A 48,283-nucleotide genomic window follows, 5' to 3' on the forward strand; every position below is an offset into this window, starting at 1 on the left:
TCGAACTTGCCCGCGCGCACCCGGCCGGTAACCTTCTTGCCCTGGAACTGCGGATCGAACGGACCGAGGTCCAGCACCACCATGTCCTCGGGCTTGGCCCGCACCGCGGCGGTAAAGGCGCCGCCCCGCGCGCGGCGGGCCGGATATTCCGGCGCGAAATAACCGGTCATCAGCCCTTCGTCGGCGATGGGCAGCAGGCTGAAGTTGGTCTCCAGGAAGGCGCGCGAGATGATCTCGTCCTGCGGGCCGAGGTCGCGGGCGCGCAGGCACACCTCGCGCCAGGCCGGGTCCTTGGCGACCCCGCAGCCGTTGCGGAAGGCATCCAGCGCGGCGGCGTGGTCCTCCTGCGCCCATCCGGCCAGGTCGGCGAAACGCAGGGAGGGGGCCGGAGCCGAAGGGGGAGCGACGGCCGCGCGGGGCGCGAGGGGCGGAGCAACAGGGGCGAGCTTGGCCGTGGGCGCGCTGGCGCAGGCGTAGAGGCCAAGGGCCAGGACCGCGACAACAAGGCTACGCCCCGCCCTCCTGAACATATGTCAGGCCTCGGCGGCTTCCACCCGGACCAGGGTCCAGTTGGGGTCGCGGCTGGAGAGCGGGCGCTGGAAGGTCCAGTTCTCGGCCGTGCGGCGGTCGTCCACGCCCTCGCCCTCGGGGCCCTTGGTGCGGCTGCGGAACTCGGCCAGGAAACGCACAGTCACCCGCGCCAGGTCGGCGCCGACCACCTCGGCCTTTTCCAGGTCCGCGCGCGGCGTGTGCAGGAATTCGACGGTCTCGGTGCGGCTTTCCGCCTCGCGAGCGGCGATGGCGGTGTCGAAGCCGGCCATCACCGGCGCGGCCAGCAGGCTGCGCAGCTGGGCGCGGTCGCCGGCCGCGAAAGCCTTGACGATCATCTCGTAGGCGCTTTTCGCGCCGCCCAGGAAACGGCTGATGTCGAAGCTGGAATCGATGCCCTTCACGGCGGCGAGGCCGCTCAAGGCGATGCCTTCGGCGGCCTCGGCCTGTTGGCCGGTCTCGCTGGCGCGATCCAGCGGCGTGGCCGTCGCCGGCACGGACGGCGCGTCCTCCGGCTGACGTCCCACGCGCCGGCCCAGCACCGCATAGAGCTGGTAGAGCACGATGGCCGCGAGGCCTGCGAAGATGATGAGTTCCAGCACTTGCAACCGATGAGCCCTTCCGGGTCCTTTCGGCGCCACGCGGCGCCACGCCTTCATATAGACCGAACCAACGCCTGCGTCAGGGGCGGCGTTGCATCGCCCAGGGCGCCATGTTAGCCCGGCGCCCCGACAAGACGCGAACCCCTCGTAGTTTCCACACGGATTTAAGCCGAACTATGACCGACACCGACGCCGGCGCGCCCGACACCGCCGAGACCGCCGACCAGCCCGGCATCCGCATCCTGGCCCAGTTCATCCGCGACCTGTCGTTCGAGAACCCCCGCGCGCCGGAAGCGCTGCGCGGCGGCGCGGCCCAGCCGCAGATCGACCTGGGCGTCGAGATGAACGCCCGCGGCCGCGAAGACGGGTTCTTCGAAGTCGACCTGAAGCTTTCGGCGAAGGCCAACCGCGAGGACGGTCCGGTGTTTGTGGTCGAGCTGCTCTACGGCGGCGTCTTCCAGATCACCGGCGTCACGGCCGAGGACATGGAGCCGGTGCTGCTGATCGAGTGCCCGCGCTACCTGTTCCCGTTCGCGCGCAAGATCATCGCCGATGTGACCGCCGATGGCGGCTATCCGCCCTTCATGCTCGACCCGATCGACTTCGCCGGCGTCTATACCGCCCGCAAGGCTCAGTCCGACCAGCAGATCGGCCACGCCTAGCGCAGGCTAGAGCCCGAACCTCGCCCAGAGGTCTTCGTTCTTCACGACGCCGCGGATGAATTCGGCGTGCGTCGCCCGCTCTTCCTCAGTCGAGCGCGGGGCGAGCGGGTTCGGGCGCGCGCCATAGGCGCTGCGGGCCGCGGCCGTGACGGCCACCGCCATGGCCGCGGTGGTGAGCTCCAGCCGCCGCTCGCGGCCGCCTTTCAGTTCCAGATAGACTGCGGCCAGCAGCTTGGCGTCGATCAGGGCGCCGTGCTTCTCGCGCTCGCTGAGCGAGACCTTGAAGCGCTTGCAGAGCGCGTCGAGGGAATTGTGCATCCCCGGGAAGCGCACGCGGGCCAGGGCCAGGGTGTCGATCCAGCGCGGCTCGTGCAGCGGCTCGCGGTTCACCACGCCCAGCTCGTGATTGATGAAATTGCGGTCGAAGGTCGCGTTGTGGGCGATCAGCGGCGCGTCGCCGACGAACTCCAGGAAGGCGTCGACCACCTCCGGGTGCTCGAACTTCGGCTTGCCGCGAAGAAACGCGCCCGACAGGCCGTGCACCCGCTCGGCGTCCGGCGGCATGTCGCGGCAGGGGTCGATGTAGGTGTGGAAGCTGCGGCCCGTGGGGATGAAGTCGTCGATCTCCAGGCAGGCGATTTCCACCAGCCGGTGGCCCTGGGTCGGCTCAAAGCCGGTGGTCTCGGTGTCGAGGACGATCTCGCGCGCCATGACCTTTCATGGCCCCATTCGCCCGCAGGATTCAACAGCCTAACGGTCGCGGGTAGGCCGGGTCTGTGGATCACGCATGGCAGCGATGATCTCGGCGACCTGCTGGCGCGCCGGCTCCAGGCCGCGGGAGGTATCCACCACGAAGTGGGCGCGGGCGCGCTTCTCCGCGTCGGCCATTTGTTGGGCGAGGATGGCGTCCAGGCGCTCCGGCGTCATGCCGGGCCGGGCTAGCACGCGTTCGCGCTGCATGTCCGCCGGGGCGCTGGCCACCACGACGGCGTCGACGTTGGCGTGGCCGCCGGTCTCGAACAGCAGCGGGATGTCCAGCACCACCATGTCCGCGCCATCGGCCTCGGCCTTGGCGAAGAAGCCTACCCGGTCGCGACCGACCAGCGGATGGACGATGGCGTTGAGACGCTTGAGCTCCTCCGGCTTGCCGAGCACGGCCTGGCGCAGGGCCTCGCGGTCGACCTTGCCGTCCTTGACCACCCCGGGGAACGCCTCGCCCACCGGCACGACCGCCGCGCCGCCGGCGTCATAGAGGTCGTGGACCGCCGCGTCGGCGTCATAGACCGGCACGCCCGTCTCGCGGAACATGGCCGCCGTCGTCGACTTGCCCATGCCGATGGAGCCGGTCAGCCCGATCAGGATCATGGGTTGAGCGCCTTCAGCGCCAGGGCCCGGACATCGACGCCGGCCGGCGGCGGTTGGCCAAAGAGGGCCTCGAACGAGGGCCTGGCCTGGCCGATCAGCATGGCGAGACCGTCGACGATCGGGCGGCCCAGCGCCTGAGCCTGGGCGAGGAACGGCGTAATCAGGGGCTTATAGACCATGTCCATGACCACGCAGCTCGCCGGCGTCGCCGCCAGGGGTGCGTTGAGGGCGCCGCTGTTCGCCAGGCCCGCCGAGGTCGCGTTGATCACCGCGCCCGCCCCGACGAAAGCGGCCTCCGCTTCGGCCGCCGCGAAGGCGCGGCTGCCGAGGTCGGCGGCCAGCGCCTGGGCCCGGGCGAAGGTGCGGTTGACGATGCGTACGTCCGTGCAGCCGGCGTCAAGCAGCGCGCCGACTGCGCCCCGCGCCGCGCCGCCGGCGCCCAGCACCACCACCGGCCCGGCGGCCGCCTCGAACTGCGGGGCCTGTTCGGCGAGGGCCGCCAACAGGCCGAGGCCGTCGGTGTTGTCGGCGGTCACGGCGCCGTCCGGCCCGAAGATCAGCAGGTTCGCCGCCAGCGCCCGCCGGGCCCGCGGATGGACCTCGGTGGCCACCGCCAGGGCGTCTTCCTTGAAGGGTAGGGTGACGTTGACGCCGGCCAGCGACGTGGTGCGAAGGCCCTCAACAACGTGGCGGAAGCCGCCCTCCGCGATGTCCAGGGCGACGTAGACGCCGTCTATGTCGGCTGCCTCCAGCCAGGCGTTGTGCAGAATGGGGCTCAGGGAGTGGGCCACCGGATGGCCGACCACCGCGGCGACCCTGGTCGTCCCCCGGACAGTGCGGCTCATGGCGTCAGGATCCCCCGGCGGCGCAACAGGTCGAGCAACCCCATCAACGGCAGGCCAAGGATGGTGAAATAGTCGCCCTCGATCTTCGAAAAGAGCTGCACGCCCTGGCTTTCGAGGCGGTAGCAGCCGACTGAGCCCAGCGCCGCCTCACCCTCAGCGCTGAGATAGGCCTCCAGGAAGGTGTCGGAGAAGTCACGCATGCGTAGGGTCGCGCTTTGGGTCTCGCGCCAGACGACGGCGCCGCGTTCAGCGACCACCACGGCGGAGTGCAGCATGTGCGGTTTGCCGCGCAAGGTCTTGAGGCGCTCCCGGGCCGCGTCGATCGTCTCGGCCTTGTCGAAGAGTTGGCCCTGGAACTCCAGCGTCTGGTCGGCGCCCAGCACCAGGTCGGGCCGGCCGACGGAGACCGCCAGCGCCTTCTCCTCGGCCAGGGCTTCGGCGACCTGGCGCGGCGTGGCGCGCTTGGCCAGGAGTTCGGCCTTGGCGACATCTTCGTCCACGCCGGAGCCGACCGCCTCGAACGGCACGCCGGCGCCTTCGAGGACCGCCCGCCGCGCCACGCTTTTCGAAGCGAGGACCAAGCCTGGGCTCACCCGAGCACCTCGACCTGGCCGTGGCCGCCGTGCAGCAGGTTGAGCACCGCCGCGGCGGTTTCCTCGACGGAGCGGCGGGTCACGTCGATCACCGGCCAACCTTGGCGTTCATAGAGCCTGCGCGCCTGGACGATCTCCTCGCGCACCGCGTCGACGTCGATGTAGGTCGACTCGCGGTTCTCCTTGAGGCTGAGCAGGCGATTGCGGCGGATCTGGATCAGCCGGTCCGGCGAGATCGACAGGCCGACCACGAGGGTCGATTTCAGGTTGAACAGCTTCTCCGGCGGCGGGCGGCCCGGCACCAGCGGTACATTGCCGGCCCGCACGCCCCGGTGCGCGAGATAGATGCAGGTCGGCGTCTTCGAGGTCCGCGACACGCCGACCAGGATCACGTCGGCCTGTTCCAGGTCCTGGCCGCCCTGGCCGTCGTCGTGGCCGATGGCGTAGTTCAGCGCGTCCATGCGGTTGAAGTAGTCGTTGTCGAGCCGCAGGTGCGCGCCGACCCGGCTGGTCGTGGTGTAGCCGAGGTAGCGCGACATGGCCGAAACCAGCGGGTCCAGCGCCGGGATACAGGGCATGTCCAGTTTGCGGCAGCCCTCCTCCAGCGCCTCACGCAGGCCGTCGTCGACGATGGTATGGATGACGACGCCGGGCGCCTCCTCGATATCGCCGAGCGCCCGGTCGAGCTGGCGCTGCGAACGGACCAAGGCGTAGATGTGCTCGATCGGCAGGACGTTGTCGAAGCGGGCGCAGACCGCGCGGGCCATGGCGTTGAGCGTCTCGCCGGTGGAATCCGACACCAGGTGGACGTGGAAGTAGGTGGCGAGCTTCGGGGCGGTCGTGGTCACGGGCGGCCTGACGCGAAAATGCCTGGGGACGATTCCTGTGGAGCACTCTTAGCGAACGCTGGCCGGATTGGGGATAGACGGCGTGCGCGCCGGGCTCGTCGGTGTCCCGCGCAAATCCCCGGGACGGAATCGGCCGTTAACCGCGCGTTAACCCACATGGCCGGGCAGAGGTGGATGGCTCGAACTGCCGCAATCGACAGCTCAGGGACGTTTGCCGCCGCGCACTGCGCGCTCCCCCGAGAGGTTAACGATTCCTTAAGCGCCTGCGGGGCTTGGGCGGTCGCTCCCCGCAATTCACAGGTCCGTCCTCCCCGGATCGCAGCGATGGGAGAACCTGGGGAGAAGCCGCGTGCGGTCATGGAGCTGTCGTGATTGTCCACCTCCTCGACAGGCCCTATCGCCCCTACTCCAACCTTTTTCAAAACCCTTATTAGGAAGAAGAAGGGCAAGTCGGGATGATGGGTTCGGGTCGTGGGCTTGAGCCCGCGGCGTATAGGCGATTTAAGGCAGGGATGAGCGAGACCACTCCGCGGCTCCTGCGAGCGTTGGCCGGCGAAACCCTGGACCGGCCGCCGATCTGGCTGATGCGCCAGGCGGGTCGGTCACTGCCGGAATATCGCGAGCTACGCACCCGGGCTTCGGATTTCATCACCTTCTGCCACAACCCGGAGATGGCCGCTGAGGCGACGATGCAGCCGATGCGCCGCTTCCCATTGGATGCCGCCATTGTCTTCGCCGACATCCTGCTGATTCCCGGCGCACTGGGCCAGAAGGTCTGGTTCGAAGCCGGTGAAGGCCCGCGGCTCGGCGAGCTTCCGGCGATTGAAACCATGGCGGACGAGGTGGAGGCCTCCACCGGACGGCTGTCGGCCATCGGGGAGACCCTGGCCCGAGTCCGCGCCGAGCTGGAGCCGGAGCGGGCGCTGATTGGGTTCGCCGGCGGGCCCTGGACGGTGGCGACTTATATGATCGAGGGCCGCACCTCGAATCGTGAGACCGCGCGGGCCTTCGCCTATCAGCAGCCGGAGATCCTAGACGCCCTGCTGGACGTGCTGGTCGACGCCACCGCGCGCTATCTGGTGATGCAGGCCAACGCCGGCGCCCAGGCCTTGAAGATCTTCGAGAGCTGGGCGGAAGGCCTCGCCGAAGACGTGTTCGAACGCATCGTCATCCGGCCGCACCAGGCGATCGTCGAGAAGGTCCGCGCCGCCGGGGTCACGGCGCCCTTCATCGGCTTTCCACGCGGGGCCGGCGCCCTGGTCGAGAATTATGCCAAGGCTGTGCCGGTTCAGGGCGTGGCGCTGGACACCCAGGCAAGCGCCGATCTCGGCCGCCGGCTGCAGGCGCAGGGCAAGACCATCCAGGGCGCGCTCGACAACCTGTTGCTGCGCGCCGGGGGATCGGCGCTGGACGCTCGCGTCGAGACCCTGCTTGGCCAGTGGAGCAGCGGGCCCTACATCTTCAACCTCGGCCACGGTGTGATGCCGGACACACCCATCGCGCACATCGCACGTGTTGTGGAGCGGGTGACCGGAAAGCCGGTGAAAGCCATGGCCGCCGAGTGACAAAACTCGCCGTCGTCCTGTTCAACCTCGGCGGCCCGGACGATCTGAAGGCCGTAAAGCCGTTTCTTTTCAACCTCTTCTGTGACCCGGCGATCATCACCCTGCCGGCGGTGGTGCGTTATCCGCTGGCGGTGCTGATCGCAACGACGCGGGAAAAGACCGCCCAGGCGAACTACGCGATCATGGGCGGCGCCTCGCCCTTGCTGCCAGAGACCAGGGCGCAGGCTGTGGCGCTGGAGGCTGCGCTGACCACCCAGGGGCCTGGCGTGGAAGCGCGCTGCTTCATCGCCATGCGCTATTGGAAGCCGTTTGCGAAGGAGACGGCTCGCGCGGTGGCCGCCTTCGCCCCGGATGAGATCGTCCTGCTGCCGCTTTACCCACAGTATTCGACGACCACGACAGCCTCCTCGGAGGCGGACTGGCGGAAGGTCTATAGCGGGCAGGGGCGCACGCGGGCGGTCTGCTGCTATCCGACAGCCCTGGGTCTGATCGAGGCGCACGCCCAAGCCATCCGCAAGACCTGGGCCGAGGCCGGAAAGCCCGCGGACGTGCGGTTGTTGTTCTCGGCTCATGGCCTGCCGCAGCAGGTGGTCGACGGTGGTGATCCTTACCAGGCGCAGGTCGAGGCCACGGCCGCGGCGATCGCCGCTCAACTGCCGGAGCTAGCCGACTGGAAGGTCTGCTACCAGAGCCGCGTCGGGCGGCTGCAATGGCTGAAGCCCTCCACCGACGACGAGGTCCGTCGCGCGGGCGCCGAGGGCAAGGGCGTGCTGATCGCCCCGATCGCCTTCGTCTCCGAGCATGTGGAGACCCTGGTCGAGCTCGATCACGAATATGCCCGCCTGGCCAAGACGGTGGGATGCGTGCCTTACCTGCGCGCGCCGACGCCGGGCGTGCAGGATCGCTTCATCGCCGAGCTGGCCCGCGCTGTCCTGGAAGCCGCCGACCGGGCTTCGGGACCCGCGCCGCACGGGCCTTGGCGCTGCCCGGCCGGCCATGCGAAATGCGCGCTCCGGACGGGGAGTGCGGGATGACCGGCGCCTACAATCTGCTGATCGGCCTGCATATCATCGCGGTCATCGCCTGGATGGCGGGCCTGCTGATGCTGCCCAGGCTCTACGCCTATCACACCGAGACCGCGCCGCCGGGCAGCGAGTTCGACGCCCACTTCACCCGCTGGGAAGGCAAGGTGCTGAAAATCATCCTCGGCCCGGCCATGGGACTTGTGTGGCTGCTCGGTCTTTCGCTGATCTACGTGGATAGCCAGATAAGGGGCGTCAGCTTCCTCGCAGAGCCCTGGATGCTGACCAAGATCGCCGGGATCGTCTTCATGACCGGCTGGCACAGCTTCATCGCCAATGCCCACAAGGGCTTCCTGGCTGGCCGCCGGGACCGGACCGCGAAGTTCTGGCGCATGACCAATGAGCTGCCGTTCCTGGCCGCTATCGTCATGGTCCTGGCCGTCACCACCAAGTTCGGCAACCACTAGGTCGCACTCGGCCACCGGACCGGAATCCTTGACCCGGAGCGGTCTTCGTGGTTCGGATCAGGCCGCATGCCCTAACAAGGGCGTGTCCCGCCTTATCTCCGGCCCTCCGCGTGGATTGAACCCGCGGGCGCGGTCCGGCTCCCAAAGACGACGAAACGACATCCGGCGCACCCTCCCGCGCCCACATCATCTGAAAAGCCCGCGCCCGGAGTCCGTCCGGCTCCGCGGGCGAACACGAGTGAATTCCTATGCAAGACGAGAACGAAACCCCTCCCGCCGATGAGACCCCGGTGAACGAAGCCGAGGCTTCCGAGCAGACCGCCGCTGAAGCCGCGGCGGAAGAGGCTGAAGCCGCGGAGTCCGATGAGCCGTCCGAGGCCGCCCAGGCCATTGCCAAGCTGGGGCTCACGCGGATGAGCCTACAGGAGCTGAAGGACAAGGCGCCGGCCGACCTGCTGGCCTTCGCTGAGCTCTTTGAGATCGAGAACGTGAACTCCATGCGCAAGCAGGACATCATGTTCGCGATCCTCAAGGTCATGGCTGAGGAAGGCGTCGAGATCTCCGGCTCCGGCACCCTGGAAGTGGTGCAGGACGGTTTCGGCTTCCTGCGCAGCCCCGAGGCCAACTATCTGCCCGGCCCCGACGACATCTACGTCAGCCCCTCGCAGATCCGGAAGTTCGGCTTGCGCACCGGTGACTCGGTCGACGGCGCCATCCGCGCGCCGCGTGAGGGCGAGCGCTACTTCGCGCTCGTAAAGGTCGACCTGACCAACTTCGAGAACCCTGAGAATGTCCGCCACAAGGTGCTGTTCGACAACCTGACGCCGCTCTATCCCGACGAGCGGCTGAAGATGGAGATCGACGACCCGACGCTGAAGGACCGCTCCGGGCGGGTGATCGACATCGTGGCCCCGCTCGGCAAGGGCCAGCGCTGTTTGATCACCGCCCCTCCCCGCGTGGGCAAGACGGTGATGCTGCAGAACATCGCCAAGTCCATCGAGACCAACCACCCCGAGTGCTACCTGATCGTCCTGCTGATCGACGAGCGCCCGGAAGAAGTCACCGACATGCAGCGCACGGTGAAGGGCGAGGTCATCTCCTCGACCTTCGACGAGCCGGCCACGCGCCATGTGCAAGTCGCTGAAATGGTTATTGAAAAGGCCAAGCGCCTGGTCGAGCACAAGCGCGACGTGGTGATCCTTCTCGACAGCGTCACCCGGCTTGGCCGCGCGTACAACACCGTGGTGCCGTCCTCCGGCAAGGTGCTGACCGGCGGCGTCGACGCCAACGCCCTGCAGCGCCCCAAGCGCTTCTTCGGCGCGGCGCGGAACATCGAGGAAGGCGGCTCGCTGACCATCATCGCCACCGCCCTGATCGACACCGGCAGCCGGATGGACGAAGTGATCTTCGAAGAGTTCAAGGGCACCGGTAACTCGGAAATCGTCCTCGACCGCAAGGTCGCCGACAAGCGGGTCTATCCGGCCATCGACGTGATCAAGTCCGGCACCCGCAAGGAGGAGCTGATCACCCCGAAGGAGCACCTGACCAAGACCTACATCCTGCGTCGGATCCTGGGGCCCATGGGCGCCCAGGACGCCATCGAATTCCTGCTCGACAAGCTGCGATCCTCGAAGACCAACGAGGAGTTCTTCCAGTCGATGAACACGTAGGGCCTTGGCCCTACCGGGGCCGACGAGTTCTACTTGTGTTTCACGTGAAACATCGGGCTTAAAAACCTCCCCCGCGAAGCGGGCGGAGGGGGACCACGAAGTGGTGGAGGGGGCGCTGCCGACGCACGGCCCCAACGCCCCCTCCGTCAGCTCCGCTGCCACCTCCCCCGCAAGCAGGTGAGGTTTTCTTCGCTCACGGAATCAGCAAACTCGCCCCGATCGTCGTGCGGCTTTCCAGGGCCTCATGCGCCTTGCGGGCGTCGGCCAGCGCGAACGTCTGGCCGATCTCGACCTTCACCTTGCCGGAGCCGATGATGTCGAACAGGGCGGCGGCGCTGGCGTCGAGCTCGGCGGTGGTGGCCTGATAGTCGCCCATGGTCGGGCGGGTGAAGAACAGCGAGCCGCCCAGCATCAGCTGTCTGGCCTCGACGGGCGGCGGCGGGCCGGATGCGTTGCCGAAGCTGACGAACAGCCCTCGTCGCGCCAGGCTCTTCAGGGTGCCATCGAAGGTGTCCTTCCCCACGGAATCGTAGGCCACCGGCACGCCCTTGCCGCCGGTGATCCGGCGGACCTCGGCCGCCACATCCTGGTCGCGGTAGAGGATCACGTGATCCGCGCCCAGCTCGCGGACCCGCATCGCCTTCTCCTCCGAGCCCACCGTGGCGATCACCACGGCGCCGAGGGCCTTGGCCCACTGGGTCATGATCTGGCCGACCCCGCCGGCGGCGGCGTGGACCAGGATCGTCTCTCCCGCCTCGACCCGGTGCAGGCGGCGGATCAGAAACTCGACGGTCATCCCTTTCAGCAGCGCCGCGGCGGCGGTGCGCGCATCGATGCCGGCCGGGACCTTCACGGCGCGGTCAGCTATGACGGCATTGGCGTCGGCGTAGGCGCCGGGCGTGCCGGCATAGGCGGCCAGATCGCCTGTCTTGAAGCGGGTGACGCCTTCCCCCACCGCCTCCACCACGCCGGCGGCTTCGGAGCCGAGACCGGAAGGCAGCTTCATCGGATAGAGGCCAGACCGTTGATAGGTGTCGATGAAGTTGATCCCTATCGCCTGGTGGCGAACCAGGATCCGGCCGGGGCCCGGCGTCGGGGTGTCGACCTCGACGTACTTCAGGACCTCTGGGCCGCCGGTGGTTTCGAAGCGGATCGCGTGCATCAGCCCAGCACCTTGCCGAAGAACTGCAGGGTCCGGCCATTGGCCAGCTTGGCGGCCGCGGCGTCGAAGTGCTCGCCGCCTTCGCGGGCGAAGGCATGGTCGCAGCCAGGGTAGGTGTGGATCTCAATCTGCGGGTGATCCTTCAGGGCGGCGAGGATGATGGCCTGCGCCGGCTTGGGGACGAACTGGTCCTCCTCGGCGATGTGCATCAGCAGCGGATGGGTCAGCTTCTCCGCCTCGGCGACCCGGTTCTCCAGACCCACGCCGTAGTAGGCGACGCTCGCATCGGCGTCGGTGCGCGTCGCGGTCAGGAAGGCCAGCTGGCCGCCGAGGCAATAGCCCACGGCGCCCACCTTGCCGTTGCAGCCGTCGTCCTTGCGGATGTGGGCGATGGTCGCGGCGATGTCGCCGACGCCGGCGTCCACATCGAAGGCGTTGAACAGCTCGAAGGCCCGTTTCCACTCGGCCTCGGTCTTATCGGTGATGTCGATGCCGGGCTCGATCCGCCAGAACAGGTCCGGGCAGACGGCCAGATAGCCCTGGACGGCCAGGCCGTCGGTGACGTCGCGCATCACCTGGTTCACCCCGAAGATCTCCTGGATGACCACGATGGCCGGCGCCTTGTCCCTGGATGGCCGGGCGACGTAGGCGCTGAAGGTCCCGTCCGCGGTGGTGATCGTCGTCGGCTCGCCCATGGTCGTCTCCGGTTTCCGTATGCTTCGATGTCTGCGCTACTAGCGCGTGGGGCCGTCAGGCGGCCATATGCAATCCGAAGCGGGAGCTTGCGGCATGAAGATGACCATCGAAGTGGACTGCACGCCGGAGGAGGCCCGGCGGTTCATGGGCCTGCCGGACGTCAGCAGCCTCAACGAGCACCTGGTCAATGAGATGAAGGGCCGGATCGACGCCAACATGTCGATGATCTCGCCCGACGAGCTGATGAAGAACTGGATGGCCTTCGGGACGGGCGCCCAGGAGCATTTTCGCAAGCTGATGGAAGTGGGCATGAACGCGGCCGCCCAGAAGCGCCCCTAGCGACATGAGCGACACCATCTTCGCCCCGGCCACGGCGGCCGGACGGGCGGCGGTGGCGGTGGTCCGTCTGTCCGGGCCCAGGACGCGGGCCGCGGTGCGGGCCTTGGCCGGTCGGTTGCCTGCGGCGCGGCGGGCGTCCTTGCGGGCCCTGGCGGACGCGCAAGGCGTGCCGATCGACGAGGCCCTGGTGCTCTGGTTCCCGGCGCCCGGCAGCTACACCGGCGAGGACAGCGCGGAATTCCACGTCCACGGCGGCCCGGCGGTTGTGTCCGCCCTGGTGGACGCCCTCGCCGCCCAGGGCCTGCGCCTGGCCGAGCCGGGGGAATTCACCCGCCGGGCCTTCGAGCACGGCAAACTGGACCTCGCCCAGGCCGAGGGGGTGGCCGATCTGGTGGATGCCGAGACAGAAGCCCAGCGCCGCCAGGCCCTGGCCCAGCTCGGCGGGCGGTTGTCCGGCGTCCAGGCGCGCTGGCGCGATGGCCTGATCCGAGCGTCGGCCATGCTGGAGGCCGCAGTCGACTTCCCCGACGAGGAAGTGCCGGCCGATGTGGCGGGACGCGCGCGGCCGATCCTGGAGATCCTCGCTGATGAGCTGGAGGCCGCGGCGGCCGACGTGGCGCGAGGCGAACAGGTCCGCGAGGGATTCCGCATAGCCCTGCTCGGCTCGCCGAATGCCGGCAAGAGCACTTTGCTGAACGTGCTGGCCAGGCGCGAGGCGGCTATCGTCTCGGCTACGCCGGGCACGACGCGAGATATCATCGAGGTCCCGATGGTGCTGGGCGGTTACAAGGTGATCGTCGCCGACACTGCGGGCCTGCGGGTGACAACCGACGAGATCGAGGCCGAGGGCGTGCGCCGCGCCGAGGCCTGGGCCGAGACCGCAGGTCTGCGCGTCTGGCTGGTGGACGGCTACGGCGACCCGGACCCCGTAATGCCGGCCTCGCTGCGCTCCGGGGATATCGTGCTGCTGACCAAGCGCGACCTGGGCGAAGGGCTCGAAGGCCTGCCCGGCGAGCCCTTCACCGCCAGGAGCCCCAACGACGTCGCCTGGCTGGAGCGCTCGTTGACCGAGACGGTGGTGGAGGCGCTGGGCGGATCGGAGCTCCCGGCCGCCACCCGCCTGCGCCATCGCGACCTGCTGACCGAGGCGGCCGCGCGACTGCGACAGGCCCTCTCGCAGGACGAATCCCTTGAGCTCGCCGCCGAGGACGTACGGCTCGCCGCCCGCGCCCTGGACCGCATCACGGGTCGGATCGATCCGGAGGACGTCCTGGGCCGGATCTTCGCGACCTTCTGTATCGGCAAGTGATGCGTTGTTTCACGTGAAACACCGCCGGCGTTCGACTATATGCAGCCGCTCATGACCTTGGACGTGATCATCATCGGCGGCGGCCATGCCGGCTGCGAGGCGGCGGCCGCCTCGGCGCGGTTCGGCGCACGCACCCTGCTGCTCACCCACAAGGTTGAGACCATCGGCGAGATGAGCTGCAATCCGGCCATCGGCGGCCTGGGCAAGGGCCATCTGGTCCGCGAGATCGACGCCCTGGACGGCCTGATGGGCCGCTTGGGCGACCGGGCTGGCATCCAGTTCCGCCTGCTGAACCGCTCCAAAGGCGCCGCGGTGCGCGGCCCGCGCTCGCAGATCGACCGCAAGCTCTACCGGGAGGCCATGCAGGCGGAGCTCGCGACGACGCCCAACTTGACCATTGTCGCCGAGGCGGTGGAGGACCTGATCCTCACCGACGGCGTGGTCGTGGGCGTGCTGGGGGCGAGCGGTACGGCCTACCACGCCGGCCGCGTGGTCCTGACCACCGGCACCTTCCTGAAGGGCGTGATCCACCGCGGCGACGAACGCATCCCCGCCGGCCGGGTCGGCGATGCGCCAGCCATTGGCCTCGCGGACCGGCTCTACGCCTCCGGTCTACGTATGGGCCGGTTGAAGACCGGCACCCCGGCCCGCCTGGACGGCTCGACCATCGCCTGGGACCGGCTGGAGATGCAGGCCGCCGACGACGAACCCGTGCCCTTCTCCTTCCTGACCGAGGCGATCACCAACCCGCAGATCGCCTGCGGCATCACCTACACCAATGCCGAAACCCACAGGATCATCGCCGAACGTCTCGGCGAGAGCGCGGTCTATGGCGGCAAGGCCACGGGGATCGGCCCGCGCTATTGCCCGTCCATCGAGGACAAGGTGGTCCGCTTCGCCGACAAGACCAGCCATCAGCTGTTCCTGGAGCCGGAGGGCCTGAGCGACGACACGGTCTATCCCAATGGCGTCTCCACCTCGGTCTCCGAAGAGACTCAGGACCTGTTCCTGCGAACCATGGTCGGCCTGGAAGAGGTGCGGGTGCGCCGCTACGGCTACGCCATCGAATACGACTACGTGGACCCCCGCGAGCTCTATCCGACCCTGGAGGCCAAGCGCCTGCCGGGACTCTACCTGGCCGGCCAGATCAATGGCACGACGGGCTATGAGGAAGCCGGCGCGCAAGGGCTGGTGGCGGGGTTGAACGCCGCCCGCGCCGCCTCTGGGCTGGATGCGGCGTCCTTCGCCCGCGACGAGGCCTACATCGGCGTGCTGATCGACGATCTGGTCACCCGCGGGGTCACCGAGCCCTATCGGATGTTCACCAGCCGCGCCGAGTTCCGCCTGATCCTGCGCGCCGACAACGCCGACCAGCGGCTGACCGCCAAGGGCGAGGCGCTGGGCGTCGTCGGGTCCGTCCGCGCCAAGGCGTTCGGCGAGAAAGCTGCGGCGCTGGCCGAAGCCCGCGCCATGGCCGCCGGTCTGACGCTGACGCCCTCGGCGGCGGAAAAGGCCGGCTTGCCGGTGAAGGCCGACGGCCAGCGCCGCAATCTGACCGAGCTCCTCGCCTACCCGACCATAGGCTTCGACGACCTGGCCCGCATCTGGCCGCAGATCGCGGACTGGGCGCCGGCCGTCCGTGAGCAGGTCGAGATCGACGCGTCCTACGCGGGCTACCTCGATCGCCAGGCCGCCGACGTGGCCGCCTTCCGCCGCGACGAGGACCTCACCCTGCCCGCCGACCTCGACTATGGCGCAGTCGGTGGCCTCTCCAATGAGGCGCGTGAAAAGCTCAATAACGTCAAACCCTTGACGCTTGGCCAGGCGGCCCGGATCGAAGGCGTGACGCCCGGCGCGCTCACCGCCCTGCTGGCCCATGTCCGTCGCCGCGCCGCCTGAACCCCAGGCGCCCGCGGTGCTGATGGACGCCGAAGGTTTCGCAGCCGTCAGCGGCGCCACGACGGCGCAGATGGCGGACCTCGAACGCTTCCGGGTGATGCTCGCCGAGCGCAACGCAGTGATGAATCTGGTCGGCCCGGCCTCCCTGCCCGACTTCTGGTCGCGCCACGCTTGGGACTCGGCCCAGCTGCTGCGTCTGGCCCCTGAAGCGCGCGCCTGGGCGGACCTGGGCGCCGGCGCCGGTCTGCCCGGCCTGGTGCTGGCCATACTCGGCAAGGGCGTGGTCGGCTTCCACGTCGACCTCGTGGAGAGCATGACCAAGCGCTGCAAGTTCCTCTCCGAAGTGGTGGAAGAGCTGGCGCTTCCGGCGATCGTCCACAACGCGCGTGCGGAAAACCTCGATCTAACTGTGGAGATCGTCACTGCGCGGGCTTGTGCGCCGCTCCACCGCCTGCTCGGGTATGCCCGGCCCTACCTGCAATCTGGCGCGACCGGCCTGTTCCTGAAGGGACAGGACGTCGTGGCCGAGATGAAGGAAGCGGCTAGGCATTGGGAATATGAGGCCGACGTCGTGCTATCCAAAAGCGACCCCCGGGGCCGCATCGTGCGTGTGAGGAGGCTCTGCCGTGCCCGCAAGACCTGATCCGACCCTGCGGGTGCTCGTCGTCGCTAACCAGAAGGGCGGCGTGGGCAAGACCACCACCGCCATCAACCTCGGCACGGCCCTGGCCGCCGTGGGTGAGCGGGTGCTGCTGATCGACAGCGACCCGCAGGGAAACGCCTCCACCGGACTCGGCATCGGCCGGGCGCAGCGGAAGAACACCCTCTACGACGTGCTGATGGGTGAGCGGTCGCTCGTCGACGCGGTGGTGAAGTCCTCGGTGCCCGGCCTGGATGTGGTGCCCTCCGATCCGGACCTTTCCGGCATCGAGATGGAATTGGCCCAGCAGGCCCGGCGCTCCTACAAGCTGCGCGACGCCCTGGACGCGGTGCGGGAGGCGGGAACCTACAGCTATGTGCTGATCGACTGCCCGCCGTCGCTCAATTTGCTGACGGTGAACGCCATGGCCGCGGCCGACGCGGTGCTGGTGCCTTTGCAGTGCGAGTTCTTCGCGCTCGAGGGCCTGACCCAGCTGATGCGCACCATCGATCTGGTGCACACGAGCCTCAATCCGAAGCTGGAGATCCAGGGGATCGTGCTGACCATGTTCGACCGCCGCAACGGGTTGTCGGCCCAGGTGGCGAATGACGTGCGCGACCACTTCGGCGAGACGGTCTACCAGACGGTGATCCCGCGGAACGTGCGGGTCTCCGAGGCGCCCTCGTTCGGCAAGCCGGCTCTAGTCTATGATCTGAAATGCGCGGGGAGCCAGGCGTACCTGCGGCTCGCCCGCGAGGTGGTTCTGCGCGAGCGCGCGCGCCGCAAAGTGGCCGCGTAAGGGGATTGCGATGGCCGAGGGCCGCAGAGGATTGGGCCGGGGCTTATCCGCCCTGCTGGACGACGCGAACGACGGCGACGGGCCGGTTGCCGCCGGCGAAGGCGCGCGCGAGATCCCCATCGAGCTGGTCCATCGCAATCCCGATCAGCCGCGACGCCACTTCCCGGAAGCCGAGATCGCCGAGCTGGAATCCTCGATCCGCGACAAGGGCGTGCTGCAGCCGATCCTGGTGCGCCCCTCGCCCAAGACCGCTGGTGAATTCGAGATCGTCGCCGGCGAGCGCCGCTGGCGCGCGGCGCAACAGGCGGGCCTGAAGGCGATCCCCGCGCTGGTGCGGGTGCTGGACGACGACAAGGCTTTCGAGATCGCGGTGGTCGAGAACGTCCAGCGCGAGGACCTCAACGCCATGGAGGAGGCCCAGGCCTACGCCTCGCTGATGAAGCGCATGGCCTACACCCAGGACAAGGCCGCCGCCGCGGTCGGCAAGTCGCGCAGCCACGTGGCCAACACGCTGCGCCTGCTGCAGCTGCCGATGATCGTCCAGGACCATGTCCTGTTCGGTCGCCTGACCGCCGGCCACGCGCGGGCGATCCTCAGCTCCGACCAACCGGAGGCTTTGGCGCAAGCCGTTGTCGAGAAAGGCCTTTCCGTCCGAGATGCAGAGGCCCTGGCCAAAAAAGGCTCGGACGGCGGGACGGCCAGGAAGGCCTCCGGTCCACGACGTGCGGGCAAGAATACCGACACCGCGGCCCTGGAGGTCGACCTGGAGGATGCCCTAGGCATGAGCGTCGACCTCGTCGACCGCGACGGTGTTGGCGAACTCAGAATCAAGTATGCGACCCTAGAACAGCTCGATGAACTCTGCCGGAGGCTGATGCGCCGATGATCCTGGCCGAAGGAAACCTCGTTCGCCTGCGCACGATCCGGGTCCCCGATCTCAAGGCCGCCGTCGCCCACCCGTTCAGCCTCTCGGCCACCGAGCCTATGACCGATCTCGCCTGGGCCCGCGCCGTCCACGACCAGACCGGCTTCTGGACTCCAAAGACCGGGGTCGCCGCCTTCGAGGTCGAAGACCGTCTCGTGGGGACCATGCAGTACTATCCGGCGGGTCCCAGGGTGCACGGCTTCGAGATCGGCTACAGCCTCCACAATGAAGACGACCGTGGCAAAGGTTATGGCTCGGAAGCCCTGCGCCTGTTCTCCGACTTGCTCTTCGCGCAGCATGCGGAATGCCACCGGCTGCAACTGATCATCGCCGTGGAAAACTTCGCTGACGCCCGCACGGTCGAGCATTGCGGCTATGCCGCCGAAGGCACCCTTCGAAAGGCGCACTACGCGGGCCCCGGCGAGCCGGGCGACTGCCTCGTCTATTCGCGGGTTCGGGATTAGGCCCGACTACAGGCCCTCGCCGTCCTCGGCGTCCGCCGCCTTGGCTTTCTGGTCGACGTTGGTCGGCGCGGTCTTGTGGCCGGTGCGCTCTTCCTCTCGCGCGCCCTGCAGGATGCCCACCAAGCCATAGTTCCCCTCATGGCAGGCATATTCGTAGACTTGGCCGGTGATGCGCGAGAACTCGTATTCACCGCCCCAGGGCTGGGCGAAGACCGTCGGATCGTCCACCCAGAAGGCGTAGTGCATCCGGTCCTTGCCGGTCCGCGTGAAGCGCTCGGTGACCTTCAGGTGCTGGGACGCGCCGCGGAAGACCTGTTCGGGGTGGAAGTTGGTGGTCTCGACCACCAGCGTGTCACCGTCCCAATGGCCGATGGAATCGCCCATCCAGGGCCGCACCGTGTCCGGCAGATGCTGGGTGGCGTTCAGGCGGACGATCCTGGCGTCGTGCACCATCTCCACGTCGATGACGACCTGATCCTTGGTCTGCACGAACTGATAAGTGTTGTTGTAGAGGCCGGGCAGCATCACCGGGCTCGCGGAATTGCCGAAGGACAGCAGGCAACGCTCGCCGAGGGCGCGGGTTTCCGGGTTGTCGCTGGGGCTCTGGCCGGGGCGCAGCGTGCGGCCGAAGGCGTTGACCTTGATATCCTTGCGCATCGGCACCCGGCCGTCCGGCGTGGAGGTGATGAAGCCGTTCCGGGGCTGGCCGTTCACCCGCATCACCACGCTGCCGGGATCGGTCCAGGCGGCGTTGTAGTTGCAATCGGTGCCCCGGCCGCCTGAGCAGTCGGCGGGCAGGTCGGTGACCTTGGCGTTCGGGTCGGTCGGCTTGTTGCCCAGATCGATCTGCGCCTGGGTCTTGGCCTCGATCTTCTTGGTCTCGGCCTCAGTCAGCACCAGGTCCGCGCCATACTTCGGGTTGCGCTCCAGGCGGGTGACGGCGACGTTGGTCCAAACCCCCTGCAGGTCCGGGTGGCCATAGGCGTCGCGGGGCGCCTTGTAGCCGGTCTTCGGCGGCGCGGGCGGCTGGGCGTGGACCAGGGCTGGCGAGAAGCCGATCCCGAGCGCTACTGAAAAGGCTAACGCCTTCAATCTCTTGGCCAACATCACTGCCTCCCGGTACGTCTGCAGTCATTGCTGCTTATGGGCGCAAGTATCCCGGCGTTCCGGGCTGGCGGCAAGGGGGCGACTAGAGCCCCAGGCGGCGCGCGCGGCCGGCGACGGTAAGGGCCAGGCGTTCGGCGATCAGTTGATCGGGCGAACCGGCGGTCTTGCACAGGCGATCGGCGTCGAGGATCTGCGGCTGGATACGGTCCAGCTCCTCCAGGTTCCAGGATCGGGCCTGGCGCAGGAATTCCCGCTCCTGCTTCCAGAAGACGCCCGCCGCCTTGGCCGCCTCCTGCAGGCCGGCGCCGCTCTTGGCGAGCGTGAGCGCGCGGCGCAGTTTGCCCAGGTGCATGCCCATGGCGCGCACGGCCGCCGGACCGCCCTCGCCTTCCTGCGCCGCGCGGCGCAAACCGGCCTGCGCCTCGCCGAGGCGTCCGCCGAAGGCGTCAGCGGCGGCGTCGAACAGCGAGGCCTCCGGCTCGACGCCGAGGAAGGGCTCAAGATCCGCGGGCGTCGCGGTCGCGCCGCTGCCGGGGCCGAGGAACAGGGCCAGCCGCTCGATCTCCTGGCGGGCCACGCCGCGCTCCTTGGGCATCCGCGCCACGAAGAGCTGCAGAGCCTCGGAGTTGAGCGACAGGTTGTCCTTGCTGAGCGCCTCGCGGACCTGGCGCGCCACGTCGCCGGGTTCGTCTTCGTAGCAGGGGATCGTCGCCACGCCGGCAGCCTTCTCGGCCACCTTGCGTAGGGTCGAGTCGCGGCCCAGCGTGCCGGCCTCGATCAACAGGAAGGCGTCAGGGTTCAGCTCGCCCGCAGCGTGACGGGTCAAGGCCTCGGCGGTCAGCTTGTCGAGGGCCGCCTTCTCCGTGGCGAACCGCAGGCGCACCAGCCGCCGGCCGCCCATCAGCGATTGGGCGGCCAGCTCGCCCTCCAGGCGTCCGCCGTCGGCGTCGAGGTCGCCGTCGGTGAGTTGGGCCACGTCGAAGGGGTCGTTGGGATCCTTGGCGATCTTCGCCGCTAGCTGCTGGCCGCGCTCGCGCACCACGCCCATGTCGCGGCCGTAGATCAGGGCGGCGCGGACGTCGGCGTCGGGCCGCGACAGGAAGCGTTCGATGTCGGGGCGCTTGCCGAGGATCAAGGCCGCTAGTCCCCCGTGGGAAGCCCGGTCGGCGTCACGGAGTTGGCGTCCGGTGGCGTCACCTTCTGCGGCTTCTTCGGCGATGGCTCGCCAGTGGCCAGCCACGAGGCGAGCTCCAGCTGGATGCGCCGCGCGGCCTCCTGGGTCGCCCGATCCTCCGCATCCTGTTCCGCGGCGATCGAGGCGTAGGGCTGGTCGGCGGAGTCGTAGGTGACCTCCACCCGCACGCGGCCCTTCTTGGCCACGTCGCCACCCGGCAGGTTGGCAAGCGTATAGTCGGCGGTCAGCACATATTCGTAGCGGGTGGCGACGTTGTCGGTGCGCACGCCGCGCGGATAGCGCGCCTCGGCCAGCGACAGGCGCATGGTATAGGCCGCCGCGGCGCTGCGGTTCTTGGCGAAGGCGTCGTCCAGGTGCTCGCGGATCAGGAAGCCGGCCCGGCCCTGGGGCTGCACCACATTGATCGCCGCCAGCTTCGGCACGACGCCCGGCGCGCCATAGAGCGGGGTGAAGCCGCAGCCACCGAGCGCCAGGCTCGCGCTCGCGACGGCGACGGTCAGCAGGAGCTTTGCCGGGCGGTTCATGTCAGGCGGCCACGATGTTGACGATGCGGTCGGGCACCACGATCACCTTGCGGATGGTCAGGCCCTCAAGGCGCCGTGCGATCTCGGGGTCGTCAAGCACGATCTTCTCCACGTCCGCCGCCGAAGCGCCCGCCGGGGCCGAGATTTCGCCGCGGCGCTTGCCGTTGACCTGCACCGGCAGCACCCGCACCGCGTCTTCGGTCAGGGCGGCGTCGAAGATCGGCCAGGGCGCCATGGCGACCATGCCCTGTCCGCCGACCCGCGCCCAGCACTCTTCGGCCAGGTGCGGCGTGAAGGGCGCGATCAGCCGGGAAAAGGCCGACAGCGCCTCGTGGCGGGTCGCCTGCACGGCCGGCGTGGCGCCGGCGGCCGGATTGGCCTTCAATAGGTTCAGGAACTCGTAGAGCCGCGCGATGCCGGAGTTGAAGCGGAAGGTGTCGATCGCCTCGGTGACCTGGCGGATCAGCTTGTGGGTCGCGCGGCGCAGGGCCGTGGCGGCCTCGTCGTCGCCCACGGCCGCGGCTGCGTCCTGCGGCTGGCTGTCGAACTCGTCCCAGACCCGGTTCACGAAGCGCCAGGCGCCCTGGACGCCGGCGTTGGACCACTGGGCGTCGCGTTCCGGCGGGCTGTCGGACAGGACGAACAGGCGGGCGGCGTCCACGCCGTAGACGTCGAAGATCTCTTCCGGCGCCACGGTGTTCTTCTTGGACTTCGACATCTTCTCGACGTCGCCGATCGTCACCTCTGCGCCGTTTTCAACCAGGCGCGCGCGGCGGGTCTTGCCCTCCACGATCACCTCGACGTCCTTGGGCTCCAGCCACTCACCGCTCTGCTGGCGATAGGTCTCGTGGGTGACCATGCCCTGGGTGAACAGGCCCGCGAACGGCTCGCGCACCGACAACTGGCCGTCGTCGGCCAGGGCCTTGGTGACGAACCGGGCATAGAGCAGGTGCAGGACCGCGTGCTCGATGCCGCCGATGTACTGGTCGACCGGCAGCCAGTAGTCGGCGGCGGCCTTGTCGATCGGCTCGGCGGCGTGCGGATTGGCGAAGCGGGCGAAGTACCAGGACGAGTCCACGAAGGTGTCGAGGGTGTCGACCTCGCGGGTCGCCGGTCCCCCGCACGTCGGGCAGGTGGTGTGTTTCCAGGTCGGATGGCGCGCGAGCGCATTGCCCGGCTTGCCGAACTCCAGGTCGTCGGGCAGCGCCACAGGCAGGGCCGACTTGGGCAGCGGCACGACGCCGTCCTTGTCGCAATGGACCACCGGGATCGGGCAGCCCCAGGCGCGCTGGCGGGCCACGCCCCAGTCGCGTAGGCGAAAGACCGTCGCGCCCTGCCCCTGGCCCAGCTCTTCCATCCGGGCGATCGCGGCGGCCTTGGCGGCCTCGATGTCCAGCCCGTCTAGGAAGCGCGAGTGATAGATGGCGCCCGGGCCCAGATAGGGCTCATTCCCGATCGTGAAGGTTTCGGGGTCCTCGCCGGGCGGCAGCACCACCGGGGTGACCGGCAGCTTGTATTTATGGGCGAAATCCAGGTCGCGCTGGTCGTGGGCGGGGCAGCCGAACAGAGCGCCCGCGCCGTAGTCCATCAGGACGAAGTTGGCGATCCAGACGGGCAGCTCCCAGCTGGGATCGAAGGGGTGCTTCACGCGGACGCCGGTGTCGAAGCCCAGCTTCTCGGCGGTGTCGATCTCCGCCTGGCTGGCGCCGCCCTTCTTGCACTCGGCGATGAACGCCTTCGCCGCGTCATTGGCGACCGCCACCTGCTCGGCCAGCGGGTGATCGGCGGCGATGGCCACGAAACTCGCGCCGAACAGGGTGTCCGGCCGGGTTGTGTAGACCTCCAGGCCCTTTTCGAAGCCCTTCGGCGCCGGCTCGGCGAAGTCGAAGGAGAAAGTCAGGCCCTTGGAGCGACCGATCCAGTTCTCCTGCATGACGCGGACCTTCTCGGGCCAGCGGTCCAGGGTGGCCAGATCGTCGGTCAGCTGGTCGGCGTAGTCGGTGATCCGCATGAACCACTGGTTCAGCTTGCGCTTCTCGACCACCGCGCCGGAGCGCCAGCCGCGGCCGTCGACCACCTGCTCATTGGCGAGCACGGTCATGTCCACCGGATCCCAGTTGACCATCCCCTCACGGCGGTAGACCAGACCGCGCGCGAACAGGTCGAGGAACAGCGCCTGCTGCTGGCCGTAGTAGGCCAGGTCGCAGGTGGCGAATTCGCGGGACCAGTCGATCGACAGGCCCAGCTCCTTCAGCTCGGCGCGCATCCGCGCGATGTTTTCGTAGGTCCAACCCTTGGGATCGACGCCGCGCTCCATGGCGGCGTTCTCGGCGGGCAGGCCGAAGGCGTCCCAGCCCATGGGGTGCAAGACGGAGAAGCCGCGGGCGCGCTTGAAGCGGGCGATGACATCGCCGAGCGCGTAGTTGCGCACATGGCCCATGTGCAGGCGTCCCGACGGGTACGGGAACATCTCCAACACGTAGTATTTGGGCCGCGACGGGTCGATCACCGCGCGGAAGGCGTCAGCCTCCGCCCAGGCGCTGCGCCACATGGGTTCGGTCTCTTTGGGGTTGTAGCGGGCCATCTTGAGGAGGCTTTGGACTGGAGTGGGACTTCCGGTCAACGCCTCCCAGGGATTTCCGGCCTAGGGCCGGCAATCCCTATCCTGCCAAGAATCGAGCATCTCGCGAGATGCTCGGGGATGGGCGCGACTGACGAACGGTATTGGGGCTTAGCCCTTGAGGTTCGAAAGTCGAAGCTGGCGCGCCTTCGTCAGGATGGCGTTCTCGAAGTCCGTCTCGGTCTGGCTGGCCGAGGGGGCGTCGATCCACTGCCCGCTGGCGTCCCTGTTCTGCTTGAACACGGCCACGTTCAGCCCATCGGCGCGCAGGCGCGCGTCCAGGATGTAGACGGTGATCTTGAAGCGCTCGTCCGGCTTTTCCGGATTCATATACCAGTCGGTGATGATCACGCCGCCGTACGGGTCGGCCGAGGCCAGCGGCATGAAGGACAGGGTGTCCAGCGTCGCGCGCCACAGATAGCCGTTGACCCCGATCTGGACGGCGGAATCCGGATTGTTCACCGCCTTCGGGCCGGAATCGCCGCCGCCGAGCGGATGCATGATGTGGGAACAACCGGCCACGCCCAAAGAGGCGACGGCCAAGGCGCTCACCGCAACGCGACGCATCCCAAAGCGATGCAACTGAGTACCGCGCACAAACGGCATATGTATCGGTCTCCAATGATTTCCGCGGCGCCAACCCAGCGCCACGGCGCCGCCCCGCGCCGGGGCCCTCTATAACAATGCCATGTCAGGCGCCAAACAGGAATCGCGTGACCCCGCCGCCACAGGCGAAGAGGTTCTTCGCCATATCTCGACTTTGTGCGCGCAGATTAAGTTGACCTTAGCCAGGGCGCCTCTCTAATCGGCCTGTACCGTGGCGGAACCTGGGCGACCGGGGGTGTGTCCGCCGCGTCGAGGGGCTATATGTTGGGCATGTCCGTCCGCAAATTGGCAATGCTGGTCGCTGCGACCGCCCTTCTGGGCGTGGTCGGCGGCACTGCGCAGGCGGCGCCGGCGACGGTCGTGGCGTCGTCTCAGAGCACCTCCACCAAGCCGCTCGACTTCACGGTGCACGCGGATACATCCTCGCCGATCAACGCTGGGACCCAGGTGCTGAAGTGGGATGCGGCCAAGGGTCGCTGGGGTGTCACCCTGAACCTGCAGCAGCCCGACACTCGCCAGACGACGCTGAACGACATCCAGGCCGGGGCCTACTACAAGATCACGCCGGCTCTGCGGGTCGGCGGCGCCTTCGCCTTCGGCGACCAGCAGCCGATCCCGGGCCCGAAACCGAACACGCCCGACAGCGGTCAGCCGCGCGTCCAGCTCGAGACGAAGTTCAAGTTCTAAACGCGTCGACCGCCGCGACACCCACAAGGCCCGCGTCCTTCAGGAGGCGGGCTTTTTTGTTGTCGATCCCGCCCAGGCCGTAGATCGGCCCGCCGGCGCGACGGACGAGGATCGCCAGCCGGATCGGGCCCATAGGCGCGCCCGCCGAGGCCGAGCGGCTCGCAAACACCGTCGAGACCACCGCCGCGTCCGCGCCCGCCGTCAGGGCGCGCCGCGCGGCCGCCGGCGAATGCGCCGCCGCCGTGACGATCCAGCGGGGATGGGCCGCCTTCAATCGCCGCGCCCTGTGTGCGAGGCGCTCCGGCAGGTGGACCCCGTCGGCGCCCAGGCGCTGGGCCAGGTCCGCATCGGCGCCGATCAGCAGGATCAAGCCCCGCGCCCGGGCTATGGCCTTCAGTCGCCGGCCCCGGGACTCCGCATCCAGCGCCCCGAAGGCGCGGAACACCACCGCCGCGCCGCGCGGCAGGCGGCGCGCCATCGCCTCAGGTTCCGGCGTGCGGATGGGATCGGTGAAGAACAGGAGCCGCGGCAGGGCGCGCTTCGCCCCCTTCCGCCCATCGGCGCGGCGCCCTAGGAACTGGGCCGTCCTCGCCAAGGTCCAGAACCCGCCCGAAATGGCCCAGCCTCCTCCTGCCGCCCTTCCTGAAAGAGCCTGGGCCGATGTCGTGGCCCGGATCGCCCGCGCGACGCAAGCCGCCGGACGCCCGGCAGGCGACGTGACCCTGGTGGCGGTCTCTAAGATGCAGCCCTGGGAGGCGGTCGCGCCGGTTCTGGCGGCCGGTCAGGCGGTGTTCGGCGAGAACCGGGTGCAGGAGGCGCAGAGCCGCTGGACCGAGCGCCGCGGCGGGATCGAGCTTCACCTGATCGGGCCGTTACAGACCAACAAGGCCGCCGACGCCGTAGCCTTTTTCGACGTCATCGAAACCCTCGACCGCGAGAAGCTGGCCCGCGTTCTGGCTGACGAGGCTCAGAAGCGGGGCTGCAGTCCCCGTCTCTACGTTCAGGTGAACACCGGCGAGGAGCCGCAGAAGGCCGGCGTGATCCCGCCCGACGCCGACGCCTTCATCGCCGCGTGTCGCGCGACCTACGGCCTGACGCTCGAGGGCCTGATGTGCATCCCGCCGGCCGCCGAGCCCACGGGCCCGCATTTCGCCCTGCTGGCCAAGATCGCCGCGCGAAATGGGCTCGCGAAACTCTCCATGGGCATGAGCGACGATTTCGAGACCGCCATCGCCTTCGGCGCCACCAGCGTGCGCGTAGGCTCGGCAGTGTTCGGGGCGCGGACCTAGCCGGCCCGGATCTCCAGGGCGTCGCCGGGATGGGCGGCGGCGAGCAGCTCTTCCAGGTCCGAACGGGCCAGGGCCACGCAGCCTTCGGTGGGCGCGTAGTCCTCGCGCGCCAGGTGCAGGAAGATCGCCGAGCCCATGCCGGGCTCCGGCGGGTCGTCGTTGTGGCCCAGGATCACGACGAGGTCGTAGACGTGATCCTCGCGCCAGAGGTTCTCATGGCTGGTGGCGCGGGGCAGCTTGACCAGGCGGTTGTAGGCCGCGTCATGCGGGTCGTCGCACCAGCCGTCGTCCGGCGCCATCGACACCAGCGGCAGGGCGGTCCTCGGCGGCCCGCCGCGATCGGGCCGGTAAAAGACGCGGCGGATCGGCCAGATGCCGGCCGGCGAGGCCAGGTCGCCTTCGCGCTTGTCCTTCGCTGGCTTCACGCCGGACTTGCCGAGCGCACAGCGCACGCGCCGCCCGGCGATCTCCATCCAGCCGGTCGAAACGCCGGAATTTGCTGTGGCGGTGAAGATCACGGCGCGGCTTCCTAAATACGGTTGGTCGCAAGCGGCGACACGGTGCATGTTCTTCCGGCCATGGCTCAACGCAAGACCCTCCTCATCGTCGATGACGACGCGGACCTGCGCGGAGCCGTCGCCGAACAGCTCCAATCAGAGGACTTCGACACGCTGGAGGCGGCCACGGCGGCCGACGGCGTGCGCCTCGCCGAGACGGAGCGGCCGGACCTGATCCTGCTCGACGTCGACCTGCCGGACTTCGACGGCCGCGAGGCCTGCCGGCGGATGCGCGCCGGAGGCGTCACCACGCCGGTGATCATGCTGACCGCCGCCGGCGAGGACGACGACACGGTCCGCGGCCTCGACGCCGGGGCCAACGACTACGTGACCAAGCCCTATAAGTTCGCCGTCCTCCTGGCCCGCATCCGGGTGCAGCTGCGCGACTACGAGCACTCTGAAGGCGCGGTCTTCCGCCTGGGGGCGTACGAGTTCCGACCGGCCGGCAAGATGCTGATCGATCCGCAGGGCAAAAAGATCCGCCTGACGGAGAAGGAAACCAACATCCTGAAGTACCTCTACCGCGCCGGGGAAAAGCCGGTGTCGCGCGAGGAGCTGCTGGCCGAGGTCTGGGGCTACAACGCCGGCGTCACCACCCACACCCTGGAAACCCACGTCTACCGCCTGCGCCAGAAGATCGAGAGTGATCCGGCGAACGCCAAGCTGCTGCTCACGGAAGCCGGCGGGTACAAGCTTGCGCCCTAGAATTGCACCTTTAATGCAACTGTAGTAAACTACCTGCCGCTCAGGAGGGTAGCCATGGGCAAGTATGATCCGTTGAAGGGCTTTCTGAAGGCCCAGGCCGCGGAGCGCGTCCCGATGACCTTTGCCGACATCGAGCGCTTGGTCGGAGCGCCTCTGCCGAAGTCCAAGCAATATCCTGCCTGGTGGAGCAACAATCCGTCGAACAATACGATGACTCAGGCGTGGCTCGACGCGGGTTTCACGACGGAACAGGTAGACCCGGCCGGCGAGAAGCTGGTTTTTCGGCGCGTCGAGTCTCGTGCCGCTTCTCGCTCCGGCGCCCCGAGTCCGCGAACGGGATGGCTTGAGCGGCTGCGGGCGAAGATGGCTGGCACCGTGCGGGTCGCGCCCGGGTGGGACCTTACAAATCCCACGGGCGAAATCTGGGATGCTGAGCGGGAATGAACCGCCCGCTGCTCCTCGATACCTGCGCGCTCATCTGGACGTTGAACGGCGACAAACTCAGCAATGAGGCGGAGGCGGAGCTGAAAGTAGCCGGCGGGACTGACGGTCATATCGTCGTGTCACCCATCTCGGCGTGGGAGATCGGCCAACTCGTCTCGAAAGGGCGGCTAACACTCGCGGCGGACCCGCTGGCCTGGTTCCAGGAGGCCCTCGACGACGGGATGACGTTGTCCCCCTTGCCGCCCAGCATCCTGGTCGCCGCGTCCTTCCTTCCAGATCCAAGGCTAAGGGATCCAGCCGACCGAATCATCGCCGCCACCGCTCGCGCCTATGGCTATCGCCTGATGACCCGCGACCGTCCGCTTCTGGATTTCGCCGCCAACGGTCATCTGCAGGCCGTCGCCTGCTAGAGTACCAGATCCGCCGAGACCGGTGCGTGGTCGCTGGGCCGATCCCATTCGCGCACGTCGTCGTGGATGCGGGCCGCTGCCGAGCCCAGGCGGAACGCCGCATCGCGCAGGCCGGGCGTCACCAGGATGTGGTCGAGGCGCAGGCCCCGGTTGGACTGGCGGAAGTCCTGGGCGCGGTAGCTCCACCACGAGGCCAGCTTCTGCGGCTCCGGATAGGCCTCGCGGGTCAGGTCGATAAAGCCGAGCGATTTGTGGAGGGCCCACATGGCTTCGATCTCCACCGGCGTGTGGCTGACGATCTTGGACATGTACTTGTGGTTCCAGACGTCGTTCTCGCCGGGCGCGACGTTCAGGTCGCCAACGATGGCCAGCGGCGCTTTGGGGTCGCGCTTCGAAAGCTCGGCGGTCAGTTTCTCATAGAAGTCGAGCTTGTGATCGAACTTCGGGTTCTCGACGCGGTCAGCTACGTCGCCGCCGGCCGGGATGTAGAAATTGTGGATCTCGACGCCCTGCACCGTCGCGCCGACGCAGCGGGCGTGGCCTTCGCGGCAGACGTCCAGCGGCGGAGCCTCCTCCAGCGGCAGGCGCGAGGCGATGGCGACGCCGTGCCAGCCCTTCTGGCCGGCGATCTTCAGGTGCGGCAGGCCCATGTCGATGAAGGCCTGACGCGGGAACTCGCCCTCACGGCACTTGATCTCCTGCAGGCACAGGACGTCCGGCGCCTGCTCGGCCACGAAGCGGGCCGCCTGTTCGGCCCGCAGGCGCACGGAGTTGACGTTCCAGGTGCAGATTCGAAGGCGCATGCCGCTCCCTTAAGGGTGGCCGTCTCATATGGGAATGGAGCGGATAAAGGGACGCCCGGGCACTGGAGAAGCCCGGGCGTTGAAGTGGTCTCTCATGCCGCCGCCGGGAGGGGATAGGTTCCGGCACGGATTCCGTCTGCGCGTACGCGCGCCGACGAGATAGTGTCATTAACGCCACAGGGAATACAAAAGTCAAGCACCCAAGAGTTAGCCCTTGCCCGTGATGAATTCGTCACAATCAGCCCTGAGTCGCCGGTTTGGGGCGCGGGTCCCTGAGCACGAACAGCGCCGGGTCGAGGCCGGAGGTCGCCTGCAGGCCGTTGATACGGACCTGGGTCGTGTGCCCCTGCGCGTCAGTCACCGCCCAGGCCACCAGCGACATGGGATTGTCCTTGAAGCTCAGCATGATCTGGCCGGCGGTCTCGCGCTTGCCGTCGCGGGCGGTGATCGAAAAACCGTCGGCGGCGCGGGTGACGCGGGTCACCTGCACGCCCTTGTCCAGGCGGATGGTCTTCGCGAGGAACAGCGACAGGGGCGTCGCGCCGAGCGGATAGGCGGTGAAGGTGTTCAGCCGGCTGTCGGAGACGATCACCCGGCCGCCGTCGGAGACGACCAGCAGGCCCGCCGGCGGGTCATAGGCGAAGCGCGCCTTGCCGGGACGCTTGAGGAACAGTTCGCCGGTGGTCACCGCGCCGCGCGGATCGGTCTGGGTGAAGCGGCCCTTGGCCTCGCCGAGCCCTTGCAGATAGGCCACCGCCTTGTCGACCAGCGCCTGCTCCTCGGCGGAGATAGCCGGCGCTGGGGTCGCGGCCAGAACCGCGGCGGGCGTCAGCGCGGCGGCCGCGGTCATGGCGAGCAGCAGGCGGCGGGTGGTCATGATCGGAGGTCTCATAAGGACGAAGGTGGCTGCGCCGGGTGGCGGCGGCAAGGCGATGTGAAACGCGCCAGGGCTCAGAAGGCGCCCGTCCGGCTGGGCGCCAGCGTCATATGGACGCCGTTCGGCGCGCCGCCGCCGCCGGGGCAGGCCATAGGCTTGAACTTCAGGTCGTAGCAGATCCGCACCTCGTTCAACGCCCCTGACGCACGCTGGGTCTGGACATAGACCCCGTCGGGGTTGAGCCCTGGGTTCTTCGCCACGAAGGCCGTGCGCACGGCGCCGGCGGTTAGCTCGGCGGCAGGGATCTGCTCGATCTTCGGAATTGTCAGCCGGTCGAACAGCGCCGAGGCCTGGGCGAAATAGGCTTGCGGGCTTGCCCAGGCGGCGCAGGTCCCGTGCGCCTGCCACTCATGCTGCAGCAGGATCGGCGACGGCGTTCGGCAATACATCCCGCGCATGGTCGCCGGGTCGAGCGCGCCGGCCGGCTGGCAGAACCGCGGAAACGGTGGCCGCGCGCCGTCCGGCCACAGACCGTGCAGGGTGAAGCCGAACGGCCGGCCGCATTCCATCTGCTTAGCGTCCGCGCCCGATCCGCCGGAGCGGCACCATTCCGGCGTCCAGGTCAGAGCCAGCACATAGTAGGCGACGGTCACGCCGCGCACGATCTCATCCGGCCGCGGGTTAAGCGCCGGCGCTGGCGTCAGCCCCGGCGGCGGCGTGCAGACCGGCGCGGCGAGCGCCGGCGCGGCCGTGGCGGTGAGGGCGATCGCGAGGGCGAGTAAGCGCATGACGTCATCCTAGGCGAGGCGCACGTCCCGCGTCAGCCCACGGCCTGCCGGATTTGACATGCAAGTAATTTCTTGCATATTGGCGGCATGGGCGATGAGATGGACCGGGTCTTCAAGGCGCTGGCGGACGCGAGCCGCCGCTCGCTGCTGGACGACCTGTTCCGCGAACCCGGCCAGACCCTGGGCGCTCTGGCCGCGCGCCTGGACATGACCCGTCAGGCGGTCAGCCAGCACCTCAGCGTTCTGGAAGCCGCCAACCTCGTCGCCACCGTCCGGAAGGGGCGCGAGAAACTGCACTACCTGAACCCCGTGCCGATCCACGAGGCCCATGCCCGCTGGATCGCGAAGTTCGAACGGCCCCGGCTCGACGCCCTGGCCGACCTGAAACAACGCCTCGAAGGAGACGAACATGGATAAGCCATCTTACGTCTACGTGACCTACATCGTGACCACGGCGGAAAAGGTCTGGGAGGCGATCACCGACGCGAAGATCAGCGCCAGCTACTGGGAGCGTTCGAACGTCTCCGACTGGAAGGTCGGCTCGACCTGGGAGCACAAGTTCCCCGACCGTCCCGCCGACGTGATCGGCAAGGTGCTGGAAGCCGATCCGCCGAGGCGGCTGGTCATCACCTGGGCTGCACCGTCAGCACAGGCCGATCCCGACCAGATCTCCCGGGTGGCGATCGACATCGAGGCGCTGGGCGGCAAGGTGCGGCTCACCATTACCCACACCGACCTGAACGCCCAGAGTTTGAAGGACGTCTCGGGCGGCTGGCCGGCGGTGCTGTCGAACTTGAGGTCACTTCTCGAGACCGGCCGAACGATGCCCGACCCCTTCAGCGGCGTGCGCAATCACCCGAAAGCCCACGCTTAGGGCGCGACCCCTAGGACGCGGCGGAGACCAGGATCTCGCGCTTGCCGGCGTGGTTGGCGGGGCCCACCACGCCCTGCTGCTCCATCCGCTCCATCAGCGAGGCGGCGCGGTTGTAGCCGATCTGCAGGCGGCGCTGGATGTAGCTGGTGGAGGCCTTGCCGTCGCGGGTGACCACGGCGACGGCGCGGTCGTAGAGGTCGTTGCCGTCCCCGTCGCCGCCGCCAAGACCCAGGTCGCCCGCCTCGCCATCCTCGTCCGGCGCGGCGGTGACTTCTTCGAGGTATTGCGGCTGACCCTGCTCGCGCAGGAACTTGGCCACCGCCTCGACCTCTCCATCGCTGACGAAAGGTCCGTGCAGGCGGGTGATCCGTCCGCCGCCGGCCATATAGAGCTGGTCGCCCTGGCCCAGCAGCTGCTCGGCGCCCTGTTCGCCCAGGATGGTGCGGCTGTCGATCTTGGAGGTGACCTGGAAGGAGATCCGGGTCGGGAAGTTGGCCTTGATGGTGCCGGTGATCACGTCGACCGACGGGCGCTGGGTGGCCATGATCAGGTGGATGCCGGCGGCCCGCGCCATCTGCGCCAGGCGCTGGACGGCGCCTTCGATGTCCTTGCCGGCCACCATCATCAGGTCGGCGACCTCGTCGATGATCACCACGAGCATGGGCATGGGCTCGGGTGTGATCTTCTCGCTTTCGTAGATCGCGCGGCCCGCCTCGTCGAAGCCGGTCTGCACGGTGCGCTCGAAGTGCTCGCCCTTGGCCGCGGCCTCCTTGGCGCGTTCATTGTAGGAGGCCACGTTGCGCACGCCGATCTTCGACATGCGGCGATAGCGATCCTCCATCTCGCGGACGGTCCACTTCAGCGCGACGATCGCCTTCTTCGGATCGGTCACCACCGGCGCCAGCAGATGCGGGATGCCGTCGTAGACCGATAGCTCCAGCATTTTCGGGTCGATCATGATCATCCGGCACTGGTCCGGCGGCAGGCGATAGAGGATCGACAGGATCATGGCGTTGACGCCCACCGACTTGCCCGAGCCGGTGGTGCCGGCGATCAGCAGGTGGGGCATGCGGGCCAGGTCGGCGATGTAGGGCTCGCCGCCGATCGTCTCGCCCAGCGCCATAGGCAGGGTCTGGCCGCCGCGCTCATATTCGGAGGAGGCGAGCAGGTCGCGCAGATAGACGGTCTCGCGCTTCTGGTTGGGCAGCTCGATGCCGATGGCGTTGCGGCCCGGCACCACCGAGACGCGGCAGGCGGCGACGCTCATCGAGCGCGCGATGTCGTCGCTCAGCGCCACGACGCGGGCCGACTTCACGCCGGCGGCCGGGACCAGCTCGTACAGGGTGACCACGGGACCTGGCCGGATCTGGTCGACCGTGCCTTTCACCCCGAACTCGGCCAGCACGCTTTCCAGCAGCTGGGCGTTCTGGCGCAGCGCGCCCTCGTCGAACTGGGCCGCGCGCGGCTTGGGCTTGGCCAGCATGGAGAGCTCGGGCAGCAGGAAGCCGCCGGGCCGGACGAACTCGAAGGTCGACTGCGCCTCGCGCTGCTCGCGCGGGCTCTCCTTGGGCCCGGTCTTGGGCGCCTTGACCTTGGGGCCCTCGCCGGGATTGAGGGCGACGGGCGCGGGGTCGAGCGCGGCGTCCGGAATTCCGCCCTCGCGGCGCTCGCGGGACGAGACCTTCGCCGCGCGCTCAAGCTTCGGCGGGATGGCGGCCAGCTTCGGCTTCGGGGTCAGGGCGACGGAAAGCCAATCGCCCAGGGTGTGCAGCTCCGAGGGGCGTAGGCCGATGGCGTAGGCCAACGCGGTCAGGGCTACGGCGGCGAACGCCGCCGCAGCGATCGGCCGCGCCAGCGGCAGGTGCGCGTAGGCCAGCAGGCGCGACAGGCCAGTGAGCAGGGCGTCGCCCCATAGGCCGCCGAGCCCCTTGGCCAGCGGCCAGGCGGCGGGCGGCGCGGGCCAGGCCAGGGCCGCGGCCAGCGCCAGCACGCCGACGACGCCGATCAGCGCCCGCAGGCGCAGCGCGTCGCGGCTGGCCGCCGGCTCACTGGCCGCGGCGCGGCAGAGCCCGAGCACGACAACGGTCAAGGCAAGGAAGGCGCAGGCCAGACCCAGGGACTGGACGCCCAGGTCCGCCAGGGCCGCGCCGGGCGCGCCCAGGGCGTTGGTCGGCGCCGCGGGGCTCGCGGCGTTCAGGCTCGGATCGGCGACGTTGTAGGTGGCGAAGGCCACGGCCAGCGCCGCGCCGAACGCAGCCGCGAACCCGCCGCGCAGGCGCGCCGTGCCCGGGTGCGACCAGGCGAGGTCCGCGATGTGCCAGACCAGGGCCATGCCGGTCTTCCGCGCCGTCCGCGCCATGCCAAAGCCGCTCCACTCAAATCAACAGCCCTGTTTCGCGCAGGGATGGTTAACCGGCATTTACTTTGCCCGGTCCGCGATCTCGATTTGCGGGGCCAAGGCCCGCGGATTAGGGTCGCGCCCATGCAATGGACGATGCCGCATCGCGTGCTTCAGGTCGTGGGCGTGCTGCTCGCCCTGGTGGCGCTCTCCGCCTTCACGCTGGGCGTGGTCAACGCCCCGTCGCGCGGGCGCATGCCGGGCGAACGGCCCGCCGCCGCCGGGGGCGCCGCGTCCGTCGTGGCGACGGACGCCGTGCCGCTGAGCGCCGACCGCATCGAAGGCGCGACGTCACCCCGCGAACTGACGGCCGAGGAGAAGGAAAAGCTCGAGGCTGACAAGGAAGCCAGGCAAGAGGCTGACGAAGAGGCCAGGGCCGCCGCCGCGACGGCCCCGCCGGGCCCCGCGTCGGCCTCTGGCGGCGCGGCTGCGGCAGGCCCGGCGCCCAACGAAACGCCGCCGGCGCCCCCGCCGGAAGAGGCGCCGCACTAGGACGTCCGTCCCTCCCCGTCAGGGGAAGGAAATCTACGCCACCCCGTGCTTCTTGAAGAAGGCCAGCATCTTTGGCCAGGCGTCGGCCGAGGCCTTAGGGTCGTAGCTGGTGCGGTAGTCGGCCAGGAAGCCGTGCTGGCTGTCCGGATAGACGATGATCTCGCCGTCCTTGCCGGCGGCCTTGAGCGCGGCGCGCATGGCCTCGATGTCCGCCGCCGGGATGCCTTTGTCCTGGCCACCGTAGAGGCCGAGCACCGGGCACTTCAGGTCCTTCACCCCGTCGAGCGGCGGGACGCGCGGATAGGGGCCGGCCTTCAGCGGGCCGTACCAGGCCACGCCGGCCTTGAACTCGGGGAAGGTCTCGCAGTCGCGCCAGACCGCCCCGCCGCCCCAGCAGAAGCCGGTGGTCCCGAGACGCTTCATGTCGGCATAGGGCTGGGCCGCCAGGTATTTGAGCGACGCGGTCGTGTCGCCAAGCACCTGCGCCTCGGGCTGCGCCTTCACGATATTCATCACCACGGTCATGTCGGTGGTCTTCGATGGGTCGCCGGTGCGGACGAAAAGGTCGGGGGCCAGCGCCACGTAGCCGGCCTTGGCCAGGCGGCGGCAGATATCCTTGACCCACTCGTGCACGCCGAAGACCTCGGAATTGACGAAGATCACCGGGTGCTTCCCCTTAGCGGCGGGTCGCGCCAGGAAGCCGGGGATCTTGCGGTCGGCGGCCTGGATCTCGACGGTTTCGGTGACCAGGCCAGCGGTGTCGGTGGTGATCGTCTCGGCGTCGGCGGAATAGGCCGCCACGGCATAGCCGCCGGCCAGGGCCAGCGCGATCGAGCGCCGGGTCAGGTCCAGATCGCCGGTCCAGGTGCCTTCGGCGCGGGTGAGCGTGACCAAGGTAAGCCTCCGTAAGGGGTAATTGTGGTTGTTATGCCGACACTGCGGCGCCAGGACACACGGAGTCAAAAGTCATGTCGCTTCCAAACCGGGGGTCAACGGAGCCGCCGGTGGCGCGGTTCGCCTCATGAATCGGGTCGCAGTGACGTAACAATTGACTCATGTGCTTGGCGCGATTGGAGACTTTCACCCTTGCGGGCGCGTGCGCTTTCCCCATATCGGCTGGCGACGCCGGGCTCTAAGCGAGTAGACCTTCGCTGCGGAACCCGGCCTAGACCTGATCGAACCGGGGACGTTGCAAGACCAGGGCGCTTCACTCGAAGGCCTCCCGCCACGTCCGCCACTGAAGGAGCGAGCTAGACTCTCAATGAGCAAGATTATCGGTATCGACCTCGGCACGACCAATTCGTGCGTCGCCATCATGGATGGCAAGACGCCGAAGGTGATCGAAAACGCCGAAGGCGCGCGCACCACCCCGTCCGTCGTCGCCTTCCTGGAAGACGGCGAGCGGCTGGTCGGCCAGCCGGCCAAACGCCAGGCGGTGACCAACCCCTCCAACACCCTGTTCGCCATCAAGCGCCTGATCGGCCGCAACTATGACGACCCGATGGTGGAGAAGGACAAGGGCATGGTGCCCTACGACATCGTCAAGGGCCCGAACGGTGACGCGTGGGTGAAAGCCCAGGGCAAGGACTATTCGCCCCAGCAGGTGTCGGCCTTCATCCTGCAGAAGATGAAGGAAGCCGCCGAGCAGCACCTCGGCGAGAAGGTCGAAAAGGCGGTCATCACCGTCCCGGCCTATTTCAACGACGCCCAGCGCCAGGCGACCAAGGACGCCGGCAAGATCGCGGGCCTGGAAGTCCTGCGGATCATCAACGAGCCGACCGCCGCGGCGCTCGCCTACGGGCTTGAGAAGAACGACGGCAAGAAGATCGCCGTCTACGACCTGGGTGGCGGCACCTTCGACGTCTCGATCCTGGAGATCGGCGACGGCGTCTTCGAAGTGAAGTCGACCAACGGCGACACCTTCCTGGGTGGCGAGGACTTCGACCTGCGGATCGTCGATTTCCTGGCCGACGAGTTCAAGAAGGAACAGGGCGTCGACCTGCGCAAGGACAAGCTGGCGCTGCAACGCCTGAAGGAAGAGGCGGAAAAGGCCAAGAAGGAGCTCTCCTTCACGGCCCAGTACGAGCTGAACCTGCCGTTCATCTCGATGAACGCCAGCGGTCCGCTGCACCTGAACATCAAGCTCAGCCGCGCCAAGCTGGAAGCCCTGGTCGAGGACCTGGTGGCCAAGACCATCGGCCCCTGCGAGCAGGCGCTGAAGGACGCGGGCCTGAAGAAGTCCGAGATCGACGAAGTGATCCTGGTCGGCGGCATGACCCGCATGCCCAAGGTCATCGAGACCGTGAAGGCCTTCTTCGGCCGTGAACCGCACACCGGCGTGAACCCCGACGAAGTCGTGGCGCTGGGCGCGGCTGTCCAAGCCGGCGTCCTTCAGGGCGACGTCAAGGACGTGCTGCTGCTCGACGTGACCCCGCTGACCCTGGGCATCGAGACCCTGGGCGGGGTGTTCACGCCGCTGATCGAGCGCAACACCACCATCCCGACCAAGCGCAGCCAGACCTTCTCCACGGCTGACGACAACCAGTCGGCGGTGACCATCCGGGTGTTCCAGGGCGAACGGCCGATGGCGTCGGACAACAAGATGCTGGGCCAGTTCGACCTGGTGGGCCTGCCGCCCGCGCCGCGCGGCGTGCCGCAGGTCGAGGTGACCTTCGACATCGACGCCAACGGCATCGTCAACGTCTCCGCTCGCGACAAGGCGACCAGCAAGGAACAGTCGATCCGCATCCAGGCCAACGGCGGCCTCTCGGATAAGGACATCGACGCCATGGTGAAGGAAGCCGAGTCCAACAAGGCCGACGACGAGAAGCGCAAGGCCGCTGTCGAGGCCAAGAACCAGGCCGACGCGGTGATCCACTCCACCGAAAAAGCCCTGGCCGAACATGGCGACAAGGTGAGCGCCGATGAAAAGGCCGCGATCCAGACCGCCCTCGACGATCTCAAGGGCGTGGTGGACGGGGCTGACGCCGAGGTCATCTCGGCCAAGACCCAGACGTTGATCCAGGCGTCGATGAAGCTGGGCGAGGCCATGTACAAGGCCCAGCAGGACACCGGCGAAGGCCCGGCCTCCGACGCGGACGCCGCCCGAGCGGGCGGCCCCCACTCAGATGGGCACGGCGGCGAGGACGTGGTCGACGCCGAGTTCGAGGAAGTCGACGGCGACGACCACAAGAAGTGAACGTGACAACCTGCCCCATGGCGAGCTCAAGCGTCTTTTGCGATGAGATGGTCACTGGGGACGTCGCCGCCGCTTCTGCGCGACACGGGGCCTCCGCCCGCTCGGCCCATTTCCTTCTGGAACTGGGGTCTTGTAGCCGGGCGGAGGTTCTCCCACCTTCTCAAAAGCCACACACCAGACTCCTGGCGGTTTGATGCGCGACTATTACGAAATCCTCGGTGTCGAACGCACCTGCGACGCGGGCGCGCTGAAGGCGTCCTTCCGCAAGCTGGCCATGGAGCACCACCCCGACCGCAACGCCGGTTGCGGGGAATCTGAGGGCCGGTTCAAGGAAATCAACGAGGCCTATTCGGTCCTCTCCGATCCCCAGAAGCGCGCGGCCTATGACCGGTTCGGCCATGCGGGCGTGAACGGCGCGGGCGGCGGGCCGGGCGGGGCCCAGTTCCACGACGTGGGCGACATCTTCAACGAGGTGTTCGGCGACGTCTTCGGCGACATGTTCGGCGGCCGCCGCGGCGGCCAGCAGCGCTCCGGCCCGGCCCGCGGCCAGGACCTGCGCTACGACCTGGAGATCACGCTGGAGCAGGCCTACGCCGGCGCCGAGGTCGAGGTGAAGATCCCCGCCGCGCTGACCTGCGAGACCTGCGAGGGCTCCGGCGCCAAGCCGGGAACCAGCCCCACGACCTGCAACGCCTGCGGCGGGCAGGGCCGGGTGCGCGCCACCCAGGGTTTCTTCTCCATCGAACGCGCCTGCCCGCGCTGCGGCGGCTCCGGCCGTCTGGTGCTCGACCCCTGCGCCGATTGCCACGGCATGGGCCAGGTGCGCCAGGAGCGGGTGCTGTCGGTGCGCATCCCGGCCGGCGTCGATGACGGCGCGCGCATCCGCCTCTCCGGCGAGGGCGACGCGGGCTCGCGCGGCGGCCCGCGCGGCGACCTCTACATCTTCATCTCGGTGCGGCCGCACGAGCTCTTCGAGCGCGACGGCCTGGACCTGCTCTGCACCATGCCGGTGCCGATGACCATCGCGGCCCTGGGCGGCGAGATCGAAGCGCCCTGCCTGCTGGGCGGCGAGAACTGCGACGGCAACTGCAAGATCTCGGTCAAGGTCCCCGAGGGCTCGCAGACCGGCAAGACCGTGCGTCTGAAGGGCCGCGGCATGCCGTCCCTGCGCTCGCGCGACCGCGGCGACCTGGTGGTCGAGCTGTTCGTCGAGACCCCGGCCAAGCTGACGCCGCGCCAGAAGGAGCTGCTGCGCGAATTCGCCGGCCTCTGCAGCGACGCCCAGCATCCGAAGAACGCCAGCTTCACCGGCAAGGCCAAGACCTTCTGGGACAGCGTCAAGGGCTAGTCGCTTTCCCTCCCTATTAAGGGAGGGAAAGACTTTGCGCCGCCCAGGCTTTCCGCTAGAGGAAGCCTCCGCTGGAACTGGCACCCGTAGCTCAGCTGGATAGAGCGTTGCCCTCCGAAGGCAAAGGTCACACGTTCGAATCGTGTCGGGTGCGCCAGCAGATCCAGCGGCCTTAGCCGGCAGACGGCCGCCCACGCCCTAAGCGACGCGGGCCAACCCTCTTAGAACTGGATGTGGCCGGCCAGGCGCAGGTCGTAGATGTTCAGGCCGTCGCGGGCCTCGGCGCCGGTCTCGAGCGCGAAGCCGCCGGAGCCGTTCTCGCCCTTGAGCGAGAAGTGCGCCGCGAGGCCCTGGCCGGAGATGTCGTCGGAGCGCAGGGTGAAGGCGTCGCCGCCGGACACGAAGCGGGCCGTGGTCACGCCCAGGTTGTCGCTGGCGACGGCCTTGTAGCCGACCAACGCTTCCGGGCCCCAGGACTTGTCCGGACCATAGAGCGCGCCCACCGCGACGCCGGCGAAGGCCGTCAGGCGCGAGGAGGTGCGCGAGGCGACCGCGAGGTCCATGCCGTCGCCGCCGCCGGTCTCGCTATAGGAACCCTCCGCCAGGCGCATGTACTCGAGATTGCCCTGCGGGCGGATGTAGAAGTTGCCAGCCAAGTGGGCCTCATAGCTGACCGCGGCGCGAGCGTTGACGCCGAAGGCCGACCAGCGGCCGGTGGCGGAGCGGTGCACGGCCAGGCCGTCGCCGCCCAGGACGTCGATCACCCGATCGCTGGAGATCTTCACATAGTCGGCGCCAACCCGGGCGTTGGCCGAGAAGCCGCCCTTGGACACCCGCCAATAGACCCCGGCGTCGACCAGGCTGGCGTGCAGGTCCTCGGCGGAGTCGACGTTGTCCGGATAGATCTGGTCGGTGCTGGCGCCGAAGGTCGCGCCCAGGATGCCCAGCGGCGTGCGCGGGACCTCATAGCCGGCCACCACGCCGAAGCTCCAGGCCTTGTAGCCCGGATCGTCGTTCTTGCCGTTGGCGAAGAGGCCGGCGTTGGTCTCCTGCATCCAGAAGCCGCCGCCCTTCGGGTCCTGCCGGTCGTCGAGCGGCCGGGCGAAGGCGCTGACGCTGGCGGCGACCGTGTTGAACACGCTGCCCGAGTGGTTGGGCAGGAGCTGGTTGAAGAGGGTGATCAGGCCGGTCCGGTCGGTCTGGATCAGCAGCGCGCCTTCAAGGCCGGTGTCCTTGCTGATGTTGGCGAGGAGGGGCTCGAACGCCGCCGCCGTGTTCGACGACAGGCCGAGCTGGGCGGCCGTCTTGCGGGTCAAGGTCGCGCTGATCGTGCCCGCCGCGGCGTTGGTGGTCAGGCTGGTGTTGTAGAGGAACGGCGAGGCGCCCAGCAGGGTCGAATCCGCCGCGGTGGAGCTGAGTTGGGTCGCCTGGATCAGGGTGTAGGTGGCCGTGCCGGGCAGGATGGAGGCCAGGCGCACGCCGATCTTGGCGCCGCTGGCGATCGTCGCCACGCCGGCCACGTTCATGTTGGTGGCCTGGCCGAGGGCCGGATCGGCGGTGACAGTCAGAGAGGAGGCCGCGCCCAGGTTCAGGCTGGTCAGCTTCAACTGGCTGGCGTCATTGATCTGCAGCGCGCCGTTGACGACCGAAAGCGCGACCGTGCCGCCGGCGGCGTCGAGGTTGCCCTTGACCGCCGCGCCGTTGTCGATGGTCAGGCTGTTCGCGCCGGCGCCGAGATCCAGGTTGCCGGTCAGCGTGCCGGCCAGGATTTCCACGCGGTCGGCGCCGGAGCCCAGCTTGACGTCGCCGGTGATGGCCGGAATGTCGGTGTCGCCGGTGGGTTCGTCCTGCAGCAGGTGGACGCCGCTGGTGTTGAAATGCAGGTCCAGGGCGATGTTGCGGCCGGTGACCGGGACGCCGGTGGTCGAGAGCGTGCGCGCCGTGGTGATCGTGCCGATGTTCTCGATCTCCGACAGCGTGCCGGAGTTGTCGACCAGCGCGACGACGTCGGCCTTCTGGCCCGCGACAGAGGCGGTCAGGGTCGCGGCGTTCTGGAACACCGATACGATGGAACCGGCGCCGATGATCACGCCCGTGGCGGCTGAGCCCGCGGCGTCGGAATTCATTGCCGAGGCGATGCCGCCTTCGTTGCGGAATACCGGAACGATGACACCGTTCATGGTGATCGCCGTGGAGCTGGCGGCGAAGGACTGCGCGCTGACCGAACCCACGATACGGATGCCGCCGGAGGTGTCGACCGTGCCGCCGCCGGCCACGCCGATCTGCATGCCGGTCGAGGTCACGCCGTCATAGACGCCGCTGCCGCCCACCGAACCCTTGATCTCGATGCCGAAGGCGTCGACGCCAGTCCCGACGTTGCCGATGACGATGTTCTTGCCGTTGCCCGCGCCCACCACCAGGGCCGGAGCCGCGGCGGTCGAGCTGATCGAGCCGGCGACGGTGGTGGCGAGCCCGGTGGTGGCGTCGGTGGTGGTGATCGCATCCACCAGGATGCCGCCGCTGACATTGCCGGCGACGGTGACCGACGCGCCGCTCTGCAGCAGGTCGTCGGCGGTGAGGTGGCCGAGGAAGGTCGGGTCGGTCGACCGCGTCGTGTAGCGGTAGCCGGTGGTGCTGATGGCGCCGTTGATCAGCACCTGCCCGGTGACGTCGCCGCCGAGGTTCACGCCCTGGGTCCCCTGGCCGGAGGCGCTCAAGGTCCCGCTGAGGATCACCCCGTTGCTCACCGCGCCGGTGGTGCGGATGCCGAAGCTGTTGGTCCCCGAGACGGAGATCGTGCCGAGATTGCTCAGCGCGCCGGCGAGGTTGGTCTCGACCGATATCCCCGCCGAATTGTCGCCCTTGATGGTGATGGCGCCGACCTGGCCGTTCGAGATGTCGGCGGTCAGCGTTCCCGGGCCGATGGCGCGGATGCCGAAGCGGCCGGTCCCGCTGGCGAAGGGACCATGCACGATGCCGTTCGAATCGGTCGTCGTGGTCGAGGTGTCATCCACCTCGAGGGTGCCGTTGTTGGTGATCGAACCGGTGTTGGCGCCCTTCGATAGGATGGCGGTCACGTTGTCCAGGTTCTGGAACTCGATCACGCCGTTGTTGGTGACCGCGTTGCTGCTGTCCTGGGTCACCGCCGCGCCGGACGGCGGCTTGATCGAGGCGCCCGAGTTGATGGTCACATCGCCCGCGGTCGAGGTGACGACGGGCGTGGTCCTGTTGTCGCTGATCGTCGTCGACGTGGCGGCGGTCTGGGCCAGGGCCGGCGCGGCCCACAGCAGGGCTGAAGCGCTGACCATGGCCGGTCCAGTCAACAGGACACGCGCGAGGATTCGCCGGTTCGCCGACCCTCTCGGGGGCTCCTGGGCGAGGCTCCGGGCGGCGTCCGGCGAAAAATACCCAGTCATCAACTTTGATCCCTCACGACGGATCGATCGATCGAGCATGATTGTGTCCAGCGAATGACCCAGGCCGACAGATAAGTCGTTTCAGCCAGCCTCGGCCGTCTTGTTTGTTTCACTCTCGTATCGCACGCCGAAACAATCGGCTGAAGGTCCAATTCCCCCGAAATTTGCAGGGCTTAGGCCGCGCGATCATCCCCGGCTGCCGGGGAGCGGCCGCGTGACCCGGAAACCTCATGCGAGGCTTAGATGCAAATATCTTCAACTCCAACAGCTTACGGAGGCGGTGAGGCCCAACGCCTCTTGAACATGCTCCTTCAGCCACAGCAACCGGCTGCCGGGCAAGACCTGCCGGGCGCCACATCTTCGACCGGTTCGACGCCGCCGGCGGCCACCGCCCAGACCACGACCCTGAGCTCGGCCCAATTTGCGTCGGACACCCTGAGTTCGCTGTTGTCGGCGCAGGAAGCGCCGCCCAGCGCCTCCGGCGTCGCCGCCAAGATCATCAGTGTGGCGGACACCAACGGCGACGGCTCGCTCAGCCTCTCGGAAATCGAGAAGGCGATCGGCGCCGACACCACCTCGGGGTCTGACACGGCCTCCGGGACCGATCCGCTCAGCGCGGCCTTCGCTAAGCTCGACACCAATGGCGACGGCGAAATCAGCGCCACCGAGCTGACCAATGACCTTAGCGCCCAGAACGCGGCGCAACAGGGAGCCCAAGGGCCGCAGGGCGCCCACCATCACCACCATCACGGCGGCGGCGGCGGCGGCATGAGCGGTGCGGGCGGCGCTTCCAGCACCGACCTAGCCAGTCAGATCCTTGGGACCGCCGACACCAACAGCGACGGCCAACTGAGCATGACGGAGATCGAGAACGCCCTTGGCGTCACCTCGAGCTCATCCACCACTGCGACGAATGCGCTGACCTCGGCCTTCAACAGCCTGGACAGCAACGGCGACGGTTCGCTCAGCGCCTCAGAACTGAGCGCCGGCATCGACGCCTTCCGGGCGGCGCACCACCGCGGCGGGGCGGAAACCGCCCAGTCCAACCCGGCGACCGTCAGCGCCTGACGCCGACGCGGACGGAGCCTAGAACGGGCTCCAGACGCCGGCGGCGCACCCCAAGCCACACTGTTTCGCCGGCGTGTCCCTGACGTCGTACGCCTCGAAATTCCCCTGGACGGCCGCCGTGCGATCAAGCGACGGGACCAAAGCAGGGAATAGACTTCATGCCATCGAACTTCCGCCAAGCCGCCCTCGTCGCGCTCAGCGCGGCCGCCATCGCGGCGCCCGCCGCATGGGCTCAGGACGAGCACCGCGGCCAACGCCCGACCCCCGATCAGATGCACGCGAGGATGCAGGAGATGCGCGAGGCGCACGAGCGCCAGCGCGCCGCCGACCTACGCACGGTGCTGCGTCTGCGGCCTGACCAGGAGCCCGCCCTCACCGCCTTCCTCGCCTCGCACAAGCGGCCTGAGGGCGGCGGCAAGCCGCCCGGCGAGCACCGCGGTCCGCCCGGCGCGCCGCCGATGGCCATGACCACGCCGCAACGCCTCGACGAAATGGCGCGACGCGATGCGGAACATGAAGCTCGGCGCAAGGCGCACGCCGAGGCGCTGCGCGCCTTCTACGCCGCGCTCAGCCCCGACCAGCGCCAGGTGTTCGACGCCCTGCAGCGGATGCAGGGCGGCCACGAGCACGGCGGCTTCGGCCATCACGGCTTCGGCGGCATGCACGGGCCAATGGGCGGTCCCGGCCGGCCCGGCGGCCCGCCGCCCCGCGACGAGTAGCCGCCGGGCGCCTCGGACGGGTGAGCCGGATTCCGCTTCACCCGGACGCACTGTGGGAGGAATGTGGCGTCGCCGTTGTCGCTGCGACACAATCCTTGGCGAGGAAAGGCCATGAACACTCAAGCCAGCGTCCTGCCCGCCCGCCACATCCTAGTGGTCGACGACGATTCCGAGCTGCGCGAGCAGGTGGTGGGCTATCTGCAAGAGCACGGCTACCAGCTGCATGCGGCCAGCGACGCGGCCACGATGGAGGCGGCCCTGGCGGCCGCGCCCATCGATCTGATCGTCCTCGATGTCATGCTGCCGGGCGAGGATGGGCTGTCGATCTGCCGGCGGCTGTCGGAGACCGGCGGGCCGGCCATCGTCATGGTCAGCGCCATGGGCGACGAGGTCGACCGGGTGCTGGGCCTGGAGCTGGGCGCTGACGACTACCTGCCCAAGCCCTGCAGCCCCCGGGAGCTGCTGGCCCGGGTCCGCGCGGTGTTCCGCCGGCTGGACGAGGTGCGCGGCGGCGCGCCCCGCCGGGGCAAGACCTATCACTTCCAGGGCTTCGTGGTGGACACCCTGCGCCGCCAGTTGCGCGCGCCCAACGGCACCACCATCCTGCTCACCGGTGGGGAGTTCTCCCTGCTCAGCGTGTTCCTGGAGAACCCGCAGCGGATCCTGTCGCGCGACCAGCTGCTGGAACAGGCGCGCGGCTCGCAGACCGAGGTGTTCGACCGCGCCGTCGACGTGCAGATCAGCCGCTTGCGCCGCAAGCTGCACGCCTGCGTCGAGGGCGAGATCATCAAGACCTACCGCGGCGCCGGCTATCTGTTCGACGCCAAGGTCACCCGGGCGTGACCGACACGCCCGCCGCCGCGCCGCGCCGCGCGTGGCCGCGGGCGCCGATCAGCCTGCAGCTGGTGGTCCTGCTGGTGGCGAGCCTGCTGGTCGCCCAGGCGATCAGCTTCGGCGTCATCCTGCTGATCCCACCGCCTCGCCCGCCGGCCTACCGGGTGGCCGATGTGGCCGCGGCGATCCGCGGTGGCGCCTTGAAGACCGGCTTCGGGCGTCCGTTGATCCGCACCACGGCCGCAAGCCTGCCCTCCGAGCTGGTGGCTCCGCACCGGGAGCATAAAGGCACCCTGGCCGCGCTGGCCCGCACACTGGGCGCGCCGGAGAGCCGCGTTCGGCTGGAGGAGCAGAACGGCTCGCCGCTCTGGCGCCTGCGCCGCGCCGTCACCGGGGCCCCGCCGCCGCGCGGGCCGGACCGCGGCGGGCCCATGGGCGCCTCGCCCTTCGAAATGGATCACGGCCCAGCCGATGGCGCCGGCGCGGAGACCGCCGGGCTCCAGGGAACGCCGCCGGCCCAAGGGCGCGCGGACGCGGTTCCCGGCTCTGGGGCGGAGGGCCAAAACGGCTGGACGCGCGGCTATGGCCGCCGGCGGTTCGGCGGCGGGGAGATGCCGATCTTCGGCGATTTCTCGGCGGCGCTGCAGGCCGACAACGGGACCTGGACCGTCGTCCACTCCACGCCCGAGGCCTTCCCCTCGGCCTGGCAGATGCAGGCGTCCGCCTGGCTCCTGGGCGGGTTCCTGCTGGTGGCCTCGGCCGGCTATCTGTTCTCACGCCGCATTTCCGCGCCCCTGAAGCGGTTCGCCGAGGCCGCCGAGACCTTGGGGCGCGACCCGCACGCACCGCAGATGACCTTGAAGGGTCCCGCCGAAGTGGGCGCGGCCGCCCACGCCTTCAACGAGATGCAGGCCCGGCTGAAGCGCTACATCAACGACCGCACGGCCATGGTGGGCGCGATCTCGCACGACCTGCGCACGCCGCTGGCGCGCATCCGCTTCAAGTTGGAGGCGGCGCCGCCACAGTTGAAAGCCTCCGTGCTCTCCGACATCGACCAGATGGAACAGATGATCGGTGGCGTGCTGGCCTTCATCCGCGACGAGGGCCAGCCGCGCCGCCGCGAGAAGCTCGACCTGCTGTCGTTGATCGAATGCGTGGCCGATGACGCGGCCATGGTCGGCGGTCAGGTGGAGATCATCGATGGCGCCGCGACGGTCACGGTCGACGGCGATCCCGTCGCCCTGCAGCGGCTGTTCTCGAACCTGGTGGACAATGCGGTGAAATACGGCGGCGAGGCGCGGATCAATGTGCGCCAGACCGGCGGCGCGGCGGTGGTGGAGATCGTCGATGCGGGTCCCGGCCTGTCGCCGGACGAGTTGGGACGGGTGTTCCAGCCGTTCTACCGCACCGACGCCTCGCGCAATCTGGACAACGGCGGAGTGGGCCTGGGCCTGCCGATCGCCCGCTCGACGGCGCGCGCCCACGGCGGCGACGTGGAGCTGACATCGAAACCCGGCGGCACGACCGCGGTCGTCACCCTGCCCGCGGCGGCCTAAACGTGGGGTGAGGTCAGTCCGTCTTGCGGCCGGTGACCGGGGTGTCCGGATAGGCCAGTTGCTCGCGGGCCATCCACTCGGCGGTGACATAGTTGACGATCAGCGATTTGCGCACGACCGGGATCGGCCGCGGCTCGAAGCCGTGCCAGGTGCGGTCGGAGGGTACGAAGGCCAGCGCGGCGCCGACTTCGAACGGCGCGCGGTGGGCCCAGGTCTGGCCGTCGCTGTAGACGTCCGTGCCCAGGTCCGGCTGGCCGTCGGGGCCGAGGTAGTAGAGCAGGGTGAACTTCTTGACGCCGAGGTCGGTATGCGGCTGCAGCCAGAACCCGTCGGTGTCCTGCGCATATTCGATGCGCAGGCAGCAGCCGTCGAGGCGGGCGCCGGTCACGGCCTCGACCGTGGCCACGGTGTCGGGATGCTGGAAGGCCTCGGCCACGGCGGCGCACACGCCGTGCTTGGCGATGGCCTGAGCATCGACATATGTGCGCGTGTTGTTGTGGATTTCGCGCGAGCCGGATACGCCGTTCAGCGCCGGCGCGGGAAAGGGCAGGGCGTCCATAGCCGCGGCCACGGAGGCGGGCAGGACGTCCCGCAGGATCCAATGGCGGTAGGGTTTGTCCTGCGGGCGCGCAGCGGCGAGGCTTTTGGCGAAGCTGTCGCGACAGGCGTCGCGCGCGGCGGCGATCACGGACGCGGTCTCGCCAGGAGGGTCGAGCAAGGCCAGTGGACTTCTATGCATTGATCTGGTCGCCTCGCCCCGGGGGAGCTCACGCCTGAATGACGTCGCCCATCGACAACCACCTCAGGCCGGCAAATGCAAGGCGCCGTCTGGCCGCAGCCTCGGCCAGCGGGCTCGTGCTGCTGGCCGCCAGCGCGGCGCCGGGCGTGGGATGGGCTGCTGAAACAAGGGTCTTCCGTCTCCCCGCAGAGCCTCTGGAAGCTGCTCTCGTTCGCTTTGCAGTGCAAGGCGGGGTCTCGGTGGGCGGCTTGCCGGTCGCCGGTTGCAGCGGCCGGTCGCGGCCGGTTTCCGGCGCCTTGCCGCCTTCTCAGGCGCTGGGCGCCCTGTTGCCGGCAGGTTGCGGCTTCGAGATGCTCGACGCGAAGAGCTTCCGGATCGTGGCGCGGCCGTTCGCTGCGCCCGTCGCGGCGGCCGGCAGCGGCGCCTCGGAGACCGCGCCGTCGCCGCGGCTCGATGAGCTGGTGGTGACCGCGGAAAAGCGTCCGGAGCTGCTGTCCCACACCGCCTCGGCCATCAGCGTGCTCTCGGCCACCGACGTGGACGCGCTCGGCGGACGCAGCTTCGACGAGGTCGCCTCTCAGGCGGTGGGCGTGGCGGTGACCAACCT

Annotated in this window: 49 protein-coding genes, 1 tRNA gene and 1 pseudogene; 28 read left to right on the top strand and 23 right to left on the bottom strand. The window is 68.7% G+C overall.

The genetic code is table 11. From position 1 onward, the window contains the following. Both VHS75_RS14535 and timA read right to left on the bottom strand, forming a co-directional pair. The coding region (locus VHS75_RS14535; protein ID WP_329639335.1) for an MltA domain-containing protein at nt 1–530 on the bottom strand (530 nt) is incomplete at its 3' end. A gap of 3 nt (nt 531–533) precedes the next feature. Continuing rightward, nucleotides 534–1,151: a TIM44-related membrane protein TimA gene (gene timA, locus VHS75_RS14540; protein WP_329639378.1), complete on the bottom strand. Its 618-nt coding sequence runs from the start codon at nt 1,149–1,151 to the stop codon at nt 534–536. 176 nt (nt 1,152–1,327) lie between these two features. On the opposite strand from timA, the gene secB reads away from it, so the two are divergent. Then, nucleotides 1,328–1,813, top strand: a complete 486-nt coding sequence (secB, locus tag VHS75_RS14545; protein ID WP_329639336.1) for a protein-export chaperone SecB — start codon at nt 1,328–1,330, stop codon at nt 1,811–1,813. A gap of 6 nt (nt 1,814–1,819) precedes the next feature. On the opposite strand, the gene dnaQ is transcribed toward secB, so the two are convergent. From dnaQ to VHS75_RS14570, 5 genes are read right to left on the bottom strand one after another with little or no spacing between them, the layout of a single operon-like run. Continuing rightward, a complete protein-coding gene (gene dnaQ / locus VHS75_RS14550) occupies nt 1,820–2,524 on the bottom strand; it encodes a DNA polymerase III subunit epsilon (RefSeq protein ID WP_329639337.1) in 705 nt (234 codons plus the stop codon). 39 nt (nt 2,525–2,563) lie between these two features. Beyond that, nucleotides 2,564–3,178 carry a dephospho-CoA kinase gene (coaE, locus tag VHS75_RS14555; protein WP_329639338.1) on the bottom strand — a complete coding sequence of 205 codons (615 nt, stop codon included), beginning with the start codon at nt 3,176–3,178 and terminating at the stop codon, nt 2,564–2,566. Then, nucleotides 3,175–4,023, bottom strand: coding sequence for a shikimate dehydrogenase (locus tag VHS75_RS14560; RefSeq protein WP_329639339.1), 849 nt, complete (start codon nt 4,021–4,023; stop codon nt 3,175–3,177). The genes coaE and VHS75_RS14560 overlap by 4 nt, the downstream gene beginning before the upstream one ends. Beyond that, nucleotides 4,020–4,604 (bottom strand): Maf family protein, encoded by a 585-nt coding sequence (locus VHS75_RS14565; protein WP_414694321.1) that lies wholly within the window; start codon nt 4,602–4,604, stop codon nt 4,020–4,022. The genes VHS75_RS14560 and VHS75_RS14565 overlap by 4 nt, the downstream gene beginning before the upstream one ends. A gap of 8 nt (nt 4,605–4,612) precedes the next feature. Beyond that, the gene (locus tag VHS75_RS14570) at nt 4,613–5,464 is read right to left on the bottom strand and encodes a pyruvate, water dikinase regulatory protein (protein ID WP_329639341.1); all 852 of its coding nucleotides are present in this window, start codon (nt 5,462–5,464) and stop codon (nt 4,613–4,615) included. Nucleotides 5,465–5,976: 512 nt separating this feature from the next. Here VHS75_RS14570 and hemE point away from each other — a divergent pair. The 4 genes from hemE to rho all read left to right on the top strand — a co-directional run bounded on the left by hemE (nt 5,977) and on the right by rho (nt 10,188). Then, entirely contained in the window at nt 5,977–7,029 is a 1,053-nt protein-coding gene (gene hemE, locus VHS75_RS14575) for a uroporphyrinogen decarboxylase (RefSeq protein WP_329639342.1), read from the top strand. After that, nucleotides 7,026–8,063 carry a ferrochelatase gene (gene hemH / locus VHS75_RS14580; RefSeq protein WP_329639343.1) on the top strand — a complete coding sequence of 346 codons (1,038 nt, stop codon included), beginning with the start codon at nt 7,026–7,028 and terminating at the stop codon, nt 8,061–8,063. Before hemE ends, hemH begins: the two co-directional genes overlap by 4 nt. Beyond that, on the top strand, nt 8,060–8,518 hold the full coding sequence (locus VHS75_RS14585; RefSeq protein ID WP_329639344.1) for a CopD family protein: 459 nt from the start codon (nt 8,060–8,062) through the stop codon (nt 8,516–8,518). The genes hemH and VHS75_RS14585 overlap by 4 nt, the downstream gene beginning before the upstream one ends. 248 nt (nt 8,519–8,766) lie before the next feature. Next, a complete protein-coding gene (gene rho / locus VHS75_RS14590) occupies nt 8,767–10,188 on the top strand; it encodes a transcription termination factor Rho (protein WP_329639345.1) in 1,422 nt (473 codons plus the stop codon). A 193-nt stretch (nt 10,189–10,381) separates the two neighbouring features. Here rho and VHS75_RS14595 read toward each other — a convergent pair whose 3' ends face one another. Continuing rightward, nucleotides 10,382–11,350, bottom strand: a complete 969-nt coding sequence (locus VHS75_RS14595; protein WP_329639346.1) for a quinone oxidoreductase — start codon at nt 11,348–11,350, stop codon at nt 10,382–10,384. Beyond that, entirely contained in the window at nt 11,350–12,045 is a 696-nt protein-coding gene (locus VHS75_RS14600) for a dienelactone hydrolase family protein (RefSeq protein WP_329639347.1), read from the bottom strand. The genes VHS75_RS14595 and VHS75_RS14600 overlap by 1 nt, the downstream gene beginning before the upstream one ends. A gap of 94 nt (nt 12,046–12,139) precedes the next feature. Here VHS75_RS14600 and VHS75_RS14605 point away from each other — a divergent pair, with 94 nt between their 5' ends. Genes VHS75_RS14605 through VHS75_RS14635 form a run of 7 tightly spaced genes read left to right on the top strand, consistent with a single transcriptional unit; the run spans nt 12,140 to nt 18,421 of the window. Continuing rightward, complete coding sequence (locus tag VHS75_RS14605) at nt 12,140–12,385, top strand: DUF6489 family protein (RefSeq protein WP_329639348.1); 246 nt, start codon at nt 12,140–12,142, stop codon at nt 12,383–12,385. Between the two features lie 4 nt (nt 12,386–12,389). Further along, nucleotides 12,390–13,694, top strand: coding sequence for a tRNA uridine-5-carboxymethylaminomethyl(34) synthesis GTPase MnmE (gene mnmE / locus VHS75_RS14610; protein WP_329639349.1), 1,305 nt, complete (start codon nt 12,390–12,392; stop codon nt 13,692–13,694). A gap of 51 nt (nt 13,695–13,745) precedes the next feature. Beyond that, the gene (gene mnmG, locus VHS75_RS14615; protein ID WP_329639379.1) at nt 13,746–15,593 is read left to right on the top strand and encodes a tRNA uridine-5-carboxymethylaminomethyl(34) synthesis enzyme MnmG; all 1,848 of its coding nucleotides are present in this window, start codon (nt 13,746–13,748) and stop codon (nt 15,591–15,593) included. Continuing rightward, nucleotides 15,571–16,236 (top strand): 16S rRNA (guanine(527)-N(7))-methyltransferase RsmG, encoded by a 666-nt coding sequence (gene rsmG, locus VHS75_RS14620; protein WP_329639350.1) that lies wholly within the window; start codon nt 15,571–15,573, stop codon nt 16,234–16,236. The genes mnmG and rsmG overlap by 23 nt, the downstream gene beginning before the upstream one ends. A 7-nt stretch (nt 16,237–16,243) precedes the next feature. Next, complete coding sequence (locus VHS75_RS14625; protein ID WP_329639380.1) at nt 16,244–17,032, top strand: AAA family ATPase; 789 nt, start codon at nt 16,244–16,246, stop codon at nt 17,030–17,032. 10 nt (nt 17,033–17,042) lie between these two features. Further along, entirely contained in the window at nt 17,043–17,918 is an 876-nt protein-coding gene (locus VHS75_RS14630) for a ParB/RepB/Spo0J family partition protein (protein ID WP_329639351.1), read from the top strand. Further along, nucleotides 17,915–18,421, top strand: coding sequence for a GNAT family protein (locus VHS75_RS14635; RefSeq protein ID WP_329639352.1), 507 nt, complete (start codon nt 17,915–17,917; stop codon nt 18,419–18,421). Before VHS75_RS14630 ends, VHS75_RS14635 begins: the two co-directional genes overlap by 4 nt. A 6-nt stretch (nt 18,422–18,427) precedes the next feature. Here VHS75_RS14635 and VHS75_RS14640 read toward each other — a convergent pair whose 3' ends face one another. The 5 genes from VHS75_RS14640 to VHS75_RS14660 form a co-directional block, all read right to left on the bottom strand. Further along, nucleotides 18,428–19,528: a hypothetical protein gene (locus VHS75_RS14640; RefSeq protein ID WP_329639353.1), complete on the bottom strand. Its 1,101-nt coding sequence runs from the start codon at nt 19,526–19,528 to the stop codon at nt 18,428–18,430. An 82-nt stretch (nt 19,529–19,610) separates the two neighbouring features. After that, complete coding sequence (gene holA, locus VHS75_RS14645; RefSeq protein WP_329639354.1) at nt 19,611–20,663, bottom strand: DNA polymerase III subunit delta; 1,053 nt, start codon at nt 20,661–20,663, stop codon at nt 19,611–19,613. A 5-nt stretch (nt 20,664–20,668) separates the two neighbouring features. After that, nucleotides 20,669–21,247, bottom strand: coding sequence for an LPS assembly lipoprotein LptE (gene lptE / locus VHS75_RS14650; RefSeq protein WP_329639355.1), 579 nt, complete (start codon nt 21,245–21,247; stop codon nt 20,669–20,671). Between the two features lies 1 nt (nt 21,248). Continuing rightward, nucleotides 21,249–23,831: a leucine--tRNA ligase gene (gene leuS / locus VHS75_RS14655; RefSeq protein WP_329639356.1), complete on the bottom strand. Its 2,583-nt coding sequence runs from the start codon at nt 23,829–23,831 to the stop codon at nt 21,249–21,251. 147 nt (nt 23,832–23,978) lie between these two features. Continuing rightward, nucleotides 23,979–24,473: a DUF3576 domain-containing protein gene (locus VHS75_RS14660; RefSeq protein WP_414694323.1), complete on the bottom strand. Its 495-nt coding sequence runs from the start codon at nt 24,471–24,473 to the stop codon at nt 23,979–23,981. 270 nt (nt 24,474–24,743) lie between these two features. On the opposite strand from VHS75_RS14660, the gene VHS75_RS14665 reads away from it, so the two are divergent. Further along, a complete protein-coding gene (locus VHS75_RS14665) occupies nt 24,744–25,160 on the top strand; it encodes an NtrZ family periplasmic regulatory protein (RefSeq protein ID WP_329639357.1) in 417 nt (138 codons plus the stop codon). On the opposite strand, the gene VHS75_RS14670 is transcribed toward VHS75_RS14665, so the two are convergent. Beyond that, nucleotides 25,150–25,755, bottom strand: coding sequence for a thiamine phosphate synthase (locus VHS75_RS14670; RefSeq protein WP_329639358.1), 606 nt, complete (start codon nt 25,753–25,755; stop codon nt 25,150–25,152). The genes VHS75_RS14665 and VHS75_RS14670 overlap by 11 nt on opposite strands. Before the next feature lie 19 nt (nt 25,756–25,774). Here VHS75_RS14670 and VHS75_RS14675 point away from each other — a divergent pair, with 19 nt between their 5' ends. Next, entirely contained in the window at nt 25,775–26,449 is a 675-nt protein-coding gene (locus tag VHS75_RS14675) for a YggS family pyridoxal phosphate-dependent enzyme (protein WP_329639359.1), read from the top strand. On the opposite strand, the gene VHS75_RS14680 is transcribed toward VHS75_RS14675, so the two are convergent. Further along, nucleotides 26,446–26,967, bottom strand: coding sequence for a L,D-transpeptidase family protein (locus VHS75_RS14680; protein ID WP_414694322.1), 522 nt, complete (start codon nt 26,965–26,967; stop codon nt 26,446–26,448). The two genes, VHS75_RS14675 and VHS75_RS14680, sit on opposite strands and share 4 nt — an antisense overlap. Before the next feature lie 60 nt (nt 26,968–27,027). On the opposite strand from VHS75_RS14680, the gene VHS75_RS14685 reads away from it, so the two are divergent. From VHS75_RS14685 to VHS75_RS14695, 3 genes are read left to right on the top strand one after another with little or no spacing between them, the layout of a single operon-like run. Next, nucleotides 27,028–27,711: a response regulator transcription factor gene (locus VHS75_RS14685; RefSeq protein ID WP_329639383.1), complete on the top strand. Its 684-nt coding sequence runs from the start codon at nt 27,028–27,030 to the stop codon at nt 27,709–27,711. Nucleotides 27,712–27,765: 54 nt separating this feature from the next. Further along, nucleotides 27,766–28,155 (top strand): DUF7662 domain-containing protein, encoded by a 390-nt coding sequence (locus VHS75_RS14690; protein WP_329639360.1) that lies wholly within the window; start codon nt 27,766–27,768, stop codon nt 28,153–28,155. Continuing rightward, a complete protein-coding gene (locus VHS75_RS14695; RefSeq protein WP_329639361.1) occupies nt 28,152–28,565 on the top strand; it encodes a type II toxin-antitoxin system VapC family toxin in 414 nt (137 codons plus the stop codon). Before VHS75_RS14690 ends, VHS75_RS14695 begins: the two co-directional genes overlap by 4 nt. On the opposite strand, the gene VHS75_RS14700 is transcribed toward VHS75_RS14695, so the two are convergent. The 3 genes from VHS75_RS14700 to VHS75_RS14710 form a co-directional block, all read right to left on the bottom strand. Continuing rightward, the gene (locus VHS75_RS14700) at nt 28,562–29,368 is read right to left on the bottom strand and encodes an exodeoxyribonuclease III (RefSeq protein ID WP_329639362.1); all 807 of its coding nucleotides are present in this window, start codon (nt 29,366–29,368) and stop codon (nt 28,562–28,564) included. The two genes, VHS75_RS14695 and VHS75_RS14700, sit on opposite strands and share 4 nt — an antisense overlap. A gap of 238 nt (nt 29,369–29,606) precedes the next feature. Beyond that, nucleotides 29,607–30,245 carry an outer membrane lipoprotein carrier protein LolA gene (locus VHS75_RS14705; protein ID WP_329639363.1) on the bottom strand — a complete coding sequence of 213 codons (639 nt, stop codon included), beginning with the start codon at nt 30,243–30,245 and terminating at the stop codon, nt 29,607–29,609. Between the two features lie 74 nt (nt 30,246–30,319). Beyond that, complete coding sequence (locus VHS75_RS14710) at nt 30,320–31,033, bottom strand: ribonuclease T2 (RefSeq protein ID WP_329639364.1); 714 nt, start codon at nt 31,031–31,033, stop codon at nt 30,320–30,322. 72 nt (nt 31,034–31,105) lie between these two features. On the opposite strand from VHS75_RS14710, the gene VHS75_RS14715 reads away from it, so the two are divergent. Both VHS75_RS14715 and VHS75_RS14720 read left to right on the top strand, forming a co-directional pair. After that, nucleotides 31,106–31,450 carry a metalloregulator ArsR/SmtB family transcription factor gene (locus VHS75_RS14715; RefSeq protein ID WP_329639365.1) on the top strand — a complete coding sequence of 115 codons (345 nt, stop codon included), beginning with the start codon at nt 31,106–31,108 and terminating at the stop codon, nt 31,448–31,450. Further along, nucleotides 31,443–31,907, top strand: a complete 465-nt coding sequence (locus VHS75_RS14720) for an SRPBCC family protein (protein WP_329639366.1) — start codon at nt 31,443–31,445, stop codon at nt 31,905–31,907. The genes VHS75_RS14715 and VHS75_RS14720 overlap by 8 nt, the downstream gene beginning before the upstream one ends. A gap of 10 nt (nt 31,908–31,917) precedes the next feature. Here the strand turns inward: VHS75_RS14720 and VHS75_RS14725 are convergent, their stop codons facing one another. Further along, entirely contained in the window at nt 31,918–34,266 is a 2,349-nt protein-coding gene (locus VHS75_RS14725) for a DNA translocase FtsK (RefSeq protein WP_329639367.1), read from the bottom strand. 123 nt (nt 34,267–34,389) lie between these two features. On the opposite strand from VHS75_RS14725, the gene VHS75_RS14730 reads away from it, so the two are divergent. Further along, on the top strand, nt 34,390–34,797 hold the full coding sequence (locus tag VHS75_RS14730; protein WP_329639368.1) for a hypothetical protein: 408 nt from the start codon (nt 34,390–34,392) through the stop codon (nt 34,795–34,797). A gap of 33 nt (nt 34,798–34,830) precedes the next feature. On the opposite strand, the gene VHS75_RS14735 is transcribed toward VHS75_RS14730, so the two are convergent. Continuing rightward, entirely contained in the window at nt 34,831–35,691 is an 861-nt protein-coding gene (locus VHS75_RS14735) for a dienelactone hydrolase family protein (protein ID WP_329639369.1), read from the bottom strand. A 367-nt stretch (nt 35,692–36,058) separates the two neighbouring features. On the opposite strand from VHS75_RS14735, the gene dnaK reads away from it, so the two are divergent. The 3 genes from dnaK (at nt 36,059) to VHS75_RS14750 (ending at nt 39,501) form a co-directional block, all read left to right on the top strand. Continuing rightward, nucleotides 36,059–37,996: a molecular chaperone DnaK gene (gene dnaK, locus VHS75_RS14740; RefSeq protein WP_329639370.1), complete on the top strand. Its 1,938-nt coding sequence runs from the start codon at nt 36,059–36,061 to the stop codon at nt 37,994–37,996. Between the two features lie 193 nt (nt 37,997–38,189). Then, complete coding sequence (gene dnaJ, locus VHS75_RS14745) at nt 38,190–39,344, top strand: molecular chaperone DnaJ (protein WP_329639371.1); 1,155 nt, start codon at nt 38,190–38,192, stop codon at nt 39,342–39,344. Nucleotides 39,345–39,424: 80 nt separating this feature from the next. Continuing rightward, nucleotides 39,425–39,501: transfer RNA gene (locus VHS75_RS14750), tRNA-Arg, on the top strand. A gap of 64 nt (nt 39,502–39,565) precedes the next feature. Here VHS75_RS14750 and VHS75_RS14755 read toward each other — a convergent pair. Continuing rightward, nucleotides 39,566–42,652 carry an autotransporter outer membrane beta-barrel domain-containing protein gene (locus VHS75_RS14755; protein ID WP_329639372.1) on the bottom strand — a complete coding sequence of 1,029 codons (3,087 nt, stop codon included), beginning with the start codon at nt 42,650–42,652 and terminating at the stop codon, nt 39,566–39,568. Between the two features lie 411 nt (nt 42,653–43,063). On the opposite strand from VHS75_RS14755, the gene VHS75_RS14760 reads away from it, so the two are divergent. The 4 genes from VHS75_RS14760 (at nt 43,064) to VHS75_RS14775 (ending at nt 46,937) form a co-directional block, all read left to right on the top strand. After that, entirely contained in the window at nt 43,064–43,828 is a 765-nt protein-coding gene (locus VHS75_RS14760) for an EF-hand domain-containing protein (RefSeq protein WP_329639384.1), read from the top strand. A gap of 158 nt (nt 43,829–43,986) precedes the next feature. Continuing rightward, nucleotides 43,987–44,547: a Spy/CpxP family protein refolding chaperone gene (locus VHS75_RS14765; RefSeq protein WP_329639373.1), complete on the top strand. Its 561-nt coding sequence runs from the start codon at nt 43,987–43,989 to the stop codon at nt 44,545–44,547. Between the two features lie 111 nt (nt 44,548–44,658). Next, nucleotides 44,659–45,390, top strand: coding sequence for a response regulator (locus VHS75_RS14770; RefSeq protein ID WP_329639374.1), 732 nt, complete (start codon nt 44,659–44,661; stop codon nt 45,388–45,390). After that, complete coding sequence (locus VHS75_RS14775) at nt 45,387–46,937, top strand: HAMP domain-containing sensor histidine kinase (RefSeq protein ID WP_329639375.1); 1,551 nt, start codon at nt 45,387–45,389, stop codon at nt 46,935–46,937. The genes VHS75_RS14770 and VHS75_RS14775 overlap by 4 nt, the downstream gene beginning before the upstream one ends. A gap of 13 nt (nt 46,938–46,950) precedes the next feature. On the opposite strand, the gene VHS75_RS14780 is transcribed toward VHS75_RS14775, so the two are convergent. Continuing rightward, nucleotides 46,951–47,676, bottom strand: coding sequence for a hypothetical protein (locus VHS75_RS14780; RefSeq protein ID WP_329639376.1), 726 nt, complete (start codon nt 47,674–47,676; stop codon nt 46,951–46,953). A 326-nt stretch (nt 47,677–48,002) separates the two neighbouring features. Between VHS75_RS14780 and VHS75_RS14785 the strand changes: the two are divergent. After that, nucleotides 48,003–48,283: pseudogene (locus tag VHS75_RS14785) on the top strand (hypothetical protein); the annotation flags it as partial.

This window comes from Phenylobacterium sp. (genome assembly GCF_036264965.1).
Classification (GTDB): domain Bacteria; phylum Pseudomonadota; class Alphaproteobacteria; order Caulobacterales; family Caulobacteraceae; genus Phenylobacterium.

Coding starts and splice junctions, on each gene's coding strand:
- secB (WP_329639336.1), top strand. CDS start 1,328: ATGACCGACACCGACGCCGGCGCGCCCGACACCGCCGAGACCGCCGAC.
- dnaQ (WP_329639337.1), bottom strand. CDS start 2,524: ATGGCGCGCGAGATCGTCCTCGACACCGAGACCACCGGCTTTGAGCCG.
- coaE (WP_329639338.1), bottom strand. CDS start 3,178: ATGATCCTGATCGGGCTGACCGGCTCCATCGGCATGGGCAAGTCGACG.
- VHS75_RS14560 (WP_329639339.1), bottom strand. CDS start 4,023: ATGAGCCGCACTGTCCGGGGGACGACCAGGGTCGCCGCGGTGGTCGGC.
- hemE (WP_329639342.1), top strand. CDS start 5,977: ATGAGCGAGACCACTCCGCGGCTCCTGCGAGCGTTGGCCGGCGAAACC.
- VHS75_RS14585 (WP_329639344.1), top strand. CDS start 8,060: ATGACCGGCGCCTACAATCTGCTGATCGGCCTGCATATCATCGCGGTC.
- rho (WP_329639345.1), top strand. CDS start 8,767: ATGCAAGACGAGAACGAAACCCCTCCCGCCGATGAGACCCCGGTGAAC.
- VHS75_RS14595 (WP_329639346.1), bottom strand. CDS start 11,350: ATGCACGCGATCCGCTTCGAAACCACCGGCGGCCCAGAGGTCCTGAAG.
- VHS75_RS14600 (WP_329639347.1), bottom strand. CDS start 12,045: ATGGGCGAGCCGACGACGATCACCACCGCGGACGGGACCTTCAGCGCC.
- VHS75_RS14605 (WP_329639348.1), top strand. CDS start 12,140: ATGAAGATGACCATCGAAGTGGACTGCACGCCGGAGGAGGCCCGGCGG.
- mnmE (WP_329639349.1), top strand. CDS start 12,390: ATGAGCGACACCATCTTCGCCCCGGCCACGGCGGCCGGACGGGCGGCG.
- mnmG (WP_329639379.1), top strand. CDS start 13,746: ATGACCTTGGACGTGATCATCATCGGCGGCGGCCATGCCGGCTGCGAG.
- rsmG (WP_329639350.1), top strand. CDS start 15,571: ATGTCCGTCGCCGCGCCGCCTGAACCCCAGGCGCCCGCGGTGCTGATG.
- VHS75_RS14630 (WP_329639351.1), top strand. CDS start 17,043: ATGGCCGAGGGCCGCAGAGGATTGGGCCGGGGCTTATCCGCCCTGCTG.
- VHS75_RS14635 (WP_329639352.1), top strand. CDS start 17,915: ATGATCCTGGCCGAAGGAAACCTCGTTCGCCTGCGCACGATCCGGGTC.
- VHS75_RS14640 (WP_329639353.1), bottom strand. CDS start 19,528: ATGTTGGCCAAGAGATTGAAGGCGTTAGCCTTTTCAGTAGCGCTCGGG.
- lptE (WP_329639355.1), bottom strand. CDS start 21,247: ATGAACCGCCCGGCAAAGCTCCTGCTGACCGTCGCCGTCGCGAGCGCG.
- leuS (WP_329639356.1), bottom strand. CDS start 23,831: ATGGCCCGCTACAACCCCAAAGAGACCGAACCCATGTGGCGCAGCGCC.
- VHS75_RS14660 (WP_414694323.1), bottom strand. CDS start 24,473: ATGCCGTTTGTGCGCGGTACTCAGTTGCATCGCTTTGGGATGCGTCGC.
- VHS75_RS14665 (WP_329639357.1), top strand. CDS start 24,744: ATGTCCGTCCGCAAATTGGCAATGCTGGTCGCTGCGACCGCCCTTCTG.
- VHS75_RS14675 (WP_329639359.1), top strand. CDS start 25,775: ATGGCCCAGCCTCCTCCTGCCGCCCTTCCTGAAAGAGCCTGGGCCGAT.
- VHS75_RS14685 (WP_329639383.1), top strand. CDS start 27,028: ATGGCTCAACGCAAGACCCTCCTCATCGTCGATGACGACGCGGACCTG.
- VHS75_RS14690 (WP_329639360.1), top strand. CDS start 27,766: ATGGGCAAGTATGATCCGTTGAAGGGCTTTCTGAAGGCCCAGGCCGCG.
- VHS75_RS14695 (WP_329639361.1), top strand. CDS start 28,152: ATGAACCGCCCGCTGCTCCTCGATACCTGCGCGCTCATCTGGACGTTG.
- VHS75_RS14700 (WP_329639362.1), bottom strand. CDS start 29,368: ATGCGCCTTCGAATCTGCACCTGGAACGTCAACTCCGTGCGCCTGCGG.
- VHS75_RS14705 (WP_329639363.1), bottom strand. CDS start 30,245: ATGACCACCCGCCGCCTGCTGCTCGCCATGACCGCGGCCGCCGCGCTG.
- VHS75_RS14710 (WP_329639364.1), bottom strand. CDS start 31,033: ATGCGCTTACTCGCCCTCGCGATCGCCCTCACCGCCACGGCCGCGCCG.
- VHS75_RS14720 (WP_329639366.1), top strand. CDS start 31,443: ATGGATAAGCCATCTTACGTCTACGTGACCTACATCGTGACCACGGCG.
- VHS75_RS14725 (WP_329639367.1), bottom strand. CDS start 34,266: ATGGCGCGGACGGCGCGGAAGACCGGCATGGCCCTGGTCTGGCACATC.
- VHS75_RS14730 (WP_329639368.1), top strand. CDS start 34,390: ATGCAATGGACGATGCCGCATCGCGTGCTTCAGGTCGTGGGCGTGCTG.
- dnaK (WP_329639370.1), top strand. CDS start 36,059: ATGAGCAAGATTATCGGTATCGACCTCGGCACGACCAATTCGTGCGTC.
- dnaJ (WP_329639371.1), top strand. CDS start 38,190: ATGCGCGACTATTACGAAATCCTCGGTGTCGAACGCACCTGCGACGCG.
- VHS75_RS14755 (WP_329639372.1), bottom strand. CDS start 42,652: ATGGTCAGCGCTTCAGCCCTGCTGTGGGCCGCGCCGGCCCTGGCCCAG.
- VHS75_RS14760 (WP_329639384.1), top strand. CDS start 43,064: ATGCTCCTTCAGCCACAGCAACCGGCTGCCGGGCAAGACCTGCCGGGC.
- VHS75_RS14765 (WP_329639373.1), top strand. CDS start 43,987: ATGCCATCGAACTTCCGCCAAGCCGCCCTCGTCGCGCTCAGCGCGGCC.
- VHS75_RS14770 (WP_329639374.1), top strand. CDS start 44,659: ATGAACACTCAAGCCAGCGTCCTGCCCGCCCGCCACATCCTAGTGGTC.
- VHS75_RS14780 (WP_329639376.1), bottom strand. CDS start 47,676: ATGCATAGAAGTCCACTGGCCTTGCTCGACCCTCCTGGCGAGACCGCG.